The sequence below is a fragment of the Vibrio sp. 10N.247.310.23 genome, from assembly GCF_041467155.1.
Lineage (GTDB): Bacteria > Pseudomonadota > Gammaproteobacteria > Enterobacterales > Vibrionaceae > Vibrio > Vibrio crassostreae_C.
In genome coordinates this window covers 1-57,278 of record NZ_JBFSTZ010000032.1, presented here as the reverse complement: position 1 = coordinate 57,278, position 57,278 = coordinate 1, and the positions used below count along the sequence as shown (strand labels likewise).

Below are 57,278 nucleotides of genomic sequence, written 5' to 3'. Positions count from 1 at the left end.
GAAGGTCTGTAGCGCTTGGAATGGATTTCTTGAGTGCAAAGATCGCGTCACAAAAGTGTGTACAAGAGATTGGATTGACCTGATCAGTTAATTTTCCGGATTGGTATGAGTCTTATTATTCGTCTCAGAGTTTGTAGAGGCGCTTTACGTTGATCACGAGCTCTGATATTCCGACACTTATTATTAAGCTCTGCTCTCTCTAGCAGCGCTTGATTACGTAAGTTTATACTTGTGGCTATTGGTTCGTTGATTAACTTTTCCTGAGCGTCTTGAGAGCTCTATCTCCTACTAATTTGAACTGGCTGATAAAGATGCCTCGTTTCTAATAACAAGGTTTTGTTGGTCGGTAACTCTTGCTATCTCCCTCTACTTAATAGATTAATCTACAGGCAGTTACGTGAACTCCCCGGTTATAACGGTTTATAGTTGGAACGTTGATGGCTATTTAATTGTTAATTCAACGTGACTTTAAGTGGGCATCTGTCGGCGGGTAAATATCTTTAAGCGCCTTCTCTCAAGCTGATCTCCATTTGTTCTTGAACTTCAAGGTATCACTTTTCTCTATGACTCCTCTCGAACCTCTTATAAGGACTTGTTTATAAGAATGGTAAAACTACGTACAGACACAACTAAAGTCGTTCTCCGTGTGTTTGAGAAGCCCAGTTGAGCAATTTCATGGTTAGTTGGTATTGGGCAGGTAAGTGTTTGATGAGCTTGGTTTATAGCTATTGTAGAAGTTATCTAGGGTTAAATAGCAGATACAAAAAAGCCGATGCTAGACATCGGCTTAGTTTGAGTCGCTTAGAGTTAAGCGGGTTGAACTAGAGCGAGCGCTTTACGAGAAACCTCGTGAGCTGCTTTCGTTAAGTTTTGCTTCTCTAGTGCGTCAGATAGGTATCCGTAATCTGAAACATTTGAGCGAAGTGCTAGGGCTTTTTCGAAGTGGCTTTGTGCTTCCGCCCACTTCTGCTCTCTTAAGTAGAACTGAGCCAGCGCGCTGTGTGCTTCGGCATTACCACTGTCTTTACTAATTGCACGTTCTAGCATGACCACTACTGGGTGGTGATCGGATAAGTTCAGCTCTGGAAGCAACATGTAGAGTTCATTTGACCCACTCTTTGCAATGTTCTCTTTGATCACAGTGAAGGCTTCTGAGTCAGCTTTGCGAGCGATAAGTTGCTTCACAAAGCAGGATACAAGGTGCGAACTTTGTTTCTGTTTTCTTGAAAGCTTGTTCCAATGGCTGATTAAACCTTCGCTACCTTGCTGTTGTGCCACATCATGAAGTAGCCCACATTGTGCTTTCTGTTCTAATTCACGTTGCTCATCAGCTGTTAGAAGTTTGTTCTTAACTAATTTAGGCGTTAACTCTAGCAATGGCTGCCATAACTTCAGTTGCAAGTAAGTGGCTTTTAACAGGCCAAGTACAGCAGTGTTATTAGGGTATGTGCCTTTTAGGGTCGAAAGTGTATCGAATGCAGCTTCGTAGTTTGACTCGCTGATTTGCTGTTTAGCTTTAGTTAGCTCAACCGCTAGTAGAGAGTCGTCCTGTTGGCTAGCAAGCTCGATGTACTTATCTCGCTCACTTGTATTACCTTGTTCGTGTGCCGCTTGAGAAGCGACTAAATAACAAAGTAGAGGCATGTCGTGATGGTTAGCCCAACGAGTTACTTTCTTCTCAGCACCTTTCCAGTCACCTTCAAGTAGCTTGATAATGCCTTCATTGGTATAACGACGAGAACGTTTCAGCTTACGAACACTGAACCAGTTCCAAGTTGTCGAGCTTGCGTACATAAGCTTTTTAAATAGGTACTCTAAGCCGAATAGAGCCGCTAGAAGAGCAATGACAAAGATAACCAGTGTTGTCACGCTCATCTCAATAGTCTTATTCGCAATTGAGATCAGAACGTAGCCTTGTTGACCAGAGAACTGAGTACCAACAATTAACCCAGCACCTAGAACGAGAAAAAGAAAAATCCAACGAATCATTATTTTTCCTCCGTGGTCATAACGGTGACTTCACGACGTAGGCGCTCACGTATCACATCTGACAACTCATTTTGAGATTCAAGCTTTACAGGGTATTTCACAGAGATGTTCTGTTCACTTAGCTGTTTAATCGCTTTCTCAAATTCAATCACTGAGTTGTTATCTTGGTTTAGATACGCTTTCGACCACTCGCTAGCGGTATTAAGAGCTGCGCTATAGAGTTCACCTTGTTCTTTGTAGACGGCGCGAATCGCGGTTTCTAATTTACCTTTGATGTTTTCACGCAGGTAGAAGTGTTGTTCAGGAGAGAGTAGAGGGATAACTTCGCCATCACGACTACGGAAGGTAATGAAGTTTTCTGAGAAGTCTTTCATCGACGTCATCAGGTTGTTCTGCCAATCATTAATATCTTGCGATACCGCTTTTTTCTCAACAACCGCAGCTTCCGGAAGAATCGCATTGGCAAGCGGCAGTGTATCGACTTGCTGTTGCAAGCTTGTGATACGCAGAACTAAGCCGTCACGGTCGATCAGAGGAATAGTGCGAAGCTTGGTAATGTCATTGGTCATTGATTGACGCAGTGACACTAAGCTCGGGTCATTCAGTGCTGCGATACGTTGATCGGCGCTTTCCATTAACTTGGTTGCGCTAACGGCATCATGCTCGAGGAACAGTTTACGTCCTGCTAGTTTCACAAGGTAATCGGCTTCGGCAAGTAACCAGTCATTCGGGCGGCGACCTTTCACGTCAGCCACTGCTAACTGCAGGCTTTGAATGCTCTTCTGCTGTTGAGATTGCACGACCTGAGTTTTCTCCACCGCGTGTGAGGCTTCTTGGATAGTCTCTTGCTTGATGGTTTGTAGGTCTTTATTTACCGCAGATTGGGTATTTTGAAGTTGTGCTTGAAGAGCGGCTATTTGAGCCGAGTATTCAGCGCTCTTTTGCTGCATTTGAAATGCGATACCGCCACTGAAGATAATTGAAATAGCGATCGCAATAGCGCCTAGTTTGACACCGCGCTTACCTTGCTTTTCTGCTTTCTCTATTTGCTCTTTATGCTCAGCTTGAGGCTGCTCATTTTTAGCGGTATTTGAAGCAGAGGCATCAAGCTTCTGTTCAGGTTGTTTTGTCTCTGTAGAGTCAGCTTTTTCGTTTTCAACAACTACTGGCTGAGTATCTTGTTTCTTTTCAGGTTCAATATGCTCATTATTTTTTTTGCTTGTCATGCTTATTTCCTGTTTCTAGCTAGGGCCGGAGAGCAGCCAGTAATATTTGGTTCGTAGCACTGTGAGTATTGGTCACATTCGAGAAGCCGAGTTGTTGTGCTCGTTCTACAATGCGCTGGCTTGGGACAAATAGATGTCTTGTTGAAAGCCAAGCCAAATACTCATCAGGGGTAATTGAGCAGAGATACTCCAATTGTTCCTGACTAGTGATGACAACTTTGGACGTTTTTTTGTTTATCCATGTTTGATAGGTATTGTGGTCGCTAATAGGAATATATTCTCTACGGTAGGTCTCACAATAAGAGACTTGTGCACCTCGATTGAGTAGAGAATCCCTAATGAGCTCACGCCCACCATTGCCACGTAGTATCAAAATGGACTTATTTTCTACGCCATTAAGTTCAGTAAGTTTAAGAAGATGTTCACTATCACTAACTTGAGGATAGTTTACTTTTTGTTTACAGACTTTGCTTAAAACGTGCGCAGTTTTTTGACCAACGCCAAGATAAAGCGGCGAAGTAGGCCAAATGGATGAGGTTTTTGAAAGGATGCTTTGGGCAGCCGCCACGGCGTGGTGACTGACTGCAATAATGATATCGCTGTTATTAAGCTGGGTGCTTAAATCCGCAGAGTTGGGATTATCCACGATACGAATCAGCGGATGATGGATTGCTTGAACCCCTTCATCCGCTAGTTGTTGGCAAAGCGATTGTCCCTCTGAACCGGGACGAGTCACCAACACTGTCATGATTATTCTTGGTCAACGTAGAGCTTGGTTAAGATTTCTCTCGCGCCATCATCCAGCAATTGATTTGCCAGAGTCACACCAAGTGCTTCTGCATCTTTGCGAGGGCCAGAGATCTCACCACGAACCATCTTAGAACCGTCCGGTTCACCAACTAATGCACGTAGCCAGATGTTTTCGCCATCTAATAATGAGTAGCTGCCGATAGGAACCTGACAGCCACCTTCTAGGGTAAGGTTCATTGCACGTTCGCACAGTACACGATCAGCCGTGTCTTTATGATTCAGTGGTTCAAGGAGTTTAATCAGACGCTCGTCATCAAGGCGACACTCAATACCAACAGCGCCTTGGCCAACAGCAGGGAGAGACTGCTCTGGTTCGATGAAGCTACGAATACGCTCTTCTAGCTCTAGACGTTTAAGACCTGCAGCAGCCAGTACGATCGCATCGTATTGACCATCATCGAGTTTACCTAGACGAGTACCAACGTTGCCGCGCAGCTCTTTGATGATCAGATCTGGGCGGTATTCTAACAGTTGGCATTGGCGACGCAGACTGCACGTACCCACGACAGCACCTTGTGGGAGTTCGTCGATGTTGTTGTAAGTGTTTGATACGAAAGCGTCACGCGGATCTTCGCGCTCACAAATTGTTACCAGACCTAGACCTTCAGGGAAGTCGACAGGTACATCTTTCATTGAGTGAACCGCTAGGTCAGCACGACCTTCTAGCATGGCTACTTCAAGTTCTTTAACGAACAGTCCTTTACCACCCACTTTAGCAAGCGGAGTGTCTAGGATGATGTCACCTTTGGTCACCATAGTTACCAACTCAACCTCTAAACCAGGGTGAGCAGCTTGCAGTGCATCCCTTACAAAGTATGCCTGCCAAAGGGCAAGAGGGCTTTTTCTGGTCGCGATACGGATTGGTGCTGAATTTGTCATGGTGTTTCCGATATAGGTTCTGTAATAGCCTAATCCTACCATTATGAGGCGAGAATTCTTACTGTTTGATCATTCCATACTTTGATAGCTGAGAGATTTTCATGAGTTCACCAAAATAGTGTGATTAGTATCTCATTTGAAACATGGGCTATTATTAGAAATAGTCAATAAAGAGGACACTACGGCGCCGTGAGTTTAACTTTCTGTCATCAAGGAATTGACCAGTATGACGGGTTCCTTTGCTTTACCATTAAGGGTAAAAGTGTTAAATTGATCACGTTTTGTTGCTCCTTTCGTTCAGTAACTAAACAGAACTGCACTTAACCTCAAACCAAGGACTTACCTTGCAGGCTTACACTCAAACTTTGATTCAACGATTAGACAATCTAAATCAGCAGCGCATTGATCGTGCGTTGGCGTTGATGAATGTGCAAGGCCAGCGAGTATTCAACCTTATTCCCGCACTGCTTCACTTCAATCACCCGATGATGCCTGGTTATTATGACCAACAAGTTCCTTTTGGAATTCGTAGCTTCACGCTTAATGAATTCCAAAAGCAATTTGTCTCTGATACCGAATTAACGCTGGGTGGCAAACTCACCGAGACGGATGAACCAGCAATCCTTGGCTTGTACACCATGGGTAGTACTTCTTCTATTGGTCAAAGCACTTCAAGTGATCTTGATATCTGGGTGTGTGTTTCCCCGGATATGGATGGCGCCTCTCGCGATAGCCTAACCAACAAGTGTCTCTTGATTACCGATTGGGCTGAAACCTTGGGAGTAGAAGCGAACTTCTTCTTGATGGATGAAGAGCGTTTCCGTTCGAACCATTCAGAAGAGATGACCGGCGATAACTGTGGTTCTTCACAGCACTTATTATTGCTTGATGAGTTTTATCGCTCTGCGGTTCGTTTGGCTGGTCAGCGTTTGTTGTGGCAAATCATTCCGCCAGAAATGGAAGAGTGTTACGACGAGTATGTTCAAGGTTTGTGTCAGGATGGCTATCTTGATTGCTCGCAGTGGATCGATTTCGGCAAGCTGAATCGCATTCCCGCTGAAGAGTACTTTGGTTCAAACCTGTGGCAGCTCTATAAGAGTATCGACTCACCGTATAAATCGGTTTTGAAGGCGATCCTGTTAGAAGCCTATTCATGGGAATACCCAAACACCCAACTGCTGAGTATTGATACCAAGCGTCGCTTCTTCGCGGATGAACCGGATCTGTATGGCATGGATAGTTACTATCTGATGCTTGAGAAGGTAACGCGCTACCTAGAGCGTATTAACGACCATACTCGATTGGACTTGGTGAGGCGCTGTTTCTACCTTAAGACCCACGAGAAGTTGTCACGAGATGCGGGCATTGGTTCTGTTGCGTGGCGTCGTGAAGCCTTAACTGAGATGACTAAATCTTGGAATTGGGGACATGAAACCATTGCTGAGCTTGATAACCGCCGTAACTGGAAGGTTGAGCAAGTTAAAGTGGTACACCATGCACTGCTTGATGCCTTGATGCTGAGCTACCGCAATCTGATTCAATTTGCGCGTCGTAACGACATCACTTCGGCAATCAGCCCACAAGATATCAGTATCTTGGCTCGTAAGCTTTACGCTGCGTTTGAGGTGTTGCCGGGTAAAGTGACGCTATTGAACCCGCAAATCTCTCCGGACCTGCACGAACCAGATTTGAGCTTCATCGAAGTTCGTCAGGGTCAGTCGAATAAAGCCGGTTGGTACTTGTATAAGCAGCCATTGGTTGCACACCGCATTCTTGGTCAGCCTTCTCTTGAACATCATGAGTACTTGAGTAAGTTGGTAGCATGGTCGTTTTTTAATGGCTTGATTACCGAGTCGACGCGTTTGCACTCTGTGGTTCGTGACGCTCACATTGATATCGATAAGTTCTATCAAATGGTGAGCGACCTGCGTAATACGTTTTCTTTGCGTAAACGTCGCCCGAGTATGCAAGCACTGGCGAGCCCGTGTGAGATAAGCCAGTTGGCGATGTTCATCAACTTTGAAAATGATCCGACGTCTGAGTTAAGTGGTCGTGCATTAAAAGTGGATCTTAAGAACGCCGATATCTTCAGCTTTGGTGAAGAAGGTAAGAGCTTAGTCGGCAGTGTCGACTTGGTTTATCGTAACTCTTGGCATGAAGTACGTACGCTGCACTTCCAAGGTGATACGGCAATGCTGGATGCGCTGAAGACGGTACTTGGCAAAATGCACCAAGATGCGTTGCCACCAGAGTCGGTTGATGTGTTCTGTTACAGCAAAAACCTGCGTGGTGTGATGCGTAACATGGTGTATCAACTGCTTGCAGAGTGTATCGACTTACGATTGAAACCGATTGAACCCGAGAAGCGCCGCCGCTTTAAGGCTATTCGTTTAGCCAATAAGATGTTTGGCCTGTTCTTCGAGCGTCGTGGTGTGTCGGTACAAATGTTGGAAAACTCGGTCGATTTCTACCGTAGCATTTCAACCAATAAGCTGAAGGGCTCACCTTTACTGATGCTCGATAAAGAGCAAGAGTATCAGCTACCAGAAGTGGTTGATGGTTTTGCGAGTGAGGGCTTAATTCAGTTCTTCTTCGAAGATACCGACAAGGGCTTCAATATTTATGTATTGGACGAGTCGAACCAAGTTGAGGTCTACCACCAGTACAGCGGTGAAAAAGATGAGATGATCGCGAGCGTGAATTCATTCTACACGTCGGTAAAAGATGAGTCGAAGATGTCGTCTAAGTTGATTAACTTTAATCTACCTCAGTACTACCAAATCGTTCATCCTGAAGAAGGCAATTCCTACGTTGTGCCTTATCGTAACGATGCAACTTTAGCTTCTCGGAGCTCAAAGATAGTCAACATCTAGTCTTACTAAGACTGATTGATATTAAAAAAGGAGTGATTGATTCACTCCTTTTTAGTTTTGCTTACAAATGATTAGACCCAATCGATCGCTTCACCTGCGTGCTTCACGCATTCTTCTTTAACCATCTCAAACAGCTCCATGCCCGTCTTTGAACATGTCCACTTGTCGTCAACTAGCTTGAAGTGAAAGCCACCAGATTTAGACGCTAACCAGATTTCTTTCATTGGTTCTTGGCGGTTAATGATGATTTGGCTGCGGTTCTCAAACTCCAGCGTCATCACGTTACCAGTCACTTCGTAATCAATATCTGCCTCTGATTCATCGATAGCTTCTTCGATGTTTTGCATCTGTATATCGACCAGCTGATGAAATTCAGTCTCGTTCATCCTTTCTATCCTATTGCTTTTCCTGAGTGTGGTGCGATTATAGGGGGCATTGAGTTAATAATCACGATATGCAAAATGAAAAAATTAATTACTGCTCTATTTATGATGTCCGTTATTGGACTTTCTGGTTGTGGTCAAACGGGTCCTTTGTACGATCCTGATGAAGTTCAGCAAACCGAACAATCACAATAAGTGAAAACACGCAGAAATCGTTATTTATAAGGGATAAGAACTTTGGATTACTTCAACTATCAGGAAGATGGCCAGCTTTGGGCTGAGGGCGTCGCACTTTCACAACTAGCAGAGCAATATGGTACACCGCTGTATGTATATTCTCGTGCAACATTAGAACGCCACTGGAATGCGTTTGATTCATCGGTTGGTGAGCATCCGCACTTGGTGTGTTATGCCGTTAAAGCTAACTCAAACCTTGGCGTGTTGAATACTTTGGCTCGTTTGGGCTCAGGTTTCGATATCGTTTCTGGCGGTGAGCTAGAGCGTGTGGTTGCTGCCGGTGGCGATCCAGCAAAAGTTGTATTCTCTGGTGTCGGTAAAACAGCCGCTGAAATGAAGCGTGCGCTTGAGTTGAACATTAAGTGTTTCAACGTAGAGTCAGAACCAGAACTAGAGCGACTGAATAAAGTGGCTGGTGAGCTTGGTGTTAAAGCGCCGATTTCACTGCGTATCAACCCAGACGTTGATGCGAACACTCACCCTTATATCTCTACAGGTCTGCGTGATAACAAGTTTGGTATCGCTTTCGACCGTGCTCCTGCTGTTTATGAGTTTGCAAAAACACTCGATAACTTGTCTATCCATGGTATTGATTGCCACATTGGTTCTCAGTTAACGGATATCGAACCTTTCATCGATGCAACCGATCGCCTACTTGCGCTGATCGACCAGCTACGTGCTAACGGTATCAACATCAAACACCTTGATGTTGGTGGCGGCTTGGGTGTGGTTTATCGTGATGAATTACCACCACAGCCTTCTGACTACGCGAAAGCTTTATTGGCTCGCTTAGACAATCATTCTGATCTAGAGCTGATTTTCGAGCCTGGAAGAGCGATTGCTGCTAACGCTGGTGTATTATTAACGAAAGTCGAGTTCCTCAAGCCAACAGAGCACAAGAACTTTGCCATCATCGATGCAGCAATGAACGATCTAATGCGCCCAGCACTTTACCAAGCTTGGCAGGATATTGTTCCTGTGAGCCCTCGTCAGGGTGAAACTGTGACTTACGATTTGGTTGGCCCAATCTGTGAGACAGGCGATTTCCTAGGTAAAGATCGTGACCTTGTTCTTGAAGAAGGTGATCTGCTAGCAGTTCGTTCAGCGGGTGCTTATGGCTTCGCGATGTCATCTAACTACAACACTCGTTCGCGTGCGGCTGAAGTGATGGTGGATGGCGATAAAACTCACTTGGTTCGTCAGCGTGAAGAGCTTACGAGTCTGTGGGAACTTGAAAACATTCTTCCGGAGTAATTTTAAGCGTTATGCACTTCCACTTTTCTAAAATGCATGGTTTGGGCAATGATTTCATGGTCGTGGACTGCATTACTCAAAATATTTTCTTTTCTCCAGATTTGATCCGTCGCTTGGCGGATCGTCACACTGGCGTGGGCTTTGATCAGCTACTTGTGGTTGAGGCTCCCTATGATCCAGAAACTGATTTCCATTACCGCATATTCAATGCGGATGGCAGTGAAGTGGAGCAGTGTGGCAATGGTGCACGTTGTTTTGCACGATTCGTTCGCATGAAAGGCTTAACGAATAAGTACAGCATCAACGTGAGTACCAAGAAAGGTAAAATGGTTCTCAAGATTGAAGAGAATGATCTGATCACGGTGAACATGGGCATTCCTGAGTTCGAACCCGGCAAGATTCCATTCAAGGCCAAGCAGCCAGAGAAGACGTATATCCTAAGAACGGATGTACACACCTTATTCTGTGGTGCGGTAAGCATGGGTAACCCACATGTGGTTACCGTGGTTGATGACGTCGACACGGCTGATGTGGACACCTTAGGCCCACTACTTGAATCACATGAACGTTTCCCTGAGCGTGTTAATGCTGGCTTTATGCAGGTCGTTAACCGTGAAGAAGTTCGTCTACGTGTTTACGAACGCGGCGCGGGTGAAACTCAGGCATGTGGCAGCGGAGCGTGTGGCGCAGTTGCAGTGGGTATCACTCAAGGCTTACTGGCTGAGAATGTGAAGGTTCGTCTACCAGGCGGTGACTTACACATTAGCTGGCAAGGCCCGGGTAAACCTCTGTTTATGACCGGCCCTGCAACGCATGTGTTTGATGGTCAACTTTCTTGCTAATAACGACCCAAAACAAATATATTCATAAAAATAAAGGATAGGTTTTGTCTTACGTTGAAGCCGACGCACTCACCGCAGAAGTGGTCGCGGAATATTTACGTGATAACCCAGATTTTTTCCAAGACCGAAAAGATTTGGTTGATCGCCTTGCTATCAATAACGTTGAGCAGGGCGCTGTTTCTCTGGTTGAGGTTCAGCTTAAACGCCAACGTCATCGAATCGAAGAGCTTGAAGAAGAGATCACTGGCTTGATGTCGTTGGCAGCAAATAACGATAAAACCTTCTATGAGTTTATGGATCTGCAAGCGCAAGTGCTGAAATGCAGTGACTTCATGCAGGTGATAAAAGCCGTTGAACAAAAAGCGTTAGATCTTGGGCTTAAGGCTCATGTTCGTATTCTTTCGCAATCTGGCTTTTATCAGTTGAGTGCTGAGGGTTACTCTAAGTTTTCGCTTAACCATTTCAATGGCAAAGATGCTTATCTTGGACGCTTGAGAAAAGCCGACAGACACGATTTGTTTGGTGATTATCCAGTTCCAGAGCTAGGCTCTTATGTAGTACTACCGCTTGCTAAGCAGTCTCCATTGGGTTTGCTCGCCTTTTCTAGTGAAGATGGCGGACATTTCCAACCCCATATGGATACGCTCTTTTTACGCCATTTAGCACTTGTTGTCGCTCATTTGGCGGACACCTTACCTTGGCAGATAAATAATGAGCCTAGAGCCCAAAATACCTCTTCCTAACAGCCTTCAAAAGCCACTTTCTCGCTTCTATGAATATCTCCGAAGCGAGAAGGGACTCAGCCTACACACCCAACGTAATTACAAACAACAACTTGAAACCATGGCCGGTCATTTAGTCACTCTAGGGCTAAAGGATTGGGGTCAAGTCGATGCGGCGTGGGTCAGACAACTGGCCAGTAAAGGCATGCGTGAGGGAATGAAAGCGAGCAGCATTGCAACGCGCTTATCGTCACTGCGCAGCTTCTTTGATTTCCTTGTGTTGCGTGGCGAAATGACCGCCAATCCAGCCAAAGGTGTCTCTGCACCTCGCAAACAACGCCCTTTGCCTAAAAACCTCGATGTTGATGAAGTGGGTCAACTGCTTGATGTGAATGAGGACGATCCATTGTCGATTCGTGATCGAGCGATGATGGAGGTGATGTATGGTGCTGGATTACGACTGGCAGAACTGGTCGGCATCAATCTGAAAGATGTGTTGGGTCGACAAGGCGAAATCCGAGTGATTGGTAAAGGCGACAAAGAACGCAAAGCGCCTTTTTCTGGTTTAGCTAAAGAGTGGGTCGATAAATGGCTCAAAGTTCGTGGTGAATTGGCTTCACCGGGTGAAACCGCGCTGTTTGTCTCTAAGCTCGGGACTCGTATCTCTCACCGCAGCGTGCAAAAGCGCATGGAAGAGTGGGGCAAGAAGCAATCTGTCGCGAGCCACATCAGCCCGCATAAACTGCGTCACTCCTTTGCAACGCATGTGCTGGAATCGAGCCAAAATCTTCGTGCTGTGCAAGAGTTGCTTGGCCATGAAAACATCTCGACGACCCAAGTGTATACCCACTTAGATTTCCAACACTTAGCACAAGCTTATGATCAGGCTCACCCGAGAGCTCGTAAGAAGAATAAAGATTAGATTAAAGGGTTTACTATGCGAATTTATCGAGGGTTAAAGCCCATCAAAGCCATGACCTTTGACTTGGATGACACCCTGTATGACAACTGGCCTGTGATCATGAAGGTTGAGAAAGAGATGGCACAGTGGCTTTATCAAAAGCACCCAGTGTCGGCTTCTTTATCGCTTGAAGAGTGGCAGGGCATTAAGCAGCAAGTCGCATCTGAAAACCCAGCTTTGAAACATGATGTCACCGTGTGGCGTGAAACTCAGATTAAGAGTGGTTTGCTGCAATTGGGTTATTCTCTGCAGCAAGCAGAGCAAGCGGCTCGAGAGGGCATTGAGCATGCCTTGTGGTTGCGTAATCAAGTCGATGTCCCTCAAGAAACGCATCGAGTGATGACTGAACTTAGCCAACGTATTCCTCTGGTTGCGATTACCAATGGCAATGTCGATCCACACAAAATTGGCTTAGGGCTGTACTTTCAATTAATCCTTAAAGCCGGCCCTGATGGCAGAGCAAAACCCTATCCAGATATGTTTGAAAAAGCTCAGCAACACCTAGGTTGTGACGCTGAGAATATTCTTCATGTTGGCGATCACCTCAAAACGGATGTCTATGGAGCCAAGCAAAATGGCTTCCAAGCGTGCTGGTTTAATGACACTGGTTCCAATTTATACCGCTCCCCGAAGGCGAGTGTGCTCCCTGATGTTGAAATAGACCAACTTAGCGATCTTATGCGACTAATTTAATGGCTCGGTAAGCTTATTGTGTCGCATTTATGCTATTGAATTGTTACATTAGTCGCCTATAAAAGCCTGATTAGGCTAGGATAATTGGCGACTACTTTTTATCGATTCATTTCAGTCATAGCAGTGGTTGCGGGTTGTTACTTCACTCGATTTTGAACAAGGGTTGGCATGCAAACATTTACATTTCTCGCAAATACTGAGGCGTTATTTAGAGCTCAATTTGATCAGCGAGAATGGTGTGACAGCAAACAGTACCTTATTCAAATTTTCTCAGCTCAATCTTCAGATCTAGCTCGTCAAATCGCGGGTGTTGCCCTCAATCGTTTAAATAATGCGACGCTAATTGGCCAGAGTGCTCGTCATGTTATCTGTGATAATTGCCTTGAAAGTGCATGCACCTTAGTCATCATCAGTGAGTTCAACGAAACCCATCTAACCTCTGCGGTCCAGCCTTTTTCCGGCAATCCAAATCAAGACAGCCAAGACTTAGCTTTTCAGCTGCGCCTTACAGAAGAAACCAAAACGGTCATCAGCTTGTGCGATCAGGTTGAAGGGCGTGATTATCCTATTTATAGCGCTTTTGAAAATTTGCCTTACGCCTTGCCGATAGCTGGTGGACTGTGCCATGAGAATGAATTTGGCCGTTGGGTTATGTATAACGAGCAAACCTACCAGCACGCCTGTGTTGCTGTGGCTCTGACTAACCCAAGATTGAAGGTTTGGTCGGACGCGTACTCTGAGTGGAACCCGATTGGGATGAAGCTACGAGTCACACACGCAATCGGAAATCGCTTATACGCATTGAACGACAAGCCGGCTATTGAAGTATTCAAACATTACCTTGCGGATGGCAAAGACCTTCCTTTTAGTCAACTGATGAGCTTTCCACTTTATCGAGAACTTGGCAGAAAGAAGGGTATCTCGACGCCGCTACGTATTAATGATGATGGCAGTATTGAGTTTGATAGCCCTTGGCATGTCGGTGAAGAGGCGCAGTTTTGTTATAACCACCCATCGCTCACTGCAGAAAAGGTGCACCACGGTGCCGAGATGCTAGCCATGCATCAGCCTGAATCGGTGATCATTTATAACTGCGTATCTCGACTTGAATTTATCGACAGTAAACTTGAGCTCAAGCCATTTGAAGGGATAGTGAATACATGTGGTGCCTACTGCATGGGGGAGCTATACCGTAATGAAGACCGCCAAGAGATACTGCACCACAGCTTGACTTATATCGCTATGCGCGAGTCTGACGAGATTAAAGAGTTTCATTGCGAAGACTTTCAGTGTGGCTCAACCGTGTCGCCATTGCTTAACCTAGTCAGAAATGCAGTCGCTGATCTCGACAGTATGAATACTCAGATGGAAAAGAAACTCCATCAACAAGCGCGTCGCTTAACCGAAAGCTATCGCATTGACTCGCGTACTGGTTTGCCGAACCGTATCGTACTGAAAGAGCGCCTCAATACGATTCTGTTCAGTGAACATCTGCTGACCTTAAAGCTAACCAACTTCCATCAGGTTAACGAGAAGTATGGTTATCAAGTGGGGGATCAGCTGCTACTCGATCTGTCTAATCACTTTATCGAGCGATTACAGCTTCGTGTGGTTAAAGAGCCTCGCGTGAAGGTAGAGCTATTCAGTATTGGTGTTGGAGAGTGGGCGATTATCTTCAATGCTAGTGTTGGTAGTACGAAAATAAAAGAAGGTTTCGTTGAGTTCGCCGATGACATCGAACACATAAATTTTGAGCCATATGGTTTGGCTGATATTGATTACCTGTCAGTTTCTCTGTGTGGCGGCTTTGCTAGTCGTTGTGACTTCTTAACCGACAGTGGTGACCAGATCTTATTGAAAGCGATCGAAGCTCGACGCTATGGAGTACGTAACAATACCCACATCACCAATGCTAAAGACATTCAGGTGAGTGAAGAGGACCGCAAAGAGCAACTCGGTTGGTTGAGTTGTGTAAGTCGTGCGATTCTAGATCAGAACATCATCACTTATTCCCAGCCAATTGTGGAGTCGGTTACGCACGAAATGATTGGCCAAGAGTGCTTGGTCAGAATCATGGAGTCAGACGGTACCATTGTGCCACCAGGTAAGTTCTTACCTATCATTGCCGACACGCACCTTTACACTCGCCTCAGCCGACACATGATTAAGAACACCATAGGTTATATGGCGGATAAGCAAAGCCCATTTTCTATCAACCTATCCCCGCAAGATTTGTTGAGCGACAAGACGCTTGAGGTGCTCGAGACCGCCATCAGTGCTATGAACGATCCCACTCGACTTGGCCTAGAGGTTCTCGAGTCTGAGCAGATTAAAGATTATGGTCGCATGATTGAGGTGTGTGATCACTTCCGTGCTCTCGGGGCGAGAATCATTGTTGATGACTTTGGCTCTGGTTACTCCAACATCGAGGAAATCATTAAGCTTGAGCCACAGATCATTAAGCTCGACGGTAGCTTGATTCGTAATATCGACAAAGATCAAAAACAAAGAAACATAGCCTCTCAGTTGATTCGTTTGTGCCAAGTGTTCAATGCCAAAACGGTCGCTGAATTTGTCCATAACCAACAGGTTTGTGAGATAGCAGAGCAAATGGGTGTCGATTATCTGCAGGGTTACTACTTCGGTGAGCCTAAGCGACTGTTTTAGCAGTTAAAGCTTCCCGCATTGTGTAACGACTGGCTATAAAAGTACTGCGCCGCCATTAATGACTGCTTTTTGGCGGAATGAATGATGTCTAACTAAGGTCACATTATTCATAACGCGATCGCAAGTATTCCGTGCAAGCCTTATCTATAATAAGCACAATAATAAATCATTAACGTAACGATTAATGTGAATATGCAGTCGACTTCTCTCCTGATACAAGACATTGAGCAAACCCAACGTGAATTGGAAAAGATAGATTTTCATCAACATGAAAGCCTACTGATTCAGGTGTTTTCGTCTTTCGAGAAAGGTTCTGTTTTGGCTGCCTGCCAAGTGATTCAATCGACTTTTCCCAATGCCAAATTGATTGGTTGCAGTGCTAACCACTACATTAGTCAAGGTGTCATCCTGCACCAAGGTCTTTATCTGATTGTTACCCGCTTTGACGCGACGTCTTACTCTTGTGGTGTTGTCGAATATAGCGAACAACCATTGCTCGATAGCCACGCTATGTGGCAACAGCTTGAGTGCAATGATAATACTCAAAGCATCATCTGTTTCGCAGACCGCTTGCAGATAAATAACCGAGATCTATTTTCAGCGTTTGAGCAGTCGATGTATTCATTACCGATCTGTGGCGGTGCATCGACCATCACAGATAATGGGCGATGGGTGATGTTAGACGGCATTTGCTATGAAAATGCCTATGTGATGTTGGCGCTGCACAGTGTTGAGCTCTCCATCGCTAAGGGTTACTACACTGAATGGAATCCGATTGGTCGAACTTTTCGAGTGACAGGTGCTCAAGAGAACCGGTTGTTGGAACTGGATGGGATGCCTGTTCGCGAACTCTACAATCATTACCTCGCTGATGGCCTCGAAGTGCCTTTTGAGCAACTGCATAACTTTCCCTTGATGGTCGGTGACCCGAAAGAGCAAAACATTCACTTACCGCTCAAGGTAACGGAAAGTGGAGAGATAGAATTCAGCGGCCTGTTCCAAGTGGGCGATGAGGTCCGGTTTTGTTATGACCATCCATCACTGACCTTAGAGCAGATACGACTGGGCGTGCAGCAGATCGCCTCTCATAGGCCAGAACAGTTCTTCATTTATAACTGTACATCTCGTATCGACTTTATTGATGGCAACCAAGAGGTTGAGGTTTTCCAAAAATTGGCCGACAGCTATGGCGTTTACTGCATGGGAGAACTTTATCAAGAGAATGGCCAACAGCGAATCTTGCACCATAGCCTCACTTATCTTGCGCTTAGAGAAGGCGAGGGTAAGGCGGTATTGCCATTAGAGACGCAACCCGCGACCAACATATCCCCTCTGTTTTCATTGATCCGAAATGCACTGCTTGATGTCGATGACATGAACAACAGCATGGCGAGTAAGATTCAGCAGCAAGCCACTGCATTGACGGCAAGCTATCGAATTGATCACCGTACAGGTTTACCCAATCGAAGTGTGCTGCGTGAGAAACTGTCGAAGATGAGCAGTGATAGCCACTTACTAGCTTTGAAGGTCACGACCTTTGGTCAGATCAATGAGAAGTATGGTTATCGAGTAGGTGACAAGCTTCTGCATGATTTGAGTGAGTACTTTCAAAAGGCGCTGTGGCAGTTCTTTGATGAGGGCTGTCAGCTCTACAGTATCGGTATTGGTGAGTGGGCGGTGGTGTTTGATAGTTGGGCGAGCCAAGAACATATTCATCAGCGATTCTCGGAATTTGCCGATCAAACCGAGCATGTGAATTTTGAGCCTACCGGTTTACCCGATATTGATTACTTGTCGGTGTCTATCTGTGCGGGTATCGCCAGCCGTCGAGATTTCCCGACTACCTCTATTGATTACTTATTGTTGAAGGCGATTGATGCGAGGCGCAGCGCTGTCAGCCAGAACAAGCACCTAGTGAGCGCCAAGGCACTCATTCAATTGGAGAAGCATCGCCAAGAGCAACTTGGTTGGCTGTCGTGCGTGAGTCGCGCGGTGCTTAATCAGAATATTGTGGCGTGCTCTCAGCCCATAGTTTCAGCACACAGTCATCAGGTAGAGAGCTACGAGTGTTTGGTTCGAATTGAAGAGGACGGTCAGTTAATTGCACCGGGTAAGTTCTTGCCAATCATTGAAGGAACCCATCTCTATACACGCCTCAGTCGTCAGATGATAACGCGCACCTTGGATTTTATGAGTCAGCGAACCGATTCGTTCTCAATTAATTTAGCGCCACAAGATTTCAGCAATGAGAAAACCATTCTTCACCTTGAACAAGCGATCAAGAAAATCAGTCACCCACAGCGTATTGGCTTGGAGGTGTTAGAAACGGAACAAATTCAGGATTACGGTCGCTTGATTGAGGTGTGTAATCACTTCCGCGATCTTGGTGTGAATATTATTGTTGATGACTTTGGTTCGGGTTATTCGAACATTGATGAGATATTGAAGCTAGAACCACAGGTGATCAAGCTTGATGGCAGTTTGATTCGCAATATTGATAAAGATAAAAAGCAGCGCAAGATCGCTCAGCAGTTGGTGAGCTTATGCCAGATTCTGAATGCTAAGACGGTGGCGGAGTTCGTTCATAATGAGCAGGTGTGCCGTATTGCTGAAGACATGGGGGTCGATTACTTGCAAGGGTATTACTTTGGTCAACCTCAGCGTTTGTTTTGATGGAGCGAGCGTTTCACGTGAAACACTGGTTGGCTCAATAACGAAAATACGATGTAAAAAGGGTGAGCTTATGGCTCCCCCTTTTTGTTTTTAGTGTCTGTCTCGTCCCGAAATGTGTTTTTACCTTCCCGCGCGCCTGCTTGGTCTATTTGAGGGCGTGGCCACACTTGTCGGCGTGGAACACTTTTAGATAATGCTGGTAGTAGTCATCAATGAGCTTGGCAGATTCACTTTCACCTAAAGATTTGAGTAACTCAATACCCACTTCACAAGTACACAAGTGGCCACTGTCTTGGTTGCGGCGCAAGGTGTATGAAGATTCGCTGGTAATATCGAGGTGAACTTGCGGAACGGCTTGTAACCACGAGCTCTTGTTAAGCATCTTCTTCGCTTCTTGCCATGTGCCATCCAAGATGATGAATAGCGGCTTACGGCTCTGGGCTTGGGTCATTACAGCTTGCTGGCACTCGACACTTTGATCACTTGGGAATAAAAGAAACGGTTGTCGTGTTTCATCGTCAAGCAGTGCGATGAGCTCCGCTGGTGGTGTTTTCCTTTGCCATACAATGGACTGACACTGATCAAGGGATTGCTGAAGCAGCTTCCCTGTATTGGTATCGCGTGACAGTTCATTCTCATGAGTGAGCAGTACAAGATCGATTTGGCTTGCGACACTAGGTATCAGGTGACAAATACATTGGTGAGTGAAGCTACAACCATGGCAAGCTTGTTGGTTACTCATGTTTACAACTTAACTCCACTTTGTGCGGGTGAGATACCATCAGCAAACAAAACCACGTCGCTGATATCAGCATCATCTGCAACTGGAGCGACACTTGGGTTTAGCGGGTAGCTGACACCAGAGTATGAAAGTGTGTGTTTCGCCGGTGTTGCACCGCCGCCACTGACATTGAAGATCAGATCCTGCCAGCCGTGGTTTTGCGATTTACCTAAGCGTATGTCGCCCTTAACCAGTGTCACTCGGCTATTGAAGCGCCAGTTATCTTGATGGTTTTCGAAAATTAGCAGTGTACAGCCACCAGAACCACACCAATCGAGTTGGGCGAACAGCTCTTCTTTACCGTCGCCGTTGAGGTCGTAGGTTAACCAGCGGTATTTAGTGTCGTCAGGTGAGCTGTTGTTGATCTTAAAGTATTCGCGGATCGCTTGGTCGACTTTTGGATCAAGTTGATCGCTGGAGTTCACCTGCTTTGCGGTTAGATCAACGTTAGTGGTGGTGTTTACTTGTGCTTGCGCACTCTTAGCTTCGAATAGCACCAGACCGCCATTGGCAATCGGATACACCACGTTGCCCACTTTCTCTTTTTCAGCGATTAGCTTGCCATTCTCGAGTGTGAAGATGCGCTCGGAGATCAAATATTGTTGCTGGTGGCGAGTCATAACCACTTGTACCTGATTTTGGTTCAGTTGCTGCCAGAAGCCTTGTTCAACAATAGAAGGGTCTCCATTGCTGTATGAATAAGTCGTGATAGCACTGTGGTCATTGTTGAGTTCAAGGTTGATAGAGAACCCTGAGTTTTGCGTTGAGCTAGCGAAGTAGAGTCCGCTCCAGTCCAGCGTTGGATCTTGGTTAGAGACCGTCGCACAGCCATTGTAGTTACTGTCATTGAGGTTAAGCTTGGCATGCCATCCATAGATAGAATCGCTCATGCCGTCGCTACAGCTCTCTTTCGTAAGGTTGAGTTTGCCTTGTGCAGCTTTACCTTCTAATTGGTAGTCACGGCTGCTCGATGTGGTGCGGCTTGATTCAATATCGAGGGTCTGTGGCTGTTCGCCCATCTTGGTGTATTTCAGCTGGTCTTTATCGAAGGTTGCTGACCAGAAGGGTTCATTACCAAATACTCGTGTTGAGCGCAGCGGTTGGACGCAGCGATCTGGGTTCTCTGCGGTTAGGATGTTCACTTGGTCAACCACGAAACGCGCTGTGAAATCTGCGTTATAACCCGTTTGGCTCGGCACGGTTAGGTGACCAATCAGCTCGCCATATAAGGCTTGGTAAGGTCTCGTTGAGAGCCCTTGTGCTTCTAACGCTAACTCTGGAGATAAGTCTAACCAGTATTGTTGTTGGCTACCGCAAGGAGTGAAGGTTCGGCTTTCATGGCCAACCACCACCTGACCACGCATGATGAAGGTTTGCGGTTGAATGCTCAGTGGCTCATCCAAGTTTGCTGGGGGCTGTTCAGGTTGTTGCGGCGTATCAGGTGCCGTAACACAGCCTTGTAGAGCGAACGCGACTAGCCATGTCACTGGGTTTTTCATTACCTTCATGTTATATCTTCCTCGGAGCAACCGTTAATTGGATTTATTATGGCATATTGGTTATTTAAAACAGAACCCGACACCTTCTCTATTCAGACTCTTAGAGTACAAAAAACCTCTTGTTGGGAGGGTGTACGCAACTATCAGGCTCGAAACATGATGCGTGATGACGTCAAGCTTGGCGATCTGGTGATGATATACCACTCATCATGTAAAAAAGTTGGCGTAGCGGGGATCGCTAAAGTAACCAGAGAAGCCTACCCAGACCACTTTCAGTTCGACCCTGAGAGTGATTACTACGATCCTAAGTCTTCACCCGATAACCCACGCTGGATCATGGTGGATGTCGAGTTTGTGCGAGTGACTGAGCGCTTGATTCCTTTGGTTACGCTTAAAGCCATGCCTGAACTCTCCGAAATGCCCTTGGTGAAACGCGGTAATCGCTTATCGATCATGCCGGTTACCGAACAAGAGTGGCAGGCAATCTTAAGCAAAGAAGTGTTAGGTTCTCGATAGCGTTAGAGAGAGCTTTTTACGTAAGGTTCAAAAAAGGCAGCCAGTTGGCTGCCTTTTTATTTATTCAGATCTGTTCAACGAGCGAGATTAGAGCAGATGCTTTTCTAGGTAGTGAGCAACGGCATCGTCTGCGTTACTGCCAATCACTTCATTGTCAGGTAGTGCTTTCATCACTTTCTCATGTGATGTACCCATGATTAGACCTTTACCCGCCATAGCCAGCATTTCAGCGTCGTTCATGCCATCACCAAAGGCAACACAGTTATCCAGAGTCAGGTTTAGTGATTTTGCAACAGCGTCTAGAGCGTGGCCTTTAGAGACTTCAGCTGCCATCACTTCCAGACACCAAGGTGTAGAGAAGGCGATGTTCAGTTTGTCGCCAAAAGCATCTCTTAGCTTTTGTTCAAACGTGACGAGATATTCGTGGTCTTGTTCTGGATGTGTGAAGAAGACTTTCGCGATGCCTTCGCTTGGTGCGTTTTCAGCTTCAAAGCGCTTGTAGCTAAAGCCAGACTCACTGTGGAATTTAGCCAACATTTCATCTTCACGGTCTAGTAACCAATCTTCATTCTGGTACATGTGAATAAAGAGGTTTGGATCTTGGCGCACAATATCAATAACTGGCTGAACGAGTTCCTGAGGTACGTTCTGGCTATACATCAGTTGATCGTTTTGGTCATGCACGCGTGCACCGTTTGAAGTGATCATGTACGCCGGAATACCTGCTATCTGACGAATACCCGCCACATCGACGTGGTGACGACCCGTAGCGAAGATGAAGGTATAACCTTGGTCGTGTAATTTCTTAAGCGTTAGCTTGGTAAAGTCGCTTAGCTGATGGTTGGGAGCCAAAAGCGTACCATCTAAATCAGAAGCAACAATTTTCACGGAATCTTTTAGTGCAGGAATACTCATTTAACCCTCATTGCAAAATGCTTAACCAATATTGACGCTAGCTAGCGCTAGAATCATTTTAACTACAATATCTCTAGGTAGAAATTGTATGCCAAATTCATGCAAGAAAAGAGGGCAAAGCTCACTTACTTCTCTTCCTCTTTAGCGCTTATTTTCTTGGTAGGTTGCTTAGCCTATTAGCTCTAGGCGAAAAACTGATTGATCGCATCCAGTGTTTGATTGCGATATTCATCCTGCTCAAACAACACCTCATGCCTAGAACCCTCAATCAACTTAAACTGACAATCAGAGTTGGTTTTCTTCAGCTTAGAGATGAACTTTACTTGAGCACTGTTACTGACAATCTTTTCATCCCCAGCTTGAATCAATAGCAGAGGGATCTTGATTTGACGAGTTTGTTGAATTGCTTGCTTGGCGGCCATTAACCCTTGCCACACCCAACGCGTGCTTGGTCCACCCACCTGCAAAGATGGAGACTCGTCATATAAGCGGCGGAACCACTGATAGCGAACCTTACTGTGGCTCAGTAAGTTGTTTTCAAAAGGCTTCGAATAATATGCTTGCTGGCCCGGCGCGTAAGTTGGCTTGGCATAAAAAGCGGTAAGCACTTGTCCAACGATCATCGCGATAGGTTTCAGGTACCACTCGGTATTGATACCAAACATCGGAGCGCACAGAGTCACCTTATCAAACGGGTGGTCTGGATGGGTTTGTAGGTAGCGAGTGGCTATGGTGCTGCCCATTGAGTGTGCGAGCAGGTAGCGATTGGAATACTTACTGAGATCAAAACTGGCAATGACGTCAGACATGTCAGATTCATAATCATCAAACTCATGAATGTGACCAATGTCAGAGTCTGTTACCATACGTTCAGACTGGCCTTGACCTTGGTGGTCAAATGAATAAACGTCATAGCCTTGTTGATAAAAATCATAAAAGATTTCTTGGTATTTTTGGCAGCATTCGATACGGCCATTTGAAATCACAATAGCTTTGCTGTGCTTTTCTGAGGTGAGGCTGCACCAGTACAGTTTCTTTTTACCAGACGATGTTAAAAACCCCTCTTTTCTTTGTTGCCAAAGAGCGTTGATCGGGTGTTTAATCGCATGATCGAACTGAGGTTCTTGAGTGTAAGGGAAGGTGGCTTCGCTGTGGTTTTCCATGGGAAATTACCTGAACTGATGCGTGTGAGAGCTTTATTGCTACTAATGTTGTTAGATTAAAGAACTAGTAAGGAAATGCAAATGGATACTCATGTTTGGCTTGCTTATGTTGTCACAGCGATTTTGTTTAGCTTGGCTCCGGGCTCGGGTACCGTTAACTCAATCAGTAATGGGCTTAGCTATGGCACTAAAAAGTCACTCGCATCAATTGTTGGCTTACAGCTTGGTCTTGCGTTTCACATTATGCTGGTGGGCGCGGGTATCGGTGCACTCGTTGCTAAGTCTGCGTTGGCGTTCACCATCATTAAGTGGGTCGGCGTGGTGTACTTACTTTGGTTAGGTATTCAAAAGTGGCGTGATAGCTCGAGCCTAGTAGCATCTGAAGAAAGCTCTACTCTGTCGAGTGGCAAACTGCTGAGAAACGCTGTGCTTATCAACCTAACTAACCCGAAATCAATCGTGTTTTTGGTGGCTTTGTTTCCTCAGTTTATTGACCCTACACAACCTCAAGCACCTCAGTTATTAGTGCTAGGTGTGACGACAGTATTCATTGATAGCGTTGTTATGTTGGGTTACACCTCATTAGCGTCACAAATGGGACGTTTTATTCGCTCTGATCGCATAATGGGTAAGATAAATAAAATATTTGGTGGTATGTTCATGGGCTGCGGTGCTTTGCTAGCTGCCGCGAAAGCTTAGATTAAGCGACTGAGTTATAGTTAAACCAATCAGAGTTATCAAGAAATGACCGCTACATACGTTGCTCGACAACCTATCTTAAATCGCAAGAGGAATACACTCGGCTATGAGTTGTTATTTCGCGATGGAGAAAAGAATGCGTACCCAGCGCATATTGAGTCTAATCGAGCAACGTATCGTCTGATTGTTGAGAACTTCTTGTCTGTTGGTCTTAACCCTTCTATTCCATCTTCACGCTGCTTTATCAACTTCCCTTATCAAAGTTTGATTCGTCGACTGCCCTTAAGTTTGCCGAAAGATAAGGTGGTGGTAGAGATTCTGGAAACCTGTAAACCAACAGATGAATTGTTGGAAGCGGTTAAAGACCTTTACCAAGCGGGTTACATGATTGCCCTAGATGATTTTACTTCGACCCCAGAATGGGAACGTTTCCTTAAATACACGCATATCGTAAAGCTCGATATTATGCAGATGGGTTTGGATGAAGCGTGTGATTTGGTTAGGGCGCATCAAGGGAAAAAGTTTAGCTTTTTGGCGGAGCGCGTTGAGACCGAACAAGAATTCCAGCAAGCCAAAGAGGCTGGCTTTAAGTTTTTCCAAGGTTACTTTTTCAATAAACCGGAAATCATCAAGAGTAAATACATTAGCCCTGAGCAAGTGATTGCTATGGAGCTGTTTCAAGAAGTGTGTAAGCCCGATGTGGACTTTCAACGGGTGGAGAGCATTGTCGCGAAAGATGTGGCGCTCTCATATAAGCTGCTGCGTTTTGTGAATACTATGTCGCCGCGCCTTGAAGTTACCATCTCTTCTTTTCGTCAGGCTTTGGTATATCTAGGTCAAGAGAAACTGAAAATGTTTGTCTCGTTAGCCGTCGCCTCTTATGTGTCCGATAAAAAGCCTAAAGAGCTGTATGGATTGTCTCTACAGCGTGCTCAGTTTTGTCAGCGTATGTCTCGCTATCAGGCATTTGAAGGGTATAGAGAACAGGCCTTTATGATTGGCTTATTCTCCTTGTTGGATGCTCTGTTGGACTTGTCGTTAGATAACTTAGTCGAGCAGTTGCCGCTGTGTAAAAGTATCAAGGTTGCTCTATTACGTAGAGAAGGGCCATATGGTACCTTGCTCGCACTTGAAGAGAGCTTTGAGCATGCCGATTGGCAACAGATTGATGAGCACTGCGCCGATTTAGGATTAAGCGTGGATCAGGTTAAAACGGAGCTTACTGAAGCGCGCCGTTGGAGCCATACCGTGACCAACAAGCTCTGATATTTCTTCGTTAAACTTTTATGACAATTGAAACGCACGCCTTGACGTGCGTTTTTTTATATCTAAGATATGTGCATATCCATATATGAGTATGTTTTTATGCTTCCTCACCAATTTTTTAAATTACTGTCCGATGAAACGCGAGTGCGTTGCTTAATGTTGATAGTTCGCAATGAGTGCTTATCGGTTGGTGAGTTGACTCAGGCATTGCAAGAAAGTCAGCCAAAGGTTTCACGCCATCTTGCGCAGCTGCGTTCAAACGGTGTTTTGACTGATGTTCGCCAGGGGCAGTGGGTGTTTTACCGCCTGTCACAAGATTTACCAGGTTGGATGCTAAAGTTAATTGACGACCTTATTGCATCGAACTGTTTGAAAACTGAATACCAGCAAGATATTGAGCGCTTAGAGTCGATGAACTCACGCCCAGTATGTTGCGTTTAAATACATTAAAACTTAATGCCGAAATAGTTGGAGTTGCAGCTAGGCGACAAGTGAACTTATCCCTATGAGCATAGTGGCTCTATGTAATTAGGGCGGCCGGCGCTCCGGTAAGTGAACGTAGTCAACAACGCTGCGGCTTCAAATATGAAGGCAATTAACTGAGAGAACAGAAAATGACAGTCAAAGTAGGTATTAATGGTTTTGGTCGTATCGGCCGTCTAGCACTTCGCGCAGCATTCGATTGGGATGAGCTAGAATTTGTTCAAATTAACGATGTTGCTGGCGACACAACAACACTGGCCCACCTTCTAGAATTTGATTCAGTTCAAGGTCGCTTTCACCACGAAGTAACTGCAGAAGGCGATGAGATGATCATTAATGGCCAGCGCATCAAGACCACACAAGAGCGCGACATCGATGCGATCGACTGGTCTGGTTGTGATGTGGTTATCGAAGCGACAGGTGTTCACCGTAAGACCTCTTTCCTAAACAAATACCTAGAGCAGGGCGTGAAACGTGTTGTGGTATCGGCGCCAGTGAAAGAAGAAGGCATCGCAAACATCGTTGTTGGTGTGAATGACAATATCTTCGACCCTGCGGTACACAAAATCGTAACGGCAGCGTCTTGTACAACCAACTGTATCGCGCCAGTGGTTAAGGTGATCAACGAGAAGCTTGGTATCGAGAACGCAGCGTTCACCACTATTCACGATCTAACTAACACGCAAACTATTCTTGATGCGCCCCATAAAGACTTACGCCGTGCACGTGCATGTGGCATGAGCCTTATCCCAACAACAACGGGTAGCGCTAAGGCGATTGTTGAGATCTTCCCAGAGCTTGAAAACCGCATCAACGGCCACGCAGTTCGTGTACCACTAGCGAATGCTTCTCTGACAGACATCATCTTCGAAGTGAAGCAAGACACCACGGTAGAAGAAGTTAACGCGATGCTGAAAGAAGCGTCTGAGAACGAACTGAAAGGTATCCTTGGCTTTGAAGAGCGTCCACTGGTTTCTATCGATTACAAAGGCGATCAACGCTCCACAATCGTGGATGCACTATCAACGATGTTGGTAGGTAAGCGCATGGTTAAGATCTACGCTTGGTACGACAATGAGATGGGTTACGCAACACGTACCGCTGAGCTTGTTCGTACCGTTGGCCTTGCTTAATAAGAATCTGGAGAAGATATAATGATACACCCAACATGGCAACTAGATTTAGACACTGGTGCGTTAGTGCTTACTCCGTGCCCAGGCACAAAAGAAGCAACGCTTGATGCATCACTGGCTCAGCTAAAAGAGCAAGGCGTTGAAGCTATCGTGACAGCACTTGATGACCATGAGCTTGCAAGCAAAGACGTGGCGGCACTTGGCGAAAAAACACGTGCGCTAGGCATGCAATGGTTCCAGATCGAAATTGAAGACGACTGTGCACCGGGTGCTGATTTTGCTGCGAAATGGCAAGCGGCTAGCCCTGCGTTGCATCAAGTGGTTGATAACGGCGGCAAGGTAGCAATGCACTGTATGGGCGGTTCTGGCCGTACTGGCTTGCTGTCTGCACACCTGCTGTTAGAGAAGAGCTGGGACATGAGCAAGATTGTTCAAGAGGTGCAGGCACTGCGTCCAGGTGCCTTCACTAAACCTATCCAGGTTGAATACATTAATGGCGTAGCGAATAGCTAATAGTCATCAGTGTTAGACAGGGAGCTTTTGGTATCTGGAGTGTTGAACTTATCATGATCCAAAAGCTCTTTTTGTTTAGATTGCAGAGATAGCGTTATGTTTTCAAATCTAAGTAAGAGCGTTCGCCAATACATGTTGGTGACTTTTAACTACTGGAACTTCACCATTACTGATGGTGCACTTCGCATGTTGGTGGTTCTGTATTTTTACGACCTTGGCTACAGTTCGTTAGAAATCGCCTCACTGTTCCTTTTCTATGAATTCTTTGGTGTGGTGACTAACCTAATCGGTGGCTGGTTAGGGGCGCGTCTTGGCCTCAATAAGACCATGAACATTGGGTTAGGCATGCAAGTCGTCGCCTTGGGTATGCTCGCGGTGCCAACGGCAATGCTGACCATTCCTTGGGTCATGGCGGCGCAAGCCTTGTCTGGTATCGCTAAAGACCTCAATAAGATGAGTGCCAAGAGCTCAATTAAGACTCTGGTTCCTGATGAACAACAAGGCGCGCTTTATAAGTGGATTGCGATTCTGACCGGATCTAAGAATGCGCTTAAAGGGGCAGGCTTCTTTATTGGTGGTTTACTGCTTTCAACGATTGGCTTCCAATACGCCGTGCTCGCGATGGCAGCCGTGTTGGCATTGGTCTTCGTTGGCAGTGTGTTGAGCTTAGAAGCGGACATGGGCAAAGCGAAAACCAAGCCTAAGTTCAAACAGATCTTCTCTAAGTCTGAATCCATCAACATCCTATCCGCAGCACGTATGTTCCTGTTTGGCGCTCGTGATGTGTGGTTTGTGATTGCTTTGCCGATTTACCTAGGCAGTGTGTTTGGTTGGGATCACTCATGGGTTGGCGGTTTCTTAGCTGCTTGGACTATCGCTTATGGCTTTGTACAGGGCATAGCGCCGAAGATTACTGGTAAAGCTCAAGGTAAGGTGCCAGATGGCCATGCCGCGCTGTTATGGGCTGGTGCGCTGGCTATAGTGACCGCTGCTATCGCTTATGCGGTACAGATTGGCTGGCAACCCGAGTTAGTTATTATCGGTGGCTTGATGGTGTTTGGTGTCATCTTTGCGGTGAACTCATCACTTCACTCATATTTGATTGTGAGTTATGCGAAAGGCGATGGCGTTTCTCTTGATGTCGGTTTCTACTACATGGCAAACGCGATGGGCCGTTTGATTGGCACGATATTGTCGGGCTTGGTATTCCAAATGGCAGGTTTGTCTGCGTGTCTGTGGGTTTCCTTCGCATTCTTGGCGATAACGACGGTGATCTCTCTGCGTTTACCGAAAGTGCCGCAAATTTCAGCGGCATAAGCTTCAGCCACATGAGCCTCATTTGTGAGAGCTCAAGTCGCAGAAGCTAGAGTCGTATGAGCTAAATTCGCGATAAGTATCTCCTTTAACACTAAGCTGACTTGGTATTTATTCCGGTCAGCTTTTTTATTGCTATAGTAGAATGATTGAATATTAATCAGGCATTTACATGAAGCAGCGAATTCTCTTTTTTGATTTAGCACGATGTGTCGCGGCCGTAGCGGTTATCGCGATTCATGTTTTGGCGCCTTATCGCAATGAGTTGGGCACTATTCCTTTCGGTGAATGGCTTACTGCCATTACGGTAAACGGTTTCAGCCGCTGGGCAGTACCTGTGTTCATTTTGATTACTGGCGCACTGATGCTCAGTGATCAGCGCCCGTTTGACGCCAAATACTACCTCAAGCGTCGTTTGGGCAAGGTACTGATACCTTTCATTGTCTGGTCGCTTTTCTATACCTATCTGTCGGGCTGGTCGGCAATGGGCTTTGATGCCGACGTCAGTTGGGACGTGTTGCTTAATAGCTACCATCATTACACCTATTACCACCTTGGTTTCTTCTATTACTTCATCCCACTCTATTTTGTGATTCCGTTCTTGCAGATCATGGTTAGAAAGTACGGTGATAGATCGGTCTATGCCTTTACGGCGGTATGGTTGTTCACAACATTGCTGTTCTTACTGAAAATCGATGGCCCTTGGAGTCACGAATTGTGGTTGTACACCGGTTACTTACCATTGGGTTACTTGCTGTATAAGATTGTGCCACTTAACAAGATGACCGTTGGCGTGAGTGTGTTACTGGGTGGGCTAGCGTTACTAACCACGGTTTACATGGTGGTTGATGCAAGCTTGGTAGCAGAAGAGTACACGGTAGGGCGCTGGCTATCTTACAAAACGTTGAATACCGTATTAGCCGCGAGCATGGTGTTCATGGTATGCCGTTACTATGGTGAAGGCCTGTCTGAGAAGAGTAACCAAGTGGTTGGCTTTATCAGTAAGCACAGCTTAGGTATTTACCTGCTGCACCCGATTTTCTTGTGGCCGATGAAAGAGTTTGGTTGGTACCAAGGACATCCGGCATGGGTTATTCCATTATGGATTGTGATCAGCGGAGCTGGCGCATTATGGATGAGCTGGTTGGTGTCTAAGTCAGAGAAAACGCGTTGGTTATTGCCTTAGCGGTGATTGCTAAGGCTTTCTGATGGATTGCTTAGGGACGACAGTTGAAGCGGCTGACGTTTAGCGCTTCAACGCAAAGTGTAAGAACTTATCGCCTTGGTAGGTTAAGGTTCCTTTGTCGCCAGGGTTAAGGGCGTGGAAATAGTGGATGCCGACTTGGAATTCTCGCTTCGGACCAACCACACCACGTTGAACGTAAATCCAGTACTCTTGATCTTCTTGGCCCGGTTCTGCGTCAGGAAGGTCGATCGATTGTTTGTCTAACACCGTGACATTCACTTTCTTCTCTGGCGCATTTTCACCTTGCGAGTGTTTTCGATAGAAACCAATAAATACCCAAGCCGCTAGAGCAGCGAGAGCAAAGATGGCAAAAAAGAGTGAATTAGGCATATAACCTCCATGTAGTCGTGATGGTTATTCTAGTCTTTCAGGCAATAGGGATATGTGTTTAAAGCCGTTATTCGTGAACTGTTGTAAGCCAAGCTGATTATTTTTCGGCAGACATCACATTTAATGGTCAGTTTGGGATAAAGCATTGTTATTTATTGTCTCTTTCTCTCGTAAATAACAGTGATTTTGTATAAGAATAGGGAAATGCTCGACTAGAATTATAGTGTGGAGTGGGAGGGCTAAGATGACCGATATTGAAAAAGTGGTGACAAGAACTCGCAATATAGAGAAATTATTGAGGCTTCAATATCATGCCGAAGGCGAAGGATTGCATGAGCTTGTAACAAGCTGTGAAGAAAGGCTACCGCACGATATGGTGAGCAAGCTGCGCTATATCGCAACGTGTCGTAATAAGGTAGTCAATGAACATGAGGCTAAGTTGGAAGACCAACATAAGTTCATCATGATGTGTAACGACTGTGAGAAGGAGCTGACTCCACGTAGTGGTCGTTTTATCTGGCGAGTTGCGATCTTACTGATGATGGCAATGACTTTAGCTGCCGCAGGTTTCTATTATGCGAACTGGGATGTGCTAACACTGCATCTGTTTTCGAAGTGAAAAAATTGAACAAAAAAAGGGACGCTCATGGCGTCCCTTTTTTTATCTGTAACTTGCTTAGTACATCATCGGTAGTGTCATTAGACCTACAACTACCGCGATCATTACAAGTCCTTGTCTTTGCGAAGATGAAATCATAACACTACTCCTAAATTTGGTTGTCTCTCGCTATGTTTTAAAGAATAGCACTACTTATGGCCTTAGATCAAGAATTACTTTCGAAAGCTTTAAAAGTAGTAGAAAACTATGAGTTTTTGGCTTGTTTGGCAGTGTTTAACTGTGTTTTATGGTGTGTTCTTAATTTGTTCGTTGTGATTTATGTTTGTTCTAATTTGATTTAACTTGTTGTTTTGTAATGGTTGTTTTGTGTAATTTATATTGTTAAAGGTTGTTAAACTGTATTAATAGAGGTTGGTGGTGGCTAGGTTGGTTTTGGTTGGTTTTTTAAGTTTTCGGCTTGGTTTTTGTGGCGATTTTTACCGGAGGCTTGAAATGACCTGACAAAACTGGGCGTTAAAAAAGAAAACTGGCTACTTTACAAGTCTAGGCTTGGTTGGCGTTTTTATTTTCCTATTAATCTTGAGTTTGTTTATTTAAGTTATTGTTATTATTTACTTTAAATGTGGTTATTTTAATTTTTTAAGTGTGGTATTTTACGGAATTAGGCCGGTTTTGGTGGGGTCGATAGGTTAGAATTGGCCAAAATTCAAGTATGGCGACTCTAATGCCAGTTTGAATGGGTTTTATGATGATTCGTTCTAGTTTTAAACGAATGGCCATTGTCATGGTGGTAATTGTTACGACTTCAATCTAAAGAGACTCTTTTTAGTGGAAGCGTAATCAAGATCCAATTTTGAGGGGCTGAGGCTTTACATCAACACTCGTGTGCCTAGACTGGCGACGATTTAAAGCAATAGGGCAAGTGGTATGTGGAGTTGGTTAGCGGTTTCCTTATCTGGTATCGGAGCAATAGCAGGAACGAAACATGGACATATCGGTCAGGCCTTATCGTATAAGGTATTTACCTTTGTATTATTAGCGACAATTGCTTTAACTCAGTCGGTTGTGGCTGACTTTACCTATTGGATAGTTGCGGGGTTGGCTATCTCTGCGATCGCAGATGTGCTTCATACTCTCACTCAAAAACGCCCTCTGCATTTTGTCTGCTTCTTATTGGCTCAACTCTGTTACAGCAAAGCTTTTTGGTTACAGCTATCAGGTGAAATGGTTTGGTGGTTGTTCGCGCTGTTATTGGCAGCTTGCGTTGTTGCTTTCTTTTTACTGTTGCCACGCTTAGACAAACTCGTTTTTCCCGTGGTCATCATGGGCATTGTGCTTATTCAGTTAGCATGGGCTTCTGGTGAGGTTTGGCTGCTGGATCCTCAGTTATCACACGCGGTCGGTTTTGCTGGCTGTAGCGTGCTGCTCCTTTCGGCCTTAGCTTATGCGCTAAACAGTTACCGCAGCCCAATCAAGGGCGCTTACTTTTGGGTAACGGGCAGTTACTTTCTCGCACACGCATTCATCGTCGCATCGATTACTATTTAGGGTAGAGCTCTCTCAAGCCTGAGCTACATCAAAACGGCGTTGCTAAAACTCGGTACTCTACGTGTAATTCATTAAACATGAGATTGAGTTATGACGACTGAAATTCACGCACACAACGTTTTAAACCTGCTTAGTGAAAAGCCACTGACTCGCGAAGAGCTAACATTAGCGCTTGCTCAAACCTATGGCGAAGAAGCTCGCTTCCATACTTGTAAGCTCAATGGTCTGGATTTAGATAGCCTGTTGAAGTTTTTCTTGAAGATGGAAAAGGTTGTCGTTGTCGATGATAAGCTTTGCACTAACCGCGAACGTGTGTGTAATCACTAATTCTTAGTGGCTTGTTTTATTCGTGAATAAAGAGTGGGTGCATGTTTCGGCTCCACTCTTTTCATTACCTTTCAATCTGCTTTCGCTAATTTGCCTTCTTATAACATCCCCTTTTAAAAGCATCAGTTAACCCGCTTATCACTGCGTTCGAAAATCAATGTTGAGGCTGCTATACTCCGCGCACTTACGCTTTTCGAGACAAACTTATGGAAATCTTATCTGCAGCAACCATGCTGTTTCTTATCATGGACCCGCTTGGCAACTTGCCAATCGTGCTCTCTATCCTTAAGCATATTGACCCGAAGCGTCGCCGTATTGTTCTGATTCGTGAGCTGATGTTCGCACTGGTTATCTTGCTGCTGTTCTTATTTGCGGGTCAAAGCATCATGAACTTCCTGCACGTGCAGCCTGAAACCTTGAGTATCTCTGGCGGTATTATTCTGTTTATTATCGCGATTAAGATGATTTTCCCAAGCGCAGGCAGCATTACTGGCCTTGCGGCGGGTGAAGAGCCGTTTATTGTGCCGATGGCGATTCCTATGATTGCAGGTCCGTCAGTGATTGCTGCACTGATTCTGCTGTCGACCCAGCATCCAGACAACATGTTAGAGCTTTCAGCGGCTGTGATGCTGGCTTGGGGCGCTACCTTCTTCATTCTGATGTTTAATGGCTTCTTCCTACGAGTACTAGGTGAGAGAGGGCTTAAAGCCATCGAGCGCTTGATGGGCTTGTTACTTGTGATGCTATCGACTCAAATGTTCTTGGATGGCGTGAAGGGCTACATGGGCTAGTGTTGCTACCATTACTCAATAAAAAAACGCCGCTCTACTGAGCGGCGTTTTTGTATCTGTTTCTTCGGTTTTTATTTCGATTACATCATGTGCTTACGACGGATATCGAGTAGGGCAAAGACTCCGAAAATCAATATTGACCATTTCTCCCAACGTGACATCTCGATCTTATCGCCGAATGCACCGATGAAAATCAGCATCTGCAGGCCGTGCATGAAGAACAAGAATGCGGTCATGATATAAAGCGCAATCGCAGCATTACCCGGAAACGGGTAGAAAATATTTACGATTAAGATAAACCAAACAAAGGCGATGGCTGCTTTTGCTAGTGGAAGCAAGAACTTCATTCAATAACTCCTATTCTTCAGTGATTCGATTGAACAGTCGGTAGCTTGACTGTCCGGTGGTCTTGTCGCGATGCAATTCCCAGTTCTCTGGCATAGCTTCGAGTTTCAGTTCTTTCTCTGTCTCGACGTAAATGATGGCATTGTCTGCAAGCCAACCGTTACTCTCAAGCAGTTGTACTGTTTCTGCCAGTAAGCCTTGACGAAATGGTGGATCAAGGAAAACCATATCGTAAGGCGTGCCCGGTTTCTTAAGGAAAGAGATAGCATCAGTATTCACGACATTAATGTTGTCTGCCTTGAGCTCTTTCGCGTTATCAGAAAGCTGTTTAGCCGCCTTTTGATTCATTTCGAGCAGTGTCACCATTTTGGCTTGGCGAGAAGCTGCTTCAAAACCTAGACCGCCAGAACCGGCAAATACATCCAAGCAAGTTGAATGTGGGATATCTTGAGCCACCCAGTTAAAGAGTGTTTCTTTTACTCGGTCAATGGTTGGGCGTAATCCTTCTAAATCATGAACAGGCAGCTTTCTACCTCTCCATGAGCCACTAATAATTCGAACAAAGCCTCCGGATGGCTTTTTTTGTGATGTGTTTTGCTGGCGACGTCTTACCATAGATTTTTTGACCGCTAATAAAGTGATACTATACCGAGCCCAATTTAAGTGGGTTCGTGTATTAAATAAATTTGCAATGACAAAGTGTATCAAGCTAAAAGCAAACTTATCACTGCTTTGTCATTTTTCTTTACTATTCGTTTGTACAAGCTTGTATTGTATAACAATAGCAAAGAGTCGACGTGTATTAAGTCAATACAGCTAATTAGTAGATCTAGGAAACTCCTCTGATGACGGAAAAAAAGAAGCGCGGATTATTATCGTGGCTTGGTTTTGGTGAAGAAGAACAAAGCCCAAAAACTCAGAATGAAGCGAACGTAGAAAGCGTTGAAGATCAAACTGAAGTTGAATCACAAGTTGAGGCTGAACAGGTCGCGCCTGAAGCTGAACAAGTTAAGCCAACTGAATCTGAGCAAGCGCTTGAAGAAGCTCAACAAGAGCAGCAACCTGTCGCAGCAGAAGCAGAAGCAGAAGCAGAAGCAGAAGCAGAAGCAGAAGCAGAAGCAGAACAGGAAGAAGTGGCAGTTCCTCAAGCTAAGGTTGAAGAAGTACAAGAGAAGCCGACAGAAAGCTTCTTTGCTCGTCTTAAGCGCAGCCTAAGCCGCACTAAAGCAAACATCGGTGCTGGTTTCTTTGGTCTGTTCAAAGGCAAGCAAATCGATGAAGACCTGTTTGAAGAGCTAGAAGAGCAACTTCTGATTGCTGACGTGGGTATGAATACCACGGTTAAGATCATTGAAAACCTGACAGAAAAAGCATCTCGCAATGACCTAAAAGACGGTGAAGCGCTTTATGGTCTGCTCAAAGAAGAGATGGCAGACATCTTAAGCCAAGTGGAACAGCCACTGGTTGTTGATACCACTAAAACACCTTACGTTATCTTAATGGTGGGTGTGAACGGTGTAGGTAAGACAACTACGATCGGTAAGCTGGCGAAACAATTCCAAAATGAAGGCAAGAAAGTGATGCTAGCAGCGGGTGATACCTTCCGTGCTGCAGCCGTTGAACAGCTTCAGGTTTGGGGTCAGCGTAACGATGTGCCAGTTATCGCTCAACACACTGGTGCGGACAGTGCGTCTGTTATCTACGATGCGATTGAAGCAGCGAAGGCTCGTGGTGTTGATGTTGTGATTGCTGATACAGCCGGTCGTTTGCAGAACAAGAGCAACTTGATGGAAGAGCTGCGTAAGATTGTTCGTGTAATGAAGAAGATTGATGACTCTGCACCGCACGAAATCATGTTAACGCTAGATGCAGGTACCGGTCAGAATGCTATCAGCCAAGCGAAGCTGTTCAGTGACGTGGCACCAGTAACGGGTATTACGCTCACTAAGCTAGATGGTACGGCGAAAGGCGGCGTGATTTTCTCAATTGCTGACCAGTTCCAGATTCCAATCCGCTACATTGGTGTGGGTGAAGGCATTGATGACCTGCGTCCATTTGAGTCTAAAGACTTTATTGAAGCACTATTTAGCCGCGAAGAGTAACGCGAGTAGCAAAGTGGTTTATCCTTAACCTGCTACCGTTTTAAATTTGATATGAGTGATCGTAAGAGGAATTTTCGGTGATCAAATTTCAGCAAGTGAGCAAAGCCTACCGAGGCGGACGACAAGCGCTCCAAAAAGTGGACTTTCACCTTAAACGTGGAGAGATGGCTTTTTTGGGTGGGCACTCTGGCGCTGGTAAAAGTACCTTGCTGAAGTTGATCTGCGCCATCGAGCGTCCAACTGATGGACGTGTCTGGTTCAACGATCACGATATCACTCGTATCCCAGCCAAAGACATTCCTTTCTTACGCCGTAATATTGGGATTGTTTTTCAAGACCATCGCCTGCTGATGGACCGTTCGATTTTCGATAACGTCGCTCTGCCTATGCGTATTGAATCTATTTCTGAAAACGAAATAAAACGCCGAGTCAGTGCTGCGTTGGATAAAACCGGTTTATTAGATAAAGCCCGTTGTTTGCCAAGCCAACTTTCTGGTGGTGAACAACAACGCGTGGGTATTGCTCGCGCCGTGGTTAACCGTCCAACTCTGCTTTTAGCCGATGAGCCTACCGGTAATCTAGACCCTGAATTATCTAACCGTGTGTTGCGATTATTTGAAGAATTCAACCGCGCAGGTGTGACGATCATCCTAGCGACGCATGATATCGGGTTAGTGAACACTCGCCCTCAGTACCGCCATCTTGAATTAAACCAAGGATTTTTGAGTGAGGTTGAAGACTATGGCCGCGAATAAGCGCATCAAAAAACCTCAATCTAATCGAGCAGCAAACCGCGCTTCAAGCGACGGCTTCTTTGTTGTTCACTGGAAACAAGCCAAGTCATCGTTCTCGCAAATGTGGCAGCGCCCGTTAGGCAACTTACTGACCCTTGCGGTGATCTCTATGGCGTTGGCGATGCCAGCTTGTTTGTACCTATTAGGTAAAAATGTAGGGGAAGTGGCGCAAGATGTCACTAGCCCGTCACAAATAAGTGCTTATGTAGAGGATGGTATTCCTGAGCCACGAGTAATGGTGCTTAAGGATGAAATCGAAAGTTGGGATCAAGTTGAGCTCGTGGTGTACATTTCTCCGCAGCAAGGGCTTGCAGACCTCAGCCAGTATTCTGGTTTTGAAGACGCCCTAACCATTCTCGACGATTATTCACTGCCAGGTGTGCTGGTGATTACGCCAAGCGTGCACAGCGATACCTTAATTAAAGAGCTGGCAGGCACAGTTAAACAACAAGAATTAGTGACCGATGTTCGCCTAGACGAAGATTGGTTAGCGCGATTAGATGCGATCAAAGCATTAGCGGCTGTCATCGTGATTACCTTAACGGTATTGATGCTGGGCGCGGTATTTCTGATTATCGGCAATACACTACGATTTAATGTGTTGGCGCATAAAGAAGAGATTCAAACCATGAAGCTGATTGGTGCGACCGACAGCTACATTCTTCGACCATACCTTTATGCTGGGATGTGGTTTGGCGTTTTAGGTTCGATTAGCGCTTGGGTAATGACGGCATTGATTACCGTATTGCTGAACAGCGCGGTGGATGACTTGGCTCAGCTATACGACAGCCACTTCCGTTTAATTGGCCTGAGTTGGGATGAATCTTTACTGCTTTTGATCGTCGGAACTCTGCTTGGTAGTGTGGCTGCAAAGCTTTCTGCACAGCGTCACCTAAAAGAAATTGAACCAGTTTAGGTGAATAGAGTCATATTTAGACGAAAAATAGGCACTTCTTAACCAGTTTTTGCCTTGTATAGACGAATTGATTATGCATAATTACTTCCCCCTCCTTGAAACCTGTTCATTTTAGGTTCAAGATTGTAGGGTTTTAATAGATGTATTACTCCAGATCAGAGATTGATGAGGAACCGAATGGCAAACCAAGCGTATCAAATGGCTTTAGTCACACAAGATAGTTTAGATAGCTATATCCGCTCAGCGAACAGCTACCCTATGCTGACTCCTGAAGAGGAACGTGGACTTGCAGAGCGATTACATTACAAAGGTGAGATCGACGCTGCGAAAGGCTTGATCCTTTCCCACCTAAGATTCGTGGTGCACGTTGCAAGAGGCTACTCTGGCTACGGGCTACCAATGGCTGATCTCGTCCAAGAAGGTAACATCGGCTTGATGAAGGCTGTTAAGCGCTTCAATCCAGAAGTTGGTGTTCGTCTCGTCTCGTTTGCTGTTCACTGGATCAAAGCTGAAATCCATGAATACGTTCTACGTAACTGGCGTATCGTTAAAATTGCGACCACTAAGGCACAGCGTAAACTGTTCTTTAACCTTCGTAAGTCTAAAAAGCGTTTGGGTTGGTTCAATAACGGTGAAGTTGAGACGGTTGCTCGTGAACTGGGTGTTGAGCCTTCAGAAGTTCGTGAGATGGAATCTCGCTTAGCAGCACAAGATGCGACGTTTGAAGCGCCTATGGACGATGACGATGGCGGTTCTGCTTACACTGCTCCAGTTTACTACCTAGAAGACAAGGCGTCAGACGTTGCTGAGACGGTTGAAGCGGCTAACTGGGAGTCACACACCAATAATCGCCTAGGGCTAGCACTAGCAAGCTTAGACGAGCGTAGCCAACACATTGTTCGCTCTCGTTGGTTAGACGACAACAAGGCAACCCTGCAAGACTTAGCGGATACCTACAGTATATCAGCTGAGCGTGTTCGCCAGTTAGAAAAGAATGCGATGAAGAAGTTGAAACAAGCCGTTGGTGATTTCTAATAGCATCTAGTTTCTATTAGCTTCTACTTTCTAGTAGAGCTAACAAATAGCTGAATTTTGAAAAGGCCGAGATCGAGAGATCTCGGCCTTTTTGTTTTGGATCGATTTCTCAACTTTTGCGATCGAAATTTGCAAAATGATTTTGTGGATAACTCTGTGAGAAGTTTATTCGTCAGCTATCTAAAAGCAGTGTGTAGTAAGGCTTTGACGGGGTTTTTCGAGTGGGGATATGTTTCAGTTAACCCACAGTTAGATCAGGATCATTACTACATGTTGTGGATCTATTTTTGAAAAGACACTTTATTCACGCAATTCACAGATTTATCCACAAATGGTGTAAAAGTGATCGCTGGTGGATAACCTTATTAAGTGGATGTGAATGTTAGCCTTGGGATAGGTTACAATGGCAGCAAAGTAAATCAGTATAAAAAGAGAAAGTCATGGACCAGTTTAAACATATCGATGTTAAAGGCGCTCAAGCCCTCATCGAACAAGGCGAAGCTCGACTTGTCGATATACGTGACCCGCAGTCTTTTGCGGTTGCCCACCCAAAAACAGCCTACCACCTGACTAACGATACGATGGTGTCATTCATGGATGAGGTTGAGTTCGAACAACCTATCTTAGTGATGTGCTACCACGGCATCAGTAGCCAAGGTGCGGCACAATATTTAGTGAACCAAGGCTTTGAAGAGGTATATAGTGTTGATGGTGGTTTCGAAGCTTGGCATCGTGCTGAACTTCCAGTGATCGCAGGTTAATGACTTTCATCACCTGAACCGCCTCAAGCATCCCTCATAGAATGAATAGGAAGTAACAATGATTAGATTGATGGTGTTAGACAATCCACGTCTTGCTCAAGCATTTATTGATTATATGGCCTCTCGTCAGATCCCTATTCAGATGTCTCCAGAGGGAGAAGGGCGTTTTGCTCTTTGGCTTCTTGATGGCCAATTTCAGGTTGAAACCGAAGCTGAGCTGAATCGTTTTCTGGCTGAGCCCAATCATAAGCGCTATCAAACTGCATCTTGGGACATGGCAGAGACCAGAAAGAGCAACTTCCATTACCACACGCCAAGCTTCATGGGCATGATCAAAGCCAAAGCAGGCCCAGTGACACTAAGCCTGATGTTGGTGTGTGTGGTGATTTTTGCGCTGCAACAGATCGGTTTTGGCCAAGCTATTTTCAATGCCCTACATTTCCCAGCGGTGGATGGACAGCAATGGCAGCTGTGGCGTTGGTTGAGTCATGCCGTTCTACATTTCTCTGTTATGCACATCGCATTTAATATTTTGTGGTGGTGGCAGCTAGGTGGAGACATTGAGAAGAAACTTGGCAGCCTCAAGCTACTTCAGATCTTTGCTGTCTCTTCTGCGCTTTCAGGTGCTGGGCAGTATTGGGTTGAAGGGGCGAACTTCGGTGGTTTGTCTGGTGTTGTGTATGCCTTGGTTGGTTACTTATGGGTGGTTGGTGCGAAGGCGCCACAACTTGGTTTAGGTATCCCAAGACAGATTGTCGGCTTTATGTTGGTGTGGTTGGTGCTTGGGTACATGCAGCCATTTATGGCTATCGCCAATACGGCGCATTTAGCTGGTCTAGCCGCTGGTGTGATTATTGGCTTTATCGATGCGATGAAAGCACCAAGCTCGGCAAGAAGCTAATTCATATCTTCTAATGAGTAGCCAAACGATAGAGACAAAAAAAGCGGCCAGATGAGCCGCTTTTTTATTGGGATTCGTTTTACATCATTACTGATAAAGGTATTTGGTAAACAGTAAGTCAGCAATCAGGGTTTTACCTGTCTCTGGAAGCAAAATCTTGTTGAGGTGTTCAACTAAGGATTTTCTTAAGTCTTCACGGCCAGATAGAGATTTAATGGTTTCTTCGTTTTGTTTGCCAAGCAATTCAATCACCGCATCGCGAATCAGTGGTTGGTGATGCTCAATAGCGGCCAAGTCGCTACTATTTGCCACCATGATGTCGAGGCGAACCTGAATGTAGCCCAGTTTTTTACCTTTAGTGTAAAAATTGGTGGTCAGGTCTGGCTCTAGCGTGAAGTAGGCGAGTTTAGCTGCCGACTCCTCTTCCGCGAAACTTGATGCTGAAAAGAGTAGGGTAATCGCAAGAAATATTTGGGCTACATAACGTTTGTGCATATTTGTGACTTTTCTTTAGTTTATTCGCGATATTCGAAACGCATTAGTCTTGTTACAATGAGCGGTCTAAATCTAAATACGTTTACAATTCGAAGAACGCTTTAATTTTGTTCGAAAGTTGAAGCTTTATTGTACGTGTAAAGTCACCTATTGAATACTAGTATGAATCAGCCAATATCGCTGTATCTTAATTCGTTAATGAATGTAGATTGGCAAAGTACAGAAACATTTGATTTTCCTAATGAAACCACCAAAGAGTGGCTGATGGAGCAAGGTTCTCTTTCCCGCAAGTTGGGGAAGTGCTGTCAGCACCTGTCTGTTGAGTTGCTTCATAATCAAGTTGTAGAACGCTCAATGCTGCAACAAGACGAGGAACATCTTTTATCATCGTTTGATTGCTTACTGCGTAAAGTGATTTTAAAGGGTGATGACGAACCGTGGGTGTTAGGTCGAACCTTGATTCCCCGAGTCACATTAGAAGATCATCAGCACTCAGACCTTTCTCAACAAGGTAATGTCCCGCTTGGATTGACCGTTTTTAGTGCTGAGAACGTGGAGCGAGATGCGCTGCAAGTTGGTTGGGTTATCGCAGGCGATGAGCGATTACTCGCGCGTCGTTCTCGATTATGGATGAACCATAAACCGATGCTTGTGGCAGAACTGTTTTTACCAACATCACCCATTTACTCTAAGGAGAGTGTGTAAATGCTTGCCACCAAAGCGAAGGCGTATTGGCAATTAACGCGAATGAATCGCCCGATTGGTACCCTATTACTCCTTTGGCCGACCTTGTGGTCACTGATTATCGCCGCACAAGGTATGCCTGATTTTGATGTCTTGGTTGTTTTTGTACTCGGCGTGGTGTTGATGCGTTCAGCTGGCTGTGTGATCAATGACTTTGCGGACCGTAAAGTAGATGGTCATGTTAAACGTACCAAGCAGCGTCCACTGCCGTCTGGTTTGGTTTCCAGTAAGGAAGCGATTCTGCTCTTTTTAGTGCTAGCCGTAGTTTCATTCTTGCTGGTACTCACCATGAATCCACTGACCATTAAGCTCTCATTTATTGGTGTGGGTCTGGCGTTCATTTACCCTTTCATGAAGCGTTTTACGCATCTTCCACAGTTGTTTCTTGGCTTAGCGTTTAGTTGGGCGATACCAATGGCTTGGGCGGCACAAACCAATGAACTGCCAAGCATTGTGTGGTTTGTCTTCGTGATTAACGCGTTGTGGACGATTGCTTACGACACGCAATATGCGATGGTTGACCGAGATGATGACTTGAAGATTGGTATTAAATCGACGGCTATTTTATTTGGTCGCTTCGATAAGCTTATCGTCGGCTCTTTGCAACTTGTTACTCTAGCGATGCTGATTGTGTTAGGTATGCACTACCAATTGGGTGATACTTTCTATTGGGCATTGTTAGCCGCAGGCAGCTTGTTTGTGTACCAACAACATTTGATGCGGCATCGTGACCGAGACTTATGTTTTCAAGCTTTTCTAAATAACAACTATGTTGGTATGGCCGTAACGGTCGGTTTGTTCGTTACCTTCTGGTAAGCATCAGTTTTTATCAAACGAATATTCAAGAAAAAGGCACCCAGTGGGTGCCTTTTTTGATCGCGTTGAATCTGCTATCAGAGCCCTGCTATATACAGGAATTACTCGACTTGGTGAATACTCTCTTGAATAGTCAGACGGACTTCTGGGTAAAGCATCGAGTAAAGAAGCTTAGCGAATTGCTGAGTCTTCTCTAAATCGCAGTTGCCGTCGTTATCTAGGTACTGTTGCTGCTTCAACGTTGCGAACATAGAAGCAAACACGCCTTTATCGAAGAACTCTGGTGCATTGATGCCTTGCAGACGACCAAGTCGCTGTGCAATGTCTTGGCTCTTCTGTTCAAGATCGGATTTATCCAGATCAGGGTTCTCTGCTAACAGGTTCAAAGCAATAGAGTAGCGTTGTAGCGTTTCTGAAATCGTACGACCTAACAGCATCAGTGCTTGGCTGTTTGATTGGTTGATGGTGACTTCATTATCAGAAACCACAAGCATACCTTGGTTAACCAGCTCTTCAATGATGTTAGAAACCACGCCTTCAAGCTTGTCTTCGTCGTAGCTTAGGAACAGCTCTTTCTTCAAGAACGGGTAGATAGCAGCAACGTTCTCTTGGATCGCGTCAATTGATAAACCGCGTTGACGAATAGTCATCTGTGCAATTAACGATGGCAGAGCAAACAAGTGAATGATGTTGTTTCGGTAGTAGGTCATCAGAATTGACTGGTGACGGTCTAGCGAAATGATGTCGCCCATTGAGTCTGATTCAATCAAGAACTTGTTCAGTGATTCAGCATGTTTTACTAAATCTTCAGCGCTGTCTTTTGGCACAGTGAACGTTGCCGAATATGGAACATTCTTAAGCAGAGACAGGTAGCAATTAATCTGAGAAACCAAAGAGTCACGAGACAATGCGCGCTGTCTTGAAGCCAATAGTGCCGTTGCACAAAGGGTCAGGGCATTGGTCGCTGCCGCATCGTTAATGTGCGTCATCATTTTGGTCGCCAAGTCATTAACCACCGGGTTCATCCATTGTGGTTTGCTAGTGCCCATTGGGTCGATGTCTTTGGTCCACTCAGGTGAGTGTTCATTCAGGTATTGGTTCAGTTGAATTGGCTCACCGAAGTTCACGTAGCCTTTACCAAAGTTACGCAGCTTACGAATGGTACGAATCACTAAGCTCGCGTTTTCTTTTTCTTTGCGCTTACCACGAAGTTCTTTTGCGTAAGTCGCCACTTCCATCACGTGCTCGTAGCCGATGTACACAGGAACCAAAGTCACCGGGCGATTCATGCCGCGCAGCATAGCCTGAATAGTCATCGCCAACATGCCGGTTTTAGCTTGCAGTAGACGACCCGTACGAGAGCGACCACCTTCACTGAAGTACTCAACTGAGTAACCTTTAGCGAACAATTCTGCCAGATATTCACGGAAAATAGTCGAGTACAGCTTGTTGCCTTTGAAGCTCCGACGAATAAAGAACGCACCACCATGACGAAAAATAGGACCGGCAGGGAAGAAGTTCAGATTGATACCCGCAGCGATATGCGGCGGCACCATGCCTTCGTGGTAAAGCACGTAAGAAAGCAGTAAGTAATCCATGTGACTACGATGACAAGGCACATAAACAATCTCGTGACCATCTTGAGCCAGCTTACGAACTGTTGAAGCGTTGCTGATATGCAGGCCTTGATACAACTTATTCCACAACCAACCAAGAATCTTCTCACCGCGTTTGATTAGCGAGTAAGAGAAGTTCGCAGCAATCTCGTCCATGATGTCTTGAGCTTCTTTGCTCGCTTTCTCGATCGAGATGTTTTTTGCTTGTGCTTCATCTTCAATCGCTTTCTTGATCGCTTCAGATTTTAGTAGGCGGTCAAACAGAGCTTGGCGACTGGGCAGGTTAGGACCTGATGCTGCAAGTTTTTGGCGAGAAAAGTGAATACGTGCCACGCGCGCCAGTTTGTGTGCGATGGTGTTGTCGGTGCCGTGTGAGTTAGCCATGTAACGCAGAGAAACCACAGGACTAAAGCGAACCAAGCAGTCACGACCTGCCAGTAATACCGCTTTTGATTTCTCTAAGCCGTTCATTGCTTGTAGGTAAGGTTTCTGGTTATTCTCTTTACCAGGCTTACGACCCCACAATACAGTGGCAGGGATAACTTGAACGTCGAGATCAGAGTCTTCAGCATGCAGTGAAAGCAGCTCAGAGAAGACTTCAATTGATGAGCTTGGTACATAATCATCGTCTTGCAGCAGAGTTTTGCGAGAAGAGATGAAAACGTAGCGTTGCAGTGATTTGCCGTTGATTTCAAGCTTGGTCAACGGATCAGGTAGGCCTAATTCAAGTGCATGTTTTTGCAATGTAAGAATGTCGACACTTGAGCGAAACGGTAAGGCGTATACAATCGGTTTGCTCAAATCAACGTTCAAATCCTCAACAGGGTTTGAAGGAATTGATGTGCCCTTTACCAATACGGATAAAGGTAGCTTCATTAATGAACGTGAAAAAGATTGTCCAGAAGACATATAGGTTCACTGCCTCAATAGTTATTTCAATGTGCTGAAGCGTATCTCTATTTCTCTGATAAAAAGGATAAATCCTATGAGTGAAATAGGGATAAGCCTAGGCGTAAATTTAATCGATGCAAGAATACCAGAAACTGGTCTAACCTTTTAATGGAAATAGTCATATTGCCGTTAAGTTTGTGGAAAATCATTCATCGACTGATTGAGTATAGGGTTAAAAATGACCAAAAAATCAAACACCGGATTCAAACGCATCATCAAAGCAGCAGGCTTTTCATGGCAAGGCATTACGAGTTCGTTTAAAAATGAGGCTGCATTTCGACAGGAAGTGTTCATGGCGGTCGTGCTTATTCCGTTGGCATTTTACCTAGATGTAAGCCAAGTTGAACGAATCTTAATGATCTCATCGGTGGTATTGGTGATGGTTGTCGAGCTAATCAATACCGCGATTGAAGCGGTTGTCGACCGAATCGGCAGTGAACATCATGAGCTTTCTGGGATGGCTAAAGATGTCGGTTCGGCAGCAGTTTTCATCTGTTTGGCACTCGCAGGTTATGTGTGGCTAGAGATCCTGTTTTTGTAATTTGCTAAAAATGAACTAAAAACAAGCAATTGCTTTGCTTTTGTTCAGTTACTGGATATACTCACAGTCAACTGTATAAAAAGACAGGTGAATCATGAAGCCGTTAACGCCCCGCCAGCAACAAGTCTTTGACCTTATCAAAGGTAAGATCGAAGATTCCGGTATGCCACCGACACGTGCAGAAATCGCGCGTGAACTAGGCTTCCGTTCTGCTAATGCTGCAGAAGAACATTTGAAAGCTCTTGCTCGTAAAGAAGCGATTGAGATTATCCCGGGTGCGTCTCGCGGTATTCGTATTTTGCTTGAAGATGCAGCAAACGAAGAGCAAGGTTTACCATTAATCGGTCAGGTTGCCGCTGGTGAGCCTATCTTGGCTCAAGAGCATGTAGAAATGCATTACCAAGTTGATCCAGGCATGTTTAAACCACAAGCTGACTTCTTACTTCGTGTAAATGGCGAAAGTATGAAAGACATCGGTATTATGGATGGTGATTTATTAGCTGTTCATAAAACACAAGATGTACGCGATGGTCAGGTTGTAGTGGCTCGTGTCGATGATGATGTAACGGTAAAACGCCTAGAACGTAAAGGTTCAACGGTTCTGTTACATGCTGAAAATGAAGAGTTTTCTCCAATCCATGTCGATCTAGAATCTCAACACTTGTCTATTGAAGGGCTTGCGGTTGGTATTATTCGCAACACCGACTGGATGTAGTCAGTACAAACAGCTTATTGATATTTATTCTCAATAACTTGTCATTGTAATTGATATTCATTATCATCTTCTTTGTCGAGATACAAGGAAGATGATGATGCCAAACCCAACCAAACCTCAAATGAAGCCGCTTACTCGTAAGCCGCGCTCCTCTGTTCAAAAGGCTTCTTCTGAACAAGGGTCTGCACATCAAGAATTCCAAGTTCCGACGAACCTCGTTCAGCATCTTTGGTTTCGTAGCCGTGAAAGCCTAGCTGATGATGGTCTCGTTTATGATCCTATCGCAGCTCAAGCCTGCAAGCGTTGCCAGCTCGCACCAGAATGTCTTACCGGTGAACTCGACCAACAGCAACTCCTTTACGCGACACTGACTCAACTTTGTGATTCTCAAGTTCAACAGTTTTTATCTCATAACCCAGATGCTTGGATTATTAACGTGGGAGCAGGGCTCGATACCCGTTTCTACCGTTTAGATAATGGCCGCTGTCATTGGGTTGAGTTAGATGTAACCGAGAATCTGCTTTGGCGACAACGCTTGTTCCACAAAAATGAACGCTATCGCTTAGAGTGTGGCTCTGTCGATGACCTAACTTGGTTGGATGAACTTAATATTCCAGAACAAGCCTCGGTGATGGTGGTGTGTGAACATGCTTTGCTGGATTGTAATGAACAACAGACCGCGAACTTCATTCAGTCTTTGAGCCGCTACTTTACTCATGCACATGCGTGTTTAGTCTTAGCTGGAGATAAAAGCTCAAGTACGTTGGGACAAAAGCTTGGTTCAGGAAAGTATGCTCATGGGTTGTCTTCACCAATAGACAGCGTTCTTAATTGGCTGCCATGGGCACAATGGGTAAAAGCGTTTTCTCCCCTAGACCAACAATGCAATCGTTGGAAATTGTGGCAGCGGCTTCTTTGTAAGATCTCTCAGGTCAAAAAGCGTTTAACGCCGCAGTTAGTGCTCGTTAAGTGGTAACCCTAGTGGTTCTGTATTTCGAGTAACTGAGTACATAGCCGGTATAAGTAAAATTCCACAACATAGTGAAAGCCCACCCACTAGGTTAAACTATCGCCTCTAATCTAAGAGGTGATCGTGAAGCTATTTAATCCCCAAACTATTTTTCAAACGCTATCCAATCAGGCGATGCACAAAAAAGTGCTGCTGCTCGCGATCCCGATGGTTCTCTCTAATATTACTGTTCCACTGCTGGGCTTAGTCGATGCGGCGGTTATCGGTCACCTCGAGCACTCTTGGTATTTAGGTGGTGTGGCGCTGGGCGGCACAATGATCAGCGTGACCTTTTGGTTGCTTGGTTTCCTGCGCATGTCGACAACAGGGCTAGCCGCACAATCTTATGGTGCGAATGATGGCAAGCAACTTGGTTTAGTCTTTGTGCAAGGCGTGACCATGGCCTTAGGGTTTGCTGGTGTCTTTTTGCTTTTACACAGTCTAGTCGCCGATTTAGTTTTCTCATTGAGTAGCGCCAGTGATCAAGTTAAGCACTATGGTCAGCAATATTTCTCAATCCGCGCTTGGAGTGCGCCTGCTGCGCTAACTAACTTTGTGATTCTAGGTTGGTTACTCGGGACTCAAAATGCCAAAGCGCCCATGTGGATGGTGATCATCACCAATATCACCAATATCGTTTTGGATATTGTTTTTGTTATCGGCTTAGGATGGCAAGTGGAAGGTGCAGCATTGGCATCTGTAATGGCTGATTATGCCGGTCTAACATTTGGCTTGATTTGTGTTTACCGAATCTGGGCGAAGAAGCAGTTACCATCGCCATGGGATCTGCTTAAGAAAACCAGCCAAGGTTTGAGTCGTTTCGTGAAATTGAATCGCGATATCTTTCTTCGTTCATTATGCCTACAAGCGACTTTCACTTTCATGACCTTCCAAGGTGCAAGCTTTGGCGATGATGTTGTTGCGGCCAATGCCGTGTTGATGAGTTTCTTGATGATCATCTCTTATGGGATGGATGGCTTTGCCTACGCAATGGAAGCGATGGTCGGTAAGGCGATAGGCGCGAAAGACAAAGATGAGCTGAACCAGTCATTGATTGGAACTTTCTTCTGGAGCTTCAATATTTGTTTGGTACTGACCATAGTGTTCGCACTCGTTGGCTCGAGCTTAATCAATATGATCACCACAATCCCAGACGTGAAGAGTCAAGCCGAGGTGTATTTACCGTGGTTAATCGCAATGCCATTGGTGTCTATGTGGTGCTTCTTGTTGGATGGTATTTTTGTTGGAGCAACTAAGGGCAAGGATATGCGCAATAGTATGTTTGTTGCGACCTGTAGTTTCTTCGCGATTTTCTATTTAGCATCAGGTTTAGAGAACCATGCACTGTGGTTAGCGATGCTGAGCTTTATGGCAATGCGCGGAATTGGTCTTGGTGTGTTGTTTGTTTCTCAGTGGAAGAAAGGGGAGTTTCTCGCTTAGCTCTGAGGGCTCTGTTTGTGGAGAGTAAATGAGGCTGTACAGGTAAAGGGGTATTTAGAACATCATGATCTAATTACTATCAATGCCTTAATATTCAGTGTTTTAAATAAAAACAGCAAGCGCGTGGCTTGCTGTTTATGTATTTGGCCTATGGGTGGTCAAATACTCCTATTGGTTCTTTATCTAGAATAAACGGTTAAGCCCGTTGAGTGCTGCAACACGATAAGCTTCCGCCATCGTTGGATAGTTAAAGGTTGTATTCACAAAGTACTCGATGGTATTTGCTTCACCTTTCTGTTCCATGATCGCTTGTCCGATATGGATGATTTCAGCGGCACGCTCACCAAACACGTGGATACCTAAAATCTCTTTGGTTTCGCGATGGAACAGAATCTTCAAGCTACCAATGTCTTTACCCGCAATTTGAGCACGAGCTAGGTGTTTGAATGAAGAACGTCCTACTTCATACGGTACTTTAGCTGCGGTAAGTTCTTGCTCGGTTTTACCAACAGAACTGATTTCCGGGATGGTGTAGATGCCGGTTGGAATGTCTTCGATAAGGTGGCGTTCAGCTTCACCTTTCACAATTGCTTGAGCCACAAATCGACCTTGGTCATAAGCCGCGCTTGCTAGGCTAGGGTAGCCAATCACATCACCGACAGCGTAAACATGGTCAACATTGGTTTGGTAATTGGTATTTACTGAGACTTGCCCACGCGAGTCCGCTTCTAAGCCAACAGCACCAAGGTTCAGTTTATCGGTATTACCCGTTCGGCCATTGGCATACAGTAGGCAATCAGCGCGCATCTTTTTACCTGACTCTAGGTGAATGATCACGCCATCATCAGTGCCTTCAATTTTCTCAAAGGTTTCATCGTTGCGAATCACGACACCGCTGTTCCAGAAGTGATAAGAAAGTGCATCTGAGGTTTCATTGTCTAGGAATGACAACAGACGGTCACGAGTATTGATAAGATCGGTTTTTACACCCAAACCGCGGAAAATCGACGCGTATTCACAACCAATAACGCCAGCACCATAGATGATGATGTGTTGCGGGTCGTGTTTAAGAGAAAGAATCGAGTCACTGTCGTAGATACGTTCATGCAGGAAGTCGACGTTATCTGGTTGGTAAGGGCGAGAGCCTGTCGCGATAACAAATTTGTCTGCACTGTAATGTTCTTCAGTGCCATCGCTTTGCATTACCGAGACAGTGTTGGTATCGATAAAACGTGCAGTACCAAAGACCAACGTGCACTGGTTGCGGTCGTAGAAGCCTTGGCGTAATCGAGTCTGCTTGTCGATGACTGATTTAGCATGCCCCAAGATGTTAGAGAACGTTGAGTGAATGCTTTTGTTGTTCTGACAAAACAGCGGATTGCTGTTGAATTCGATAATACGACTAACAGCGTGACGCAGTGCTTTTGACGGAATGGTTCCCCAGTGAGTACAACCACCACCAACGCTGCTTTCTTTCTCAATGATTGCAACGTTCAACCCGGCTTTGGTTAATCCCATCGCTGCCCCTTCTCCTCCGGGGCCACTACCAATTACGATTACATCAAAGTGGTTGGAGTGTGGCATAGCTATCTTCCTTGTTATATTTGATTAACATTGCTTTAGCGAGATTTTAACCGATTCTGTTCTCGGGTACATGAAAAGGGCATCAGAGAGTCGGTGGGATCACGCAGTGTTATCGAAAAAATAATATTTGGTATGTCGTATGTCTCCAAATGACAGCGTGGATATTGAAATTTTTTCTTCGAACGTATTTACTTCGGTACGTGAACAAAGAGGTATGTTTAGTGTCTTATATAACCAGAGTGCCTTATATAAATAAGTGATTCGCGTTATATTGAATAGAGTATTAGACATGCCTGTTTAGGCTGTAAAAGAAGAAATTGATAAAGTATGAAACCAATGGGCATTCGCGCACAGCAAAAAGAAAAAACTCGTCGCAGCTTAATCGATGCAGCATTTAGCCAACTCAGCGCCGATCGTAGTTTTTCCAATCTAAGCTTGAGAGAAGTCGCTCGTGAGGCTGGAATAGCACCGACTTCCTTTTATCGTCACTTCAAAGACATGGATGAGCTTGGCTTAACCATGGTTGATGAAGGTGGCTTACTGCTGCGCCAGTTAATGCGTCAAGCTAGGCAACGCATAGTAAAAGAAGGCAGTGTGATTCGTACATCGGTTGAAACCTTTATGGAATTCATTGAAAGCAGCCCTAACGTATTCAGACTGTTATTGCGAGAGCGCTCAGGAACTTCATTTGAGTTTCGTGCAGCGGTAGCTCGTGAGATACAGCACTTCTCTGCTGAGTTAACCGAATATTTGATAACGACTGGCATGACACGAGACGAAGCTTTTACTCAAGCTGAAGCCTCCGTTATCTTGGTCTTCAACTCAGGGGCAGAAGCATTAGATTTAGATCGACGTCAGCGAGATGAACTGGCTGAACGCTTGATCATGCAATTGCGAATGATGGCCAAAGGGGCTTTTTGGTATCGTAAAGAACGTGAACGTAACCGATTAAAAGGCGGGATTGAATAATGTCGAATGAAAATAATACTGTAAACCGTGGTTCAGAAAGAAAGACACTCGTACTTGCTGTTATTGCCGGTGTGTGTGGTGATGCTCTGTTATCTTGGGTAACAATGAGCGAAGTGGGCTTCTCTATTTTCCCACTGATTGCTTTAGTCTTGGCTGTACAAGCACTTTACCAAGAGTACCTAACTAACCCAGTATCTGAAGATATCCCACTAGTAGGTTTGGCTTGTTTCTTTGTAGGTGCATTTGGCCACTCGGCTTTTGTGAAGGCACAACACCCTGATGCTGGCTCAAACTTCTTTGCGATTATTGTCGCGATGTTGCTTCTTGCATGGGTAGGTAAGAAACTCGGCTTTATCGGCAAAACTGCTTAAGCTGATTTAGAAATTAAAAAAACGAGCCAATGGGCTCGTTTTTTTGTATCTGCTGTTTGGCTTAGACCTGAAAGCGATACTTACGCTTTACGCTCTAGGAATACGCCAGCTTCCATGTGGTGCGTGTAAGGGAACTGGTCAAACAGAGCAAAACGAGTGATGTCGTGCGTTTCGCTTAGGATGTCTAGGTTCTCTTTCAATGTTTCAGGGTTACAAGAGATGTACATGATACGCTCGTAGCCTTGAACCATCTTACAAGTATCAACATCCATACCTGAACGCGGTGGATCAACAAAGATAGTGTTGCAGTTGTAGCTCTTTAGATCGATGTTTGCTTGCTGTAGGCGGCGGAATTCACGCTTACCTTCCATTGCTACGGTAAAATCTTCCGCAGACATACGAATGATCTGAACATTATCAATCTTGTTCGCCGCAATGTTGTATTGAGCAGATTCTACAGATGGCTTCGCTAGCTCTGTTGCAAGTACACGCTCAAAGTTTTGTGCCAGAGCTAATGAGAAGTTACCGTTACCACAGTAAAGCTCAAGTAAGTCGCCTTTGCTGTCTTGAGTACAGTCGACAGCCCATTCCAACATTTTCTCTGCTACTTTGCCGTTTGGTTGAGTAAAGCTGTTCTCTACTTGCTGGTATATATAGCTATCACCATTCACATCTAGCTTTTCAATGACGTAGTCGCGATCCAGTACGATTTTCATCTTACGCGCACGGCCAATCAGGTTTAGGTTAAAGCCTTCATCATTTAATTGCTGCTTAAGCGCTTTAGCATCTTGAATCCACTGTTCACCTAATTGACGGTGGTAAAGAAGTGACACCAAAATCTCACCGCTTAACGTAGAAAGGAAGTCTACTTGGAATAGCTTGTGGCGTAGAGAGTGGTTGCTCTTCATTGCATCCGTTAATAGAGGCATTAGATCGTTGATAAGACGACTAGCCGCAGGAAACTGGTCTACGCGGTATTTTTCTTTGGTCTCTTGATTGAACATGACGTAATACATATCGTCACCTTCATGCCACACGCGGAATTCAGCACGCATGCGGTAGTGTTGTTCTGGAGATTCATACACTTCCAGCTCAGGCACATTGTATTGTGAGAACATTTCAGTAAGACGTTCAGTCTTTTCTGCGAGCTGTTCTTGGTAGCGTTGCGGGTTTACATCTAAATTCGCCATTGTTATGCCTTTTGCTGTCGTGCTTTTAAATCAAGAGCGCAGATTTTATTCAATCACAGGCGCTTGTCCAGTGTTGAGAGCTATTCAATGTAAATCGACCTTGAAAACTATAGCTTATAACTATCTTAGACTAGACAAATGATTCATAGGTTAATACTATCTCCGACAAGCTGGTGCCATTTGGATGTATAGATGGCTGAAGAGGGAATCTGGTGTGAATCCAGAACTGACGCGCAGCGGTAAAAGAGAACGAGTATTCATAAGACACTGCAAATAGCTTTTTGTGGGAAGTCGAATATTAGGTAACCATAAGGGTTGTGCTCTTGAGTCCGAATACCTGCCAGCGGCTAAGCCACACAATGTGGTTTGGTAGGACTTTACGCGATTTAGGATCACAACATGAAGAAATCCCTTTTAGCGGTTGCTGTAGCATCGCTGCTTTCACCTATCTCCAATTTACACGCCCAAGAAGCATCTGCCGACGAAACCATGGTGGTTACGGCTAACCGTTTTGAGCAAAGCACGGAAAGTGTTGTCGCTCAAGTTGAAGTAGTAACACGCCAAGATATCGATCGAATTCAAGCTAAGTCTCTAACAGATGTGTTTAGACGATTGACGGGTATTCAGGTTTCACAAAATGGAGGCCGAGGACAGCAAGCTTCGATCTTTGTTCGTGGTGCTAACTCTGATCAAGTGCTTGTTCTCATTGATGGTATTCGTTTTGCGCGAGCTGCAAAGGGTGGTGTCGATTTTAGCCAGTTACCAATTACATTCGTTGACCGAGTGGAATACGTTCGAGGAGCTCGTGCCGCTATGTATGGCTCAGAAGCTATCGGCGGTGTTATCAACATTATTACTGTTGCAAACTCTGACAATGAAAAAACGGCAGTTAGTGTAGGTTTAGGAAGCTTAGATTACCAAGAGCTGAGCTTTGTTAGTGGTACTAAGGTCGGTGAAAATGGTCACTTGAACGTATCTGTTGGTTACGATTCCGATGAGGGATACAACGTTCATCCATTACCAGGTGTTAATGATGGTGATCGCCATGGTTTTGAATCACGCAATGCTCTAATTGGTTATGTTCATAATTTTGATCAGCAATGGAGTGGCTTCGCGAATTTCCGTATGTTTGAAACCATTTCTCAGTACGATGGTTCATTTGGTACAGACCATTCTTACAAAGAAGCTGAAGTTCAAAATTCGACCTTTGCTACTGGTGTTAAATATAGTGGCAGTGAACTTAAGTCTGATTTCTTAGTTAACTATCAGAATCAAGATAACTGGAACTACGAACAGTCTTTAGGCAAGAACTCAGCGTCAGCAACATCTGATGAGCTTGAACAGCTAAATGTTCAATGGGTGAATTCATACAAACTAACGTCGTCACTGACTCTTAGTGGTGGTGTAGATTGGCGTGATGAGGCTTATATTGTTAAGCCTTCGAATACTGAATACGACAGAACGAATGTTGCGTACTTCGCTGCATTAAACGCAGATGCGGATAAAGTGTTCGGAGAACTGAGTCTTCGTGTTGATGACAATGAGCAGTTTGGTACAGAAACTACTTACAACACAGGGTTAGGCTATCGTTATGCTGAGTGGCTTGTTGTAAAAGCAGCTTATGGCACATCCTTCAAAGCACCTAACTTGTATCAACTATATAGCTACTACGGTAATGCACAGTTAGAAGCTGAAAAGGCAGATTCATTTGAACTGACTTTTGGTGGCTTAATCAAGGATGTTGATTGGTCGATTACTGGCTATGACACGAACGTCGAAGACTTAATTGATTACAACTACGCGACAAGTAAGTACTACAATACTGATGGCGAAAGCCAACTACGTGGTGTGGAAATGGTCGTAGGATTTGATACTAGCTTTATTAATCATCAAGTGAGCGCTAACTTTCAAGACCCCGAAGATCAATCTGGTGAGCAGTTAGTTCGCCGCGCAAAGAAGATTTATAAGTATAACGCGGTAGCTAGTTTCGATGATGTTGATCTGTCATTGGGGTACCAATACGTAGGAGCACGACCAGATTTCTCTGAAGAGTTGGTTGCATACAGTTTGTTTGATGTTTCAGTTAACTACTATGCAAATGAAAATCTTACTTTAAATGGTCGAGTCGAGAACCTTACTGATGAAGAGTACGAGACAGCTGGTGGATACCCATCTCCAGAGCGTACATATTACGTAAATGCTACTTACCAATTCTAATTTTCACCTAAACCGCCTTCGGGCGGTTTTTTCTTATTGGGTATATCAATGAAAAAGAAAGTCGTCATAAGTTGGTCGTCAGGCAAAGACTCTACATTAACCCTAGAACGTCTACTTGAAAGCACCGAGTATGAAGTTGTTGCTCTCTATACTACGTATGTTGGAGATGAGGTCCCTTTCCAAGTCACACCAATCGAGGTTGTCGGAATGCAGGCTACATTGATCGGTTTGCCTCTAATAACTATTGAGCTGCCGGAGGTGTTCCCAAGTAACGAGATCTATCAAAGTACGATTGTTACGGCGCTTAAAGGATCGGGTTTATCTATTGATGCCGTGGCATTCGGCGATATGTTTTGCAATGGTATTGCTGATTACCGAAGAAGTTATATAGAACCTGCGGGCTGGGAGTGTGTATTTCCTCTACTAGGAGAGAGTAGCCAAACTCTGGCTCAAGAAATCATAAATAGAGGAATCGAAACCTTTCTCGTCACAGTTGATAGCGATGCATTAGACATGAGCTATTGCGGGAAAGAATACACGCCTGAACTAATAGACAGTTTGCCAAGTCACGTCGACCCATGTGGAGAAGATGGTGAGTTCCATACCTTAGTAACGTCAGCGCCATGCTTTAAAGGTAAGCTCAAGATAGAGCTAGAAAATGTAGAGCAGGGTGAGCGCTTTGGGCATCAACGCTACCGAGCTTGCATTATATAGAGTGATGATTGGCGAAAACTAAGTGAAGGGGTATCATTGCTGCGGAACTTCTTACAGGTAATGGTTGTGTCGAAAAGCATACAAAAAAACATATTGGTCTTTGATTCTGGAGTTGGCGGCCTCTCTGTATATAAAGAGATAAGCCAGTTACTACCAAATCACAACTATATCTATGTATTCGATAACGAGGCTTACCCATATGGTGAGCTCGATCAGCAAGTCCTCATTCAGCGAGTCCAAAGTATCGTCGCCAGTTTTGTTGCGAGTCACGCTATTGATATTGTGGTGATAGCTTGTAATACGGCCAGTACGATAGTCCTGCCTGCACTTCGCGCTAATAACCTTATCCCTATTGTCGGTGTTGTCCCGGCAATCAAACCTGCCTCGTTACTGGCTAATAAAGCGGTTGGACTTATTGCAACCCCTGCGACGATTACTCGTGAATACACACACGAGCTCATCAAAAACTTCTCGAGTAATAAAAGAGTAGAGCTGTTGGGTTCTACTCGACTAGTGGATATGGCCGAAGATAAACTCAGAGGTGAGGAAATTAGCCTTGAAGAGTTACAGAAAATCCTTCAACCGATGATCAACACGATTGATGTGGCTGTTTTAGGATGTACTCATTTCCCACTTATCAAATCTGAGATTCAACAAGTACTAGGTGAAAGTGTAGTGCTGATAGATTCTGGTAAAGCAATAGCGAAGCGAGTTCAAGATTTGTTGGGTTTGGAAAGCATTAATAAAGAAGTGGGAGTGCGTGAGGTTTTTTGTAGTGCACTTCCTAAAAAAGAAAGTGCACTAAATAGTATGTTAAAGCAGTTAGGGTTTAGCTCAGTTCAGATTCGTCCGTTTCAGGATGTTTAGGATCATTTGCAACACGTACTTTTAAAGTGCGTTGCATGTAATCTTTATCGTTAAGTGCAGAGATTGCATGATTCACATCATTACTTGCCATAACAACAAATCCAAAGCCTCTTCTTTTACCAGTACGTTTGTCTTTCATTAAACGTACTGCAAATACTTCACCATGCTCTGAGAATAATTCACGTACATGTGATTCGTTCGCTTTGTATGGAAGGTTACCCACATAAAGTGTTTTGGTTGAAGCCTTAGGTTCTGGATCTGATTTTGAGTCGGTGCTTGAAAAGTTAACAACAAAAGCGGAAGCCAAGACACCAAGGATAAAGGTAATTGCAGGCGATATATCTACCTGAGAGAAAACAATGCCGCCTAATACAGCCAGTGCGACAATTAACAACATCGATTTTTTTGAGTTCATATCGGAATACTACATATTAATAAACGAAATAGACGCATCTACTATTAACAAAATAGACACATGAATCTTACGTTCATGGCTTCCATTTTTCCAATGTATTGCTGTGATACGTCTCAAATGTTTAGTTTTTATTCGAAAAATGCGGATCTGGTGGCTTTTTAGGCGAACAAAACTTTTATTTCAAAAAGCCCTTGTGCTCCATCTCAATCTCTCTATAATGCCGCCTCACCGACACGGAGTGAGACGAAAGTCACACAGCGAAATCGGTAGAGAAAAAGAGTTTGAAAATAACCCTTGACTCTTAAAGTGGTGCAGGTATAGTACGCACCCCTAGCGACTGAGATGTGAATCACAAAACGCTAGCGCTCTTTAACAATTTAAACCTATCAATCTGTGTGGGCACTCGTTGATGAATATC

Annotated in this window: 55 protein-coding genes and 1 riboswitch; of the genes, 38 read left to right on the top strand and 17 right to left on the bottom strand. The window is 44.9% G+C overall.

The features are described from left to right. Positions 1-807 precede the first annotated feature (807 nt). Genes AB6D93_RS20605 through hemC form a run of 4 tightly spaced genes read right to left on the bottom strand, consistent with a single transcriptional unit; the run spans position 808 to position 4,904 of the window. Complete coding sequence (locus AB6D93_RS20605; RefSeq protein ID WP_017061005.1) at positions 808-1,989, bottom strand: heme biosynthesis protein HemY; 1,182 nt, start codon at positions 1,987-1,989, stop codon at positions 808-810. Beyond that, on the bottom strand, positions 1,989-3,215 hold the full coding sequence (locus tag AB6D93_RS20600) for a uroporphyrinogen-III C-methyltransferase (protein ID WP_017061006.1): 1,227 nt from the start codon (positions 3,213-3,215) through the stop codon (positions 1,989-1,991). Before AB6D93_RS20600 ends, AB6D93_RS20605 begins: the two co-directional genes overlap by 1 nt. 19 nt (positions 3,216-3,234) lie before the next feature. Beyond that, complete coding sequence (locus AB6D93_RS20595; protein WP_017061007.1) at positions 3,235-3,963, bottom strand: uroporphyrinogen-III synthase; 729 nt, start codon at positions 3,961-3,963, stop codon at positions 3,235-3,237. A 2-nt stretch (positions 3,964-3,965) separates the two neighbouring features. Then, on the bottom strand, positions 3,966-4,904 hold the full coding sequence (hemC, locus tag AB6D93_RS20590) for a hydroxymethylbilane synthase (RefSeq protein ID WP_017061008.1): 939 nt from the start codon (positions 4,902-4,904) through the stop codon (positions 3,966-3,968). Positions 4,905-5,248: 344 nt separating this feature from the next. Between hemC and AB6D93_RS20585 the strand changes: the two genes are divergently transcribed. Then, positions 5,249-7,777 carry a class I adenylate cyclase gene (locus tag AB6D93_RS20585; protein WP_017066755.1) on the top strand — a complete coding sequence of 843 codons (2,529 nt, stop codon included), beginning with the start codon at positions 5,249-5,251 and terminating at the stop codon, positions 7,775-7,777. A 71-nt stretch (positions 7,778-7,848) separates the two neighbouring features. Here the strand turns inward: AB6D93_RS20585 and cyaY are convergent, their stop codons facing one another. Further along, the gene (gene cyaY, locus AB6D93_RS20580; protein WP_017061010.1) at positions 7,849-8,163 is read right to left on the bottom strand and encodes an iron donor protein CyaY; all 315 of its coding nucleotides are present in this window, start codon (positions 8,161-8,163) and stop codon (positions 7,849-7,851) included. Positions 8,164-8,238: 75 nt separating this feature from the next. Between cyaY and lptM the strand changes: the two genes are divergently transcribed. The 8 genes from lptM (at position 8,239) to AB6D93_RS20540 (ending at position 18,209) form a co-directional block, all read left to right on the top strand. Then, entirely contained in the window at positions 8,239-8,355 is a 117-nt protein-coding gene (lptM, locus tag AB6D93_RS24150) for an LPS translocon maturation chaperone LptM (protein ID WP_017068592.1), read from the top strand. A 42-nt stretch (positions 8,356-8,397) separates the two neighbouring features. Then, complete coding sequence (gene lysA, locus AB6D93_RS20570; RefSeq protein WP_102332794.1) at positions 8,398-9,651, top strand: diaminopimelate decarboxylase; 1,254 nt, start codon at positions 8,398-8,400, stop codon at positions 9,649-9,651. Positions 9,652-9,662: 11 nt separating this feature from the next. Further along, a complete protein-coding gene (dapF, locus tag AB6D93_RS20565; protein ID WP_017061013.1) occupies positions 9,663-10,493 on the top strand; it encodes a diaminopimelate epimerase in 831 nt (276 codons plus the stop codon). 44 nt (positions 10,494-10,537) lie between these two features. Next, complete coding sequence (locus AB6D93_RS20560) at positions 10,538-11,236, top strand: DUF484 family protein (protein ID WP_017061014.1); 699 nt, start codon at positions 10,538-10,540, stop codon at positions 11,234-11,236. After that, positions 11,205-12,137 carry a tyrosine recombinase XerC gene (gene xerC, locus AB6D93_RS20555; RefSeq protein WP_017061015.1) on the top strand — a complete coding sequence of 311 codons (933 nt, stop codon included), beginning with the start codon at positions 11,205-11,207 and terminating at the stop codon, positions 12,135-12,137. Before AB6D93_RS20560 ends, xerC begins: the two co-directional genes overlap by 32 nt. Before the next feature lie 15 nt (positions 12,138-12,152). After that, a complete protein-coding gene (gene yigB, locus AB6D93_RS20550; RefSeq protein ID WP_017068593.1) occupies positions 12,153-12,869 on the top strand; it encodes a 5-amino-6-(5-phospho-D-ribitylamino)uracil phosphatase YigB in 717 nt (238 codons plus the stop codon). Positions 12,870-13,037: 168 nt separating this feature from the next. Continuing rightward, entirely contained in the window at positions 13,038-15,536 is a 2,499-nt protein-coding gene (locus tag AB6D93_RS20545) for an EAL domain-containing protein (protein WP_017061017.1), read from the top strand. Between the two features lie 192 nt (positions 15,537-15,728). Further along, a complete protein-coding gene (locus AB6D93_RS20540; RefSeq protein ID WP_372159189.1) occupies positions 15,729-18,209 on the top strand; it encodes an EAL domain-containing protein in 2,481 nt (826 codons plus the stop codon). Between the two features lie 145 nt (positions 18,210-18,354). Here the strand turns inward: AB6D93_RS20540 and AB6D93_RS20535 are convergent, their stop codons facing one another. Beyond that, positions 18,355-18,951 carry a tRNA-uridine aminocarboxypropyltransferase gene (locus AB6D93_RS20535; protein WP_017061019.1) on the bottom strand — a complete coding sequence of 199 codons (597 nt, stop codon included), beginning with the start codon at positions 18,949-18,951 and terminating at the stop codon, positions 18,355-18,357. Positions 18,952-18,953: 2 nt separating this feature from the next. Beyond that, the gene (locus AB6D93_RS20530) at positions 18,954-20,498 is read right to left on the bottom strand and encodes a COG3650 family protein (protein WP_102332796.1); all 1,545 of its coding nucleotides are present in this window, start codon (positions 20,496-20,498) and stop codon (positions 18,954-18,956) included. 39 nt (positions 20,499-20,537) lie between these two features. Between AB6D93_RS20530 and AB6D93_RS20525 the strand changes: the two genes are divergently transcribed. After that, entirely contained in the window at positions 20,538-21,005 is a 468-nt protein-coding gene (locus AB6D93_RS20525; protein WP_017061021.1) for an EVE domain-containing protein, read from the top strand. A gap of 87 nt (positions 21,006-21,092) precedes the next feature. Here AB6D93_RS20525 and AB6D93_RS20520 read toward each other — a convergent pair whose 3' ends face one another. After that, positions 21,093-21,920, bottom strand: coding sequence for a Cof-type HAD-IIB family hydrolase (locus AB6D93_RS20520; protein WP_017061022.1), 828 nt, complete (start codon positions 21,918-21,920; stop codon positions 21,093-21,095). 182 nt (positions 21,921-22,102) lie between these two features. Continuing rightward, positions 22,103-23,083, bottom strand: a complete 981-nt coding sequence (locus AB6D93_RS20515) for an alpha/beta fold hydrolase (RefSeq protein WP_017061023.1) — start codon at positions 23,081-23,083, stop codon at positions 22,103-22,105. An 81-nt stretch (positions 23,084-23,164) separates the two neighbouring features. On the opposite strand from AB6D93_RS20515, the gene rhtB reads away from it, so the two are divergent. From rhtB to AB6D93_RS20480, 7 genes are all read left to right on the top strand, one after another. Continuing rightward, positions 23,165-23,782: a homoserine/homoserine lactone efflux protein gene (gene rhtB / locus AB6D93_RS20510; protein ID WP_017061024.1), complete on the top strand. Its 618-nt coding sequence runs from the start codon at positions 23,165-23,167 to the stop codon at positions 23,780-23,782. A gap of 45 nt (positions 23,783-23,827) precedes the next feature. Next, complete coding sequence (locus tag AB6D93_RS20505; RefSeq protein WP_017061025.1) at positions 23,828-25,048, top strand: EAL and HDOD domain-containing protein; 1,221 nt, start codon at positions 23,828-23,830, stop codon at positions 25,046-25,048. 99 nt (positions 25,049-25,147) lie between these two features. Further along, positions 25,148-25,489: a metalloregulator ArsR/SmtB family transcription factor gene (locus tag AB6D93_RS20500; protein WP_017061026.1), complete on the top strand. Its 342-nt coding sequence runs from the start codon at positions 25,148-25,150 to the stop codon at positions 25,487-25,489. A gap of 173 nt (positions 25,490-25,662) precedes the next feature. Continuing rightward, positions 25,663-26,664 carry an ArsJ-associated glyceraldehyde-3-phosphate dehydrogenase gene (locus AB6D93_RS20495; protein WP_102332797.1) on the top strand — a complete coding sequence of 334 codons (1,002 nt, stop codon included), beginning with the start codon at positions 25,663-25,665 and terminating at the stop codon, positions 26,662-26,664. Positions 26,665-26,685: 21 nt separating this feature from the next. After that, positions 26,686-27,177: a cyclin-dependent kinase inhibitor 3 family protein gene (locus tag AB6D93_RS20490; protein WP_102332798.1), complete on the top strand. Its 492-nt coding sequence runs from the start codon at positions 26,686-26,688 to the stop codon at positions 27,175-27,177. A 96-nt stretch (positions 27,178-27,273) separates the two neighbouring features. Next, positions 27,274-28,494 (top strand): organoarsenical effux MFS transporter ArsJ, encoded by a 1,221-nt coding sequence (gene arsJ, locus AB6D93_RS20485; protein ID WP_029235838.1) that lies wholly within the window; start codon positions 27,274-27,276, stop codon positions 28,492-28,494. Between the two features lie 169 nt (positions 28,495-28,663). Further along, positions 28,664-29,677, top strand: a complete 1,014-nt coding sequence (locus AB6D93_RS20480; protein WP_017061031.1) for an acyltransferase — start codon at positions 28,664-28,666, stop codon at positions 29,675-29,677. A gap of 60 nt (positions 29,678-29,737) precedes the next feature. Here the strand turns inward: AB6D93_RS20480 and AB6D93_RS20475 are convergent, their stop codons facing one another. Further along, positions 29,738-30,067 carry a DUF2500 domain-containing protein gene (locus AB6D93_RS20475; protein WP_017061032.1) on the bottom strand — a complete coding sequence of 110 codons (330 nt, stop codon included), beginning with the start codon at positions 30,065-30,067 and terminating at the stop codon, positions 29,738-29,740. A gap of 244 nt (positions 30,068-30,311) precedes the next feature. Here AB6D93_RS20475 and AB6D93_RS20470 point away from each other — a divergent pair, with 244 nt between their 5' ends. From AB6D93_RS20470 to AB6D93_RS20455, 4 genes are all read left to right on the top strand, one after another. Next, on the top strand, positions 30,312-30,686 hold the full coding sequence (locus AB6D93_RS20470) for a hypothetical protein (RefSeq protein ID WP_004736595.1): 375 nt from the start codon (positions 30,312-30,314) through the stop codon (positions 30,684-30,686). Positions 30,687-31,613: 927 nt separating this feature from the next. Then, positions 31,614-32,234, top strand: coding sequence for a lysoplasmalogenase (locus AB6D93_RS20465; protein WP_017061033.1), 621 nt, complete (start codon positions 31,614-31,616; stop codon positions 32,232-32,234). Between the two features lie 90 nt (positions 32,235-32,324). Further along, a complete protein-coding gene (locus AB6D93_RS20460) occupies positions 32,325-32,561 on the top strand; it encodes a YecH family metal-binding protein (protein ID WP_017066763.1) in 237 nt (78 codons plus the stop codon). A gap of 206 nt (positions 32,562-32,767) precedes the next feature. Then, a complete protein-coding gene (locus AB6D93_RS20455; protein WP_017061035.1) occupies positions 32,768-33,352 on the top strand; it encodes a YhgN family NAAT transporter in 585 nt (194 codons plus the stop codon). 80 nt (positions 33,353-33,432) lie between these two features. On the opposite strand, the gene AB6D93_RS20450 is transcribed toward AB6D93_RS20455, so the two are convergent. Both AB6D93_RS20450 and rsmD read right to left on the bottom strand, forming a co-directional pair. Beyond that, entirely contained in the window at positions 33,433-33,699 is a 267-nt protein-coding gene (locus AB6D93_RS20450) for a DUF1145 domain-containing protein (protein ID WP_016784000.1), read from the bottom strand. 10 nt (positions 33,700-33,709) lie between these two features. Beyond that, on the bottom strand, positions 33,710-34,312 hold the full coding sequence (gene rsmD / locus AB6D93_RS20445) for a 16S rRNA (guanine(966)-N(2))-methyltransferase RsmD (protein WP_017066764.1): 603 nt from the start codon (positions 34,310-34,312) through the stop codon (positions 33,710-33,712). A 230-nt stretch (positions 34,313-34,542) separates the two neighbouring features. Between rsmD and ftsY the strand changes: the two genes are divergently transcribed. The 6 genes from ftsY to glpG all read left to right on the top strand — a co-directional run bounded on the left by ftsY (position 34,543) and on the right by glpG (position 40,206). After that, entirely contained in the window at positions 34,543-35,799 is a 1,257-nt protein-coding gene (gene ftsY / locus AB6D93_RS20440; protein ID WP_372159188.1) for a signal recognition particle-docking protein FtsY, read from the top strand. A gap of 77 nt (positions 35,800-35,876) precedes the next feature. Further along, entirely contained in the window at positions 35,877-36,554 is a 678-nt protein-coding gene (gene ftsE, locus AB6D93_RS20435) for a cell division ATP-binding protein FtsE (protein ID WP_004736585.1), read from the top strand. Further along, positions 36,541-37,509 (top strand): permease-like cell division protein FtsX, encoded by a 969-nt coding sequence (gene ftsX, locus AB6D93_RS20430; protein ID WP_102332800.1) that lies wholly within the window; start codon positions 36,541-36,543, stop codon positions 37,507-37,509. The genes ftsE and ftsX overlap by 14 nt, the downstream gene beginning before the upstream one ends. 177 nt (positions 37,510-37,686) lie before the next feature. Continuing rightward, positions 37,687-38,544 (top strand): RNA polymerase sigma factor RpoH, encoded by an 858-nt coding sequence (gene rpoH, locus AB6D93_RS20425; RefSeq protein WP_017055518.1) that lies wholly within the window; start codon positions 37,687-37,689, stop codon positions 38,542-38,544. Between the two features lie 440 nt (positions 38,545-38,984). Further along, positions 38,985-39,305, top strand: a complete 321-nt coding sequence (gene glpE / locus AB6D93_RS20420) for a thiosulfate sulfurtransferase GlpE (RefSeq protein WP_017061039.1) — start codon at positions 38,985-38,987, stop codon at positions 39,303-39,305. Between the two features lie 58 nt (positions 39,306-39,363). Further along, the gene (gene glpG / locus AB6D93_RS20415) at positions 39,364-40,206 is read left to right on the top strand and encodes a rhomboid family intramembrane serine protease GlpG (RefSeq protein ID WP_102332801.1); all 843 of its coding nucleotides are present in this window, start codon (positions 39,364-39,366) and stop codon (positions 40,204-40,206) included. An 87-nt stretch (positions 40,207-40,293) separates the two neighbouring features. Here the strand turns inward: glpG and AB6D93_RS20410 are convergent, their stop codons facing one another. After that, positions 40,294-40,701 (bottom strand): flagellar basal body-associated protein FliL, encoded by a 408-nt coding sequence (locus AB6D93_RS20410; protein WP_017063771.1) that lies wholly within the window; start codon positions 40,699-40,701, stop codon positions 40,294-40,296. Between the two features lie 162 nt (positions 40,702-40,863). Between AB6D93_RS20410 and AB6D93_RS20405 the strand changes: the two genes are divergently transcribed. Beyond that, a complete protein-coding gene (locus tag AB6D93_RS20405; protein ID WP_164091128.1) occupies positions 40,864-41,406 on the top strand; it encodes a chorismate lyase in 543 nt (180 codons plus the stop codon). After that, positions 41,407-42,261, top strand: a complete 855-nt coding sequence (gene ubiA, locus AB6D93_RS20400) for a 4-hydroxybenzoate octaprenyltransferase (protein WP_102332802.1) — start codon at positions 41,407-41,409, stop codon at positions 42,259-42,261. A gap of 101 nt (positions 42,262-42,362) precedes the next feature. On the opposite strand, the gene plsB is transcribed toward ubiA, so the two are convergent. Next, positions 42,363-44,786 (bottom strand): glycerol-3-phosphate 1-O-acyltransferase PlsB, encoded by a 2,424-nt coding sequence (gene plsB, locus AB6D93_RS20395; protein WP_102332803.1) that lies wholly within the window; start codon positions 44,784-44,786, stop codon positions 42,363-42,365. Positions 44,787-45,006: 220 nt separating this feature from the next. Here plsB and AB6D93_RS20390 point away from each other — a divergent pair, with 220 nt between their 5' ends. The 4 genes from AB6D93_RS20390 to dinF all read left to right on the top strand — a co-directional run bounded on the left by AB6D93_RS20390 (position 45,007) and on the right by dinF (position 48,533). Next, a complete protein-coding gene (locus AB6D93_RS20390) occupies positions 45,007-45,369 on the top strand; it encodes a diacylglycerol kinase (RefSeq protein ID WP_017061045.1) in 363 nt (120 codons plus the stop codon). 94 nt (positions 45,370-45,463) lie between these two features. Then, on the top strand, positions 45,464-46,084 hold the full coding sequence (gene lexA, locus AB6D93_RS20385) for a transcriptional repressor LexA (protein WP_019820514.1): 621 nt from the start codon (positions 45,464-45,466) through the stop codon (positions 46,082-46,084). A 97-nt stretch (positions 46,085-46,181) separates the two neighbouring features. Continuing rightward, positions 46,182-47,060, top strand: a complete 879-nt coding sequence (locus AB6D93_RS20380) for a class I SAM-dependent methyltransferase (protein ID WP_017070281.1) — start codon at positions 46,182-46,184, stop codon at positions 47,058-47,060. Positions 47,061-47,177: 117 nt separating this feature from the next. Beyond that, a complete protein-coding gene (gene dinF, locus AB6D93_RS20375; protein ID WP_017061047.1) occupies positions 47,178-48,533 on the top strand; it encodes an MATE family efflux transporter DinF in 1,356 nt (451 codons plus the stop codon). Between the two features lie 183 nt (positions 48,534-48,716). On the opposite strand, the gene sthA is transcribed toward dinF, so the two are convergent. Continuing rightward, entirely contained in the window at positions 48,717-50,117 is a 1,401-nt protein-coding gene (gene sthA, locus AB6D93_RS20370; protein ID WP_017061048.1) for a Si-specific NAD(P)(+) transhydrogenase, read from the bottom strand. Positions 50,118-50,444: 327 nt separating this feature from the next. Between sthA and fabR the strand changes: the two genes are divergently transcribed. Continuing rightward, positions 50,445-51,086 (top strand): HTH-type transcriptional repressor FabR, encoded by a 642-nt coding sequence (gene fabR / locus AB6D93_RS20365; RefSeq protein ID WP_010438693.1) that lies wholly within the window; start codon positions 50,445-50,447, stop codon positions 51,084-51,086. After that, complete coding sequence (locus AB6D93_RS20360; RefSeq protein WP_017061049.1) at positions 51,086-51,457, top strand: YijD family membrane protein; 372 nt, start codon at positions 51,086-51,088, stop codon at positions 51,455-51,457. The genes fabR and AB6D93_RS20360 overlap by 1 nt, the downstream gene beginning before the upstream one ends. Before the next feature lie 80 nt (positions 51,458-51,537). Here AB6D93_RS20360 and trmA read toward each other — a convergent pair whose 3' ends face one another. Beyond that, positions 51,538-52,647: a tRNA (uridine(54)-C5)-methyltransferase TrmA gene (trmA, locus tag AB6D93_RS20355; protein ID WP_102332804.1), complete on the bottom strand. Its 1,110-nt coding sequence runs from the start codon at positions 52,645-52,647 to the stop codon at positions 51,538-51,540. A 154-nt stretch (positions 52,648-52,801) separates the two neighbouring features. After that, positions 52,802-53,007, top strand: a riboswitch (cobalamin riboswitch). 39 nt (positions 53,008-53,046) lie between these two features. Between trmA and btuB the strand changes: the two genes are divergently transcribed. The 3 genes from btuB to murI are packed head-to-tail and all read left to right on the top strand — an operon-like array spanning position 53,047 to position 56,445. After that, entirely contained in the window at positions 53,047-54,864 is a 1,818-nt protein-coding gene (gene btuB / locus AB6D93_RS20350) for a TonB-dependent vitamin B12 receptor (RefSeq protein ID WP_102332805.1), read from the top strand. A gap of 48 nt (positions 54,865-54,912) precedes the next feature. Next, entirely contained in the window at positions 54,913-55,578 is a 666-nt protein-coding gene (locus AB6D93_RS20345) for an ATPase (protein WP_102332806.1), read from the top strand. A gap of 60 nt (positions 55,579-55,638) precedes the next feature. After that, the gene (murI, locus tag AB6D93_RS20340; RefSeq protein WP_102332807.1) at positions 55,639-56,445 is read left to right on the top strand and encodes a glutamate racemase; all 807 of its coding nucleotides are present in this window, start codon (positions 55,639-55,641) and stop codon (positions 56,443-56,445) included. On the opposite strand, the gene AB6D93_RS20335 is transcribed toward murI, so the two are convergent. Further along, entirely contained in the window at positions 56,408-56,860 is a 453-nt protein-coding gene (locus AB6D93_RS20335; protein WP_102332808.1) for an RNA-binding protein, read from the bottom strand. The genes murI and AB6D93_RS20335 overlap by 38 nt on opposite strands. Positions 56,861-57,278: the final 418 nt, after the last annotated feature.

Bases quoted from the DNA above. Each gene is read 5' to 3' on its own strand.
- btuB (WP_102332805.1), top strand. From the start codon at position 53,047: ATGAAGAAATCCCTTTTAGCGGTTGCTGTAGCATCGCTGCTTTCACCT.
- AB6D93_RS20515 (WP_017061023.1), bottom strand. From the start codon at position 23,083: ATGGAAAACCACAGCGAAGCCACCTTCCCTTACACTCAAGAACCTCAG.
- dapF (WP_017061013.1), top strand. From the start codon at position 9,663: ATGCACTTCCACTTTTCTAAAATGCATGGTTTGGGCAATGATTTCATG.
- rhtB (WP_017061024.1), top strand. From the start codon at position 23,165: ATGGATACTCATGTTTGGCTTGCTTATGTTGTCACAGCGATTTTGTTT.
- AB6D93_RS20505 (WP_017061025.1), top strand. From the start codon at position 23,828: ATGACCGCTACATACGTTGCTCGACAACCTATCTTAAATCGCAAGAGG.
- AB6D93_RS20450 (WP_016784000.1), bottom strand. From the start codon at position 33,699: ATGAAGTTCTTGCTTCCACTAGCAAAAGCAGCCATCGCCTTTGTTTGG.
- AB6D93_RS20335 (WP_102332808.1), bottom strand. From the start codon at position 56,860: ATGAACTCAAAAAAATCGATGTTGTTAATTGTCGCACTGGCTGTATTA.
- AB6D93_RS20495 (WP_102332797.1), top strand. From the start codon at position 25,663: ATGACAGTCAAAGTAGGTATTAATGGTTTTGGTCGTATCGGCCGTCTA.
- lexA (WP_019820514.1), top strand. From the start codon at position 45,464: ATGAAGCCGTTAACGCCCCGCCAGCAACAAGTCTTTGACCTTATCAAA.
- AB6D93_RS20360 (WP_017061049.1), top strand. From the start codon at position 51,086: ATGTCGAATGAAAATAATACTGTAAACCGTGGTTCAGAAAGAAAGACA.
- AB6D93_RS20390 (WP_017061045.1), top strand. From the start codon at position 45,007: ATGACCAAAAAATCAAACACCGGATTCAAACGCATCATCAAAGCAGCA.
- glpG (WP_102332801.1), top strand. From the start codon at position 39,364: ATGATTAGATTGATGGTGTTAGACAATCCACGTCTTGCTCAAGCATTT.
- rpoH (WP_017055518.1), top strand. From the start codon at position 37,687: ATGGCAAACCAAGCGTATCAAATGGCTTTAGTCACACAAGATAGTTTA.
- AB6D93_RS20600 (WP_017061006.1), bottom strand. From the start codon at position 3,215: ATGACAAGCAAAAAAAATAATGAGCATATTGAACCTGAAAAGAAACAA.
- AB6D93_RS20490 (WP_102332798.1), top strand. From the start codon at position 26,686: ATGATACACCCAACATGGCAACTAGATTTAGACACTGGTGCGTTAGTG.
- ubiA (WP_102332802.1), top strand. From the start codon at position 41,407: ATGCTTGCCACCAAAGCGAAGGCGTATTGGCAATTAACGCGAATGAAT.
- AB6D93_RS20380 (WP_017070281.1), top strand. From the start codon at position 46,182: ATGCCAAACCCAACCAAACCTCAAATGAAGCCGCTTACTCGTAAGCCG.
- AB6D93_RS20605 (WP_017061005.1), bottom strand. From the start codon at position 1,989: ATGATTCGTTGGATTTTTCTTTTTCTCGTTCTAGGTGCTGGGTTAATT.
- ftsX (WP_102332800.1), top strand. From the start codon at position 36,541: ATGGCCGCGAATAAGCGCATCAAAAAACCTCAATCTAATCGAGCAGCA.
- AB6D93_RS20460 (WP_017066763.1), top strand. From the start codon at position 32,325: ATGACGACTGAAATTCACGCACACAACGTTTTAAACCTGCTTAGTGAA.
- hemC (WP_017061008.1), bottom strand. From the start codon at position 4,904: ATGACAAATTCAGCACCAATCCGTATCGCGACCAGAAAAAGCCCTCTT.
- AB6D93_RS20525 (WP_017061021.1), top strand. From the start codon at position 20,538: ATGGCATATTGGTTATTTAAAACAGAACCCGACACCTTCTCTATTCAG.
- cyaY (WP_017061010.1), bottom strand. From the start codon at position 8,163: ATGAACGAGACTGAATTTCATCAGCTGGTCGATATACAGATGCAAAAC.
- AB6D93_RS20595 (WP_017061007.1), bottom strand. From the start codon at position 3,963: ATGACAGTGTTGGTGACTCGTCCCGGTTCAGAGGGACAATCGCTTTGC.
- ftsY (WP_372159188.1), top strand. From the start codon at position 34,543: ATGACGGAAAAAAAGAAGCGCGGATTATTATCGTGGCTTGGTTTTGGT.
- arsJ (WP_029235838.1), top strand. From the start codon at position 27,274: ATGTTTTCAAATCTAAGTAAGAGCGTTCGCCAATACATGTTGGTGACT.
- AB6D93_RS20500 (WP_017061026.1), top strand. From the start codon at position 25,148: ATGCTTCCTCACCAATTTTTTAAATTACTGTCCGATGAAACGCGAGTG.
- AB6D93_RS20530 (WP_102332796.1), bottom strand. From the start codon at position 20,498: ATGAAGGTAATGAAAAACCCAGTGACATGGCTAGTCGCGTTCGCTCTA.
- rsmD (WP_017066764.1), bottom strand. From the start codon at position 34,312: ATGGTAAGACGTCGCCAGCAAAACACATCACAAAAAAAGCCATCCGGA.
- AB6D93_RS20405 (WP_164091128.1), top strand. From the start codon at position 40,864: ATGAATCAGCCAATATCGCTGTATCTTAATTCGTTAATGAATGTAGAT.
- AB6D93_RS20475 (WP_017061032.1), bottom strand. From the start codon at position 30,067: ATGCCTAATTCACTCTTTTTTGCCATCTTTGCTCTCGCTGCTCTAGCG.
- AB6D93_RS20540 (WP_372159189.1), top strand. From the start codon at position 15,729: ATGCAGTCGACTTCTCTCCTGATACAAGACATTGAGCAAACCCAACGT.
- AB6D93_RS20535 (WP_017061019.1), bottom strand. From the start codon at position 18,951: ATGAGTAACCAACAAGCTTGCCATGGTTGTAGCTTCACTCACCAATGT.
- xerC (WP_017061015.1), top strand. From the start codon at position 11,205: ATGAGCCTAGAGCCCAAAATACCTCTTCCTAACAGCCTTCAAAAGCCA.
- fabR (WP_010438693.1), top strand. From the start codon at position 50,445: ATGAAACCAATGGGCATTCGCGCACAGCAAAAAGAAAAAACTCGTCGC.
- AB6D93_RS20345 (WP_102332806.1), top strand. From the start codon at position 54,913: ATGAAAAAGAAAGTCGTCATAAGTTGGTCGTCAGGCAAAGACTCTACA.
- plsB (WP_102332803.1), bottom strand. From the start codon at position 44,786: ATGTCTTCTGGACAATCTTTTTCACGTTCATTAATGAAGCTACCTTTA.
- AB6D93_RS20465 (WP_017061033.1), top strand. From the start codon at position 31,614: ATGTGGAGTTGGTTAGCGGTTTCCTTATCTGGTATCGGAGCAATAGCA.
- AB6D93_RS20480 (WP_017061031.1), top strand. From the start codon at position 28,664: ATGAAGCAGCGAATTCTCTTTTTTGATTTAGCACGATGTGTCGCGGCC.
- sthA (WP_017061048.1), bottom strand. From the start codon at position 50,117: ATGCCACACTCCAACCACTTTGATGTAATCGTAATTGGTAGTGGCCCC.
- lptM (WP_017068592.1), top strand. From the start codon at position 8,239: ATGAAAAAATTAATTACTGCTCTATTTATGATGTCCGTTATTGGACTT.
- glpE (WP_017061039.1), top strand. From the start codon at position 38,985: ATGGACCAGTTTAAACATATCGATGTTAAAGGCGCTCAAGCCCTCATC.
- trmA (WP_102332804.1), bottom strand. From the start codon at position 52,647: ATGGCGAATTTAGATGTAAACCCGCAACGCTACCAAGAACAGCTCGCA.
- AB6D93_RS20520 (WP_017061022.1), bottom strand. From the start codon at position 21,920: ATGAGTATTCCTGCACTAAAAGATTCCGTGAAAATTGTTGCTTCTGAT.
- AB6D93_RS20455 (WP_017061035.1), top strand. From the start codon at position 32,768: ATGGAAATCTTATCTGCAGCAACCATGCTGTTTCTTATCATGGACCCG.
- yigB (WP_017068593.1), top strand. From the start codon at position 12,153: ATGCGAATTTATCGAGGGTTAAAGCCCATCAAAGCCATGACCTTTGAC.
- AB6D93_RS20410 (WP_017063771.1), bottom strand. From the start codon at position 40,701: ATGCACAAACGTTATGTAGCCCAAATATTTCTTGCGATTACCCTACTC.
- murI (WP_102332807.1), top strand. From the start codon at position 55,639: ATGGTTGTGTCGAAAAGCATACAAAAAAACATATTGGTCTTTGATTCT.
- AB6D93_RS20470 (WP_004736595.1), top strand. From the start codon at position 30,312: ATGACCGATATTGAAAAAGTGGTGACAAGAACTCGCAATATAGAGAAA.
- AB6D93_RS20545 (WP_017061017.1), top strand. From the start codon at position 13,038: ATGCAAACATTTACATTTCTCGCAAATACTGAGGCGTTATTTAGAGCT.